Genomic DNA, 56827 nt, shown 5'->3' on the forward strand with positions numbered 1-56827 from the left:
GTCGGAACCGGCATCGCCTACCACCTGGCCAAGGCAGGCTGGGACGACGTCGTCCTGCTGGAACGCGACGAGCTCACCTCCGGGTCCACCTGGCACGCGGCGGGGCTGCTGCCGCTGTTCAACATGGGCTATGCGACCAGCCACATTCACGACTATTCCGTGAAGTTCTACAAGACCTTGGAGGAAGAGACCGGCCTCAATCCGGGGTTCTCCGTGGTCGGCAACCTGCGCATGGCGCAGACCCAGGCGCGGATGGATGAATACGAGCTCTATGCCGCCACCGCCGAGACGGTCGGCATCCCCTACGAATGGATGACCCCCGCCCAGATCAGGGACCGCTGGCCGCTGGTGCGGACCGAGGATCTGCAGGGCGCGCTGTTCCATCCGACCGACGGCTACATCAACCCGGCGGATGTCACGATGGCCATGGCCAAGGGCGCGCGCCTGCGCGGCGTGACCATCGAACGCCGCTGGCAAGTCGATGGGTTCGCATGGACAGGCGACCATTGGGACGTCACCGTCACCAAGATGATCGAAAAGGGCGGCAACCTCGTCGCGTCCGATGAAACCATGGTGATCCACGCCGAACATGTGGTCACGGCCACCGGCAACCACGCACCGCGCACCGCCCGCCTTCTGGGCATCAAGACGCCCGCGATTGTCGTGGAACATCAGTATATTGTCACAGAACCGGACCCCGCCCTGATCGCCTATCGCGAAGCCCACGATCAGCATCCCGTTCTGCGCGACGCGGATGCCAAGTGGTACGTGCGCGAAGAGCGTGGCGGCTGGATTCTGGGCCCCTATGAGCAGAACGCGCCCGCGCGTTTTCCCTATGGCGTGCCCGACAGTTTCCGCGCCGATCTCTTCCCTCTCGACCTGGACCGGATCGAGGCGGAATACATGTCCTTCATCCACCGTATCCCGTCCTCGGAAACCGCTGGCTTGAAGGACGATTACAACGGTCCGATCTGCTACACCCCCGATGGCAACCCGCTGGTCGGCCCGGCACCGGGCCTGCGCAACATGTGGCTGGCCGAAGGTTTCAGCTTCGGGATCACGGCCGCCGGCGGCACCGGCCATTACCTGGCCCAGATGATGGTCGAGGGCGAAGCGGAGATCGACATGGCCTCGCTCGACCCCAAGCGGTTCGGCGACTGGATGACGACCGAATACGCCTGCCGCAAGAACGAGGAGGCCTATGATCATGTCTTTGTCCTGCACCACCCGGATGAAGAACGCCCCGCCGCGCGGCCATTGAAAACCGCGCCTGTCTATGACCGGCAAAAGGCGCTGGGCGCGCAGTTCGGGCAGGTCAATGGCTGGGAACGGCCGAATTACTACGGGCCGCTGGATGCGCCCGACGCCTTCGACCACGACAGCCGGTCCTTCCGGCGTGGCGATTGGTGGCAATATGCCGAGGCAGAGGCCAGGGCGGTGCGCGAAACGGCGGGCCTGATCGACGCGACGGCCTTTGCCAAGCACCGCATTTCGGGGCCGGGCGCGGCCGGATTCCTGGATTGGTTCACCACGAACAAATTGCCCAAGGTCGGGCGCATCAACCTGACCTATGCCCTGACCGAGGCGGGGACCACGCGGACGGAATACACCATCGTGCGCACGGCCGAGGATGACTTCTATCTGGTCTCTGCCGGAGCTTGGGAAGCCTATGACGAAGACTTCCTCTACAAGGCTATCGCCGATCAGGAGGCGCGTTTCGGGCGGATAAATGCGGAAAACGTGACGGCCAGATACGGTGTCTTTGCCCTGGCCGGTCCCAACAGCCGCGCCATTCTGGCCGAGCTGCTCCGCGACGCGGAGCCAGAGACGGCGCTGTCGAACAAGCGCTTCCCCTGGCTGTCGCAGCGTGACATCGAACTGATGATGTGCCCGGTGCGCGCCATCCGAGTGGCCTATACCGGAGAGCTGGGCTGGGAGTTGCATCATCCGATCGAAATGCAGACCTACCTGTTCGACCGCCTGATGGACGCGGGTGCCGGACACGGCATGAAGCTGGTGGGCGCGCGGGCGCAGAACTGGCTGCGGCAGGAGAAGTCCTATCGTGCGTTCGGGACCGAACTGGGCCGCGATGCCACGCCGCTAGAGGCCGGGCTGGACCGGTTCGTGGATTTGACCAAGGAATTCCACGGAAAAGCGGCGATGCAGGCGCTGGGCATCCGGTCGAAATGTGTGACCCTGCTGATCGACGGGCCGCGGGATGCCGACCCCTGGGGGCGCGAGGCGCTTTACGACGGGGACACCAAGGTTGGGCGACTGACCTCTGGTGGGTATTCGGTGGCTTTCGGCCGCAGCATCGGCATGGGCTATCTGCGCCCCGATCTGGCCGTGCCGGGGACCAGGCTGAAGGTACGGATGCAGCGCAAGCTCTGGGACGTGGAGGTGACCGAGGACAGCCCCTTTGACCCGACGAACGCGCGGATCCGCGTCAACGACTAGGCGGCTGGTTTTTGGGGCACGTCGCGTCTTTCTGCCGGGGAGAAGACCCGTGGCGCGCGTTAACCTTCACCAGGCGTCATCGCAGCCGGGGCAGGGGGGCGAGCGCCAGCGTCCCGAAAAACAGCGTCCCATCACGGAGCGTCAGCGGGATCTGGACCTGTCCGTCCCGTTCCACCCCCGTGAGGCCCGCCGTGATCAGTGTCGCCTGTCCCGCAGGCAAGCCCATGTCCTGCGCCAAGGCGATCAGGGCGCGCCAACCTGTCGCCGTCAGGGTCACCGTCCCCTCGGGCAGGCCGGACGCCGCCACCTCCAGCTTGCCGGTCAGGGTCAGGCGGGTGGCATCCCAGTCGACGACGACCGAGCGCAGGTCCAGCGATTGCAGCCGCCCGCCGTTGGCCAGCGGCGCGGTCAGGCCTGCGGTGGCATCCGCGGCCAGGCGCGTGATCTGGTCGGGAAGGCGGGGATCGAGGCCGGTTGTGCGCACCTGCGAGAGCGTGAGCGCCAGATCATAGTGGTCGGCGGAACCATCGGTCTGACGCAGGGCGGCCTGACCCTGCTCGATCCCGGCGCGCCAGTCGGGGCCCGCGATTTCGGCGGCAGTCGCTTCGACCACGGCGCGATCCAGGTCGGGCCGCGTCGAGAGGGAGAGCGTCGCAGAGGCGCGCAGTTGGTCCGCAAGGATCTCCGCAGGGCCCAGGGGGCCCATCACGGCAATCGGTGACGCGGGAACTGCAATGATCTGATTGGGGCGATAGACCAGCGCAAAGACCTGAAGCATCGGCAGGGACAGAGACCACAGACCGTCCGGTGTCGTGACCGAAAGGTCCGTCAGGGTCGTGTCCAGGCGATTGGGAAAGCCCGCGACGGCCCGGTCGGCAAACGCGATCTGCCACCCATCGGTGCGGGCGTCGTCCAGCAACTGCTCGGACGCCTGGTCCACCGTGCGCGCGCCCAAGACCCAGAACCCGGACCAAAGGGCCGCGGCCAGCACCACGGCGATCGTCAGAACGCGCATCATCATAGGCCCTTTCCGTTGCCCCGCGCCCCGTCTATCCCCAAGCGGAACGCGGGGAAAGGAAGCGACATGGCGGAAGATAAGGCGCTTTGGGTGTTCGGCTACGGCTCTTTGGTGTGGAACCCCGGCATCGAGGTGGCCGAGATGCGCCGCGCGTCCCTGACCGATTTCCGACGCAGTTTCTGCATGTGGTCGATCCATCATCGCGGCTCGCAGGAGGATCCCGGACTGGTTCTGGCGTTGGAACCCCATGCGGGCACGTCCTGTTCCGGTCTGGCGATCCGGGCCGCCGACCCTGACGCGGCGCTGCAGGAATTGCGGGAACGCGAGCTGATCTCTTCGGCCTATTTCGAGCAGGAGGTGACGCTGACTTGCGAACAGGGGACCGCGATTTCGGCCCTGGCCTACGTCATCGACACCGCGCATGTGCAATACGTCCCGGACCTGAGCCTGGAAAGGCAGGCGCAGATCATCGCCAGTGCGGTCGGCGGGCGGGGACCGAACCACGAGTATCTGACGCGGACCGCTGAAGGATTGCGCAAGCTGGACATCGGTGATGCCGATATCGACTGGCTGGTCACGCGGGTGCAACAGATCATGGACGAAAACCGGGGGCCGCTTGTGGGTAAGTGACCCGCCCGATAACGTTTCAGAGGTTTAACGGGGCCCCGCAGAGGGTCGGGGACAGATGGCAACACCAAAGCTCGACCACGGCACGCAATTCTCGCAGCCGATCCGGCAGATCGTCTACATGCTGGCGGTTCTCGTCGCCGTGGGCGCGGGCGTCTGGGTGGCCTATCCCAAGGTGTCGCCGATCTTTGCGGCGAACCCCTGGCTGAACGGCACCATCGTCGGTGTCTTCTTTCTGGGGATCCTGGCCTGCTTCGCTCAGGTTTTTCAGTTGTTTTCCTCGGTCAGCTGGATCGAAGGCTTTGCCGAACAACGTGCGGGCCATGACATCACCCGACCGCCGGGCCTGTTGGCCCCGCTGGCGTCCCTGCTGCGATCCCGGTCCAAGCGCAGCCAGATTTCCGCGTCGTCATCCCGGTCGATCCTGGATTCCGTCGGGGCCCGGATGGAAGAGGCGCGGGACATCACGCGCTATATCGTCAATACGCTGATCTTCCTGGGCCTGTTGGGCACGTTCTGGGGGCTGGCCACGACTGTCCCGGCCGTGGTCGACACGATCCGCAGCCTCAATCCCGAAAACGGCGAGGGCGGCGTCGCCGTGTTTTCACGTCTGATCGGCGGGCTTGAAAGCCAGCTTGCGGGCATGGGCACGGCCTTTGCCTCGTCTCTGCTGGGTCTGGCGGGGTCGCTGGTCGTGGGCCTGTTGGAGCTGTTCGCCGGGCATGGGCAGAACCGGTTTTACCGCGAGATGGAGGATTGGCTGTCGTCGATCACCCGCGTCGGTCTTGTGGGCGATGGCGGCGAGGAAACCATCGACCAGTATTCGCTGGCCGCTGTTCTGGACCACATGAACTACCAGATGGAGAGCCTTCAGGACATGTTCCAGAAGGCCGAGGCTGGACGGCTGGCGACCGACAGCAAGCTGGGCACCCTGTCCGAGGCGGTGACCGCCATGGCGCATCGCATGGATGCAGGCGGCGGTGACGCCGCCACCCTGGAGGCGCTGGGCCGGGTGGCCGAGGGGCAGGAAAACATCGTCGAGGTGCTGCGCGGATCGTCCGGCGGGGGCGACGGGCTGGACGCCGAGAGCCGGATGCGCATCCGTTCGATCGACGTGCAGCTGCTCAAGGTCTTCGAGGAGCTGCAACAGGGCCGGCAGTCGACGACCGACGACCTGCGCGGCGACATTGGCGCGCTGACCCGGTCGATCCGACAGCTGAACCGGCTGGTGTCGCAGGCACAACCTCAGTCCCAGCAAGACGGGGACGGCTAGATGGCGCTGGCCCGCAGGTCCGGCCAGCGGTTCACGGCGAATGTCTGGCCCGGTTTCGTCGATGCGATGACGGCGCTGTTGCTGGTGCTGATGTTCGTTCTGTCGATCTTCATGATCGTGCAATTCATCCTGTCCGAGCGGATCACCGTACAGGACGCAGAGCTACGGGACCTGGGATCACAACTGGACGGCCTGGCCGAGGCTCTGGGCCTGGAGCGGCAGCGCAGTGCCGGCTTGCAGGACGACATTGCCGCACTGGGCCAGGAACGCGACCGGCAGACCGCGCTGATTGCCACCCTGACCGCGCAGCGCGGCGAGTTGGAGGCGCGGGTGGCCAGTTTCGAGGAACAGGTCGCGTCCCTGATCGCCACCCGTGACCGGCTGGAGGGATCGCTGACCGACAGCGAAGGGGCGCGGTCTGCGCTGGCCGCGCAGCTGGAGACGACCGAAGGCGAGTTGACCCGCATCATCGATGAACGTGAGGCGCTGCAATTGGCGCTGGCTGCCGCGCGCGACGAAATCGACGCACAGACGGAGCAGGCCCGGCTGGCCGCCGCCCAGGCCGACGCGGTCGAGGCCTTGCTCGCCGATTTGCGCGCCGAGGCCGAAACCCGAGAGGCGACGCTGGCGCAAACGCTGGCCGCGCTGACGCAGTCGCAAGGCGCCGTCGATGCACTGTCCTCGGAGGTGACCGATCTGACCGCCGATCTGGATCAGACCGAGGCCGCGCGCCTGGCCGAACTGGCCGCCGCCGAAGCGCTGCGCGCCCGCCTGGCCGAGACCGAGACGGCGCTGACCGACGAGGAGGCCGCCCGTCTGGCCCAGGCCGCCGCCGCCGAGGCCCTGCGCGCCCGGCTTGCGAATTCCGACGCCGAGTTGACGGCGATGACCCTGGCCCTGGAAGAAAAGCGCCGCGAAGCAGAAGAAACGCTGACCCTGCTGGCCGCGACCCAGGCCGCGGAGGCCGATTTGACCGGCCGGCTGGCGCAGGCCCTGGCCGATCTGTCGACCACGCAGGGGCAGGCCGAGGATCTGGATGCCCAGTTGTCCCAGACCCTTGCCGCGCTGGCCAACACCCGTGACGACGCGGCCTCGACCGAGCGGGAGTTGCGCGCGCGCATCGTGCAGCTGGAGGCCGCGGTCGCCGCCGCGGGCGCAGAGGTCGCCACCGCCGAGGCCGTCCGCGCCGAACTGCAGTCGCGGCTGAATGCGACCCTGTCGGATCTTGTCGGCACCGAAGGCCAGGTTCGCGATCTGGACGCGCAGTTGGCTGAAACCCTGGCCGCGCTGGCCGCCACCCGCGACGGGGCCGCCACGACCGAAGACGATCTGCGCGCCCGCCTGGCCGAGCTGGAGGCGGCGCTGGATGCACGCGGGGCCGATGTCGCCGCCGGTGAAGACCTGCGCGCCCAGTTGCAATCGCGTCTGAACGCGGCGCTGGGCGACCTCGCGGGGGCCGCCAGCCGGGCCGACGACCTGAACGCACAGTTGGCCACGACGCTTTCAGCTTTGGAAACCCTGCGCGATGACGCCGCCGATACGGAGGCCGCCTTGCGCGCCCGCGTGGCCGAGCTGGAGGCGACGCTGGACGCGCGCGGCACCGAAATCGCGGACGCAGAGGCGATCCGCGCCGAATTGCAGAGCCGTCTCAACGATGCGCTGGCTGCGCGCAGTGCCGAGGCCGCCAGCGCAGAGGAACTGCGCGACAGCCTTGCCGCGGCGCTGGCGCAGCGTCTGGCCGCCGAGCAGGACGCGGGCTCCGCCCTGTCGGAGGCGGAGCGGATTGACGTTCTGCTGCGTCAGGCGCGCAGTGAACTGGCCCAGGTCGATGACGCGCGCATCGCCTCGCAACGCGAAGCGGCGGCCCTGAACCAGCAGATCCTGGAACTGCGCAGCCAGCTGGGCAGTCTTCAGGCGCTTCTGGATGCTGCGGGCGACCGCAATGCCGAAAGCCAGGTTCAGATCGACGTTCTTGGCAATCGTCTGAACGCCGCCCTGGCCACCGTCGCCGCCGAGCAAAAGGCCCGCGCCGATCTGGAAGCCGCCGAGCGGCAGCGGCTGGAACGCTTTCAATCGCAGTTCTTCGGCCAGCTGCGCGACGTGCTGGACGGGCGCGAAGGGGTGGAGATCGTGGGCGACCGTTTCGTGTTTTCGTCCGAGGTGCTGTTCGATGTGGGCGATGTCACCTTGCAACCCGAAGGCCGCCGTCAGATCGCGCAGGTTGCAGGCGTCATTCTGGACGTCGCCGATCAGATCCCGGAGGACATCGACTGGATCCTGCGCGTCGACGGGCATACCGACGACATTCCGCTGTCGGGGTTCGGCAAATACGTGAACAACTGGGAATTGTCGCAGGGCCGCGCCCTGTCGGTCGTGCAATACCTGATCAACGATCTGGGCGTGCCGCCATTTCGTCTGGCGGCCACCGGCTTTGGCGAATATCGACCCGTCGATCCGTCAGGCACCCCGGCGGCGCGTCAGCGCAACCGGCGGATCGAGCTGAAGCTGACGGAGCGCTAGCGGCAATAGCTGCCGGAGCGGTAGCTGGCCGTGTCGAAGTGAAAGTGATCGCGGTGAAACCGGTCGCTTTCGGGCCCCAGAACCGTGCCGAAGGGGCCGCAGGCGCGCGCATGAAGTTCGCGCAGAAGCCGTCCTTCGGCCCCCCGGTCCCAGTCGCGCAGAACCTGCAATTCGCTGCCGTCTGCCAGGATGATGGCGCTGATGTCGATGGCGCGGCCACGGCCATGTTCGCTGATCCGGGCACCGCGCTGACTGTTGCGCGTCCGGCAGGCATAGCCCGCCGCGACCCGCAGCCCGACGGCCCCGCCGCCGCGATTGCCGACGACCGGCAACAGCCCGCTGCGCACCCAGGTGTCCAGCGCCTGCGCCGTGCCGCAATCCATCCGCGCCGGGCGCAACAACTGCACCCCCGAGACGGACGTGATGCGCACCGCGCGCGGGATGCCACAAGCCCCCGGCCCGCTGACCGCAGAAATCGCTTCGCCCTGGATCGAGGCGCTGCCGCACAGGCCCCCCCCGGCGCTGCGCAGCCGGGGGCGCGAGGCACCGACGCGCACCAATTCGCCGTCGCGGATCAAGGGCCTGTCGGATCGCTGCACCAGACCTTCGATATCGATGATCGGGCGGGCGGCCTGCATGGCCGCAAAGACGGTCCGCAACTCTGCCAGTTCGGGGTCGCGGCGGGGGACAGGGCGGATCGACCGGGGTAATGCGGTGACGGCTGGGGGCTGGGTCGTACCGGTCTCGGACAGGACCTCGACGGTGGGGGCCGGGCGGGGCAGGGGCCGCATTTCGGCCTGGGCCACGCCTGCGGTCAGCAACAGCGCCAGCAGCACTCTCATCGTTTTGCCCCCCGGCCAAAGTCGGGCGCGTCGGTGTCCTGACCGGCCTCGACGATGCCACGTCGGATCGCGCGGGTGCGGGTGAAATAATCGTGCAGCATGTCCCCGTCCTCCGTCCGGATGGCGCGTTGCAGGGCAAACAGCTCTTCGGTGAAGCGGCCCAGTATCTCCAACGTAGCCTTTTTGTTGTTCAGGAAAACATCCCGCCACATCACGGGGTCGCTGGCTGCAATGCGGGTGAAATCGCGAAAGCCGGCGGCGGAGTACTGGATCACCTCGCTGTCGGTCACGCGCTGCAGGTCGTCGGCCACGCCCACCATCGTATAGGCGATCAGGTGCGGCGCATGGCTGGTGACCGCCAGAACCAGATCGTGGTGGTCGGGGTCCATCGCTTCGACCTTGGATCCCAGCGCCTGCCAAAGGGTGGTCAGACGGTCGATGGCGGCTTGATCGGTGCTGACCGGGGTCAGAAGAAACCAGCGTTTCTCGAACAATTCAGGAAAGCCCGCCTCGGGCCCGCTGTGTTCCGTCCCCGCCAGGGGATGGGACGGGATGAAATGCACGCCCGACGGCAGGTGCGGCGCGACGGCGTCGATGACCGCGCGCTTGACCGAGCCGACATCGGTGACGGTCGCGCCCGGCTTCAGGTGCGGCCCGATCTCTTCGGCGACGGTGGCCATGGCCCCGACGGGCACGCAAAGGATCACCAGATCCGCGTCCTGCACCGCCTCGGCTGCGGTGCCCGTGATCCGGTCGCAGAGGCCGCGTTGCAGCGCGATGTCGCAGGTCGCGGCGGATCGCGCGGTGCCCACGACCTCGTTTGCCAATCCGTCCTGTCGGATGCGCAGGCCCATGGATCCGGCGATCAGGCCCAGCCCGATCAGCGCGATACGGTAATAGATCATGTCTGAGCCCGCCACGCCGCCAGCGCATCCAGCAGACGTGTGGTGCCCGCCACGTCACCCACGGTCATGCGCAGACAGTCAGGCAGGCCATAGCTGCGCGGGTGGCGCACGATCACGCCCTGCGACTTGAGGAATGCGTCGCAGGCCAGCGCCTCGGCCTCGCTTGCAAAGCGGGCCAGCACGAAGTTGGCCGACGACGGATCACAGGCAATGCCCAGCGACAGCAGGCCCGCGCGCAGGCGATCCCGCTGTTCGGCATTTTCGGCAAAGCACCGGTCGGCGAAATCGCGGTCGCGCATCGCGGCCTCGGCGGCGGCCAGCGCCACGTTCGACAGGTTGAAGGGCCCGCGCAAGCGGTTCAGCACGTCGATGATGGCGCGCGCCCCATAGCCCCAACCGACGCGCAGCCCGCCCAGGCCGTACATCTTGGAAAAGGTGCGCGTGACAAAGACGTTTTCACGCGCCTCCGCCAGGCCCAGCCCGCCGTCGAAATCCTCGACGAATTCCGCATAGGCCCCGTCCAGCACCAGCAGGCAGCCGTCCGGCAGCCCATCGGCCAGCCGCACCACGTCCTGACCGCCCAGCATCGTGGCGGTCGGGTTGGCGGGATTGGCCAGAAAAACCAGGCGCGTGCGGTCTGTCACCGCAGCCAGCATGGCGTCCACGTCGACGATGCGGTCGCGTTCCGGGGCGGTGACCGGGGTGCCGCCGGCTGCGCGGGCGCTGATTGCATACATAAGAAAGCCGTACTGGGGATACAGCACCTCGTCCCCTGGCCCGACATAGGCCTGGCAGAGCAGGTGGATGATCTCGTCGGAGCCGACGCCGCAGATGATCCGGTCTGCGTCCAGCTCGTGGACCTCTGCGATGGCGGCGCGCAGGCCTGCGTGGTCGGTGTTCGGATAGAGATGCATCGCTTCGGCGGCGGCGCGGGCGGCGGCGCGGGCGCTTTCGGGGGCGCCGACCGGGTTTTCGTTCGACGACAGCTTGAGCACGTCATCGTGGCCCGCGACCTTGGACGCCCCGCCCTGATAGAGCTCGATGTCTAGGATGCCCGGTTGGGGCTGTGGTGCGGCCTGCATGTCGAAATCTCCGGTCCTGTCGCGCCGTTCTACGCGCGGGCGGGGCAGGGGGGCAAGGCGGCCTGAAGCCCGCCCTACGCGCATGATCGTCAGTCGTAGGGCGGGCTTCAGGCCGCCTGACCTTACAGAAAGCTCTGCGGGTCGATGTCGATGCTCAGCCGGGCACTGCGCGGGATCTCGACGCTGGCGACCCAGCGCGACAAGGCCGATTGCAGGGGGGACTGACGCGGAGCCTTGACCAGCAGGCGGACGCGGTGACGGCCTCGGATCCGGCTGATGGGGGCGGGGGCGGGGCCATAGACCTCTGCGCCCGCCTCCTCCAGCATGGCCGACCGGCGTGCCAGGGCGTTGCCAAGATCAAAGGCCACCTGCGCGTCCGGATCGGAAATCACGATCCCGGCCATCCGGCCGTAGGGGGGCACGCCCGCAGCGCGGCGCTGGGCCGCTTCCTCTTTCAGGAACCCTTCCTCGTCGCCCGCAAGGATCGCGCGGATCACCGGGTGGTCCGGTTGATAGGTCTGCAACAAGGCCGTGCCCGGCGCCTCGGCCCGGCCCGCCCGGCCAGACACCTGCCGCATCAGCTGGAACGTCCGCTCCGCCGCGCGCAGGTCCGATCCCTGCAGCCCCAGGTCCGCGTCGATCACACCCACCAGCGTCAGTTTCGGGAAATTGTGCCCCTTGGCCACCAATTGCGTGCCGACAATGATGTCTGCGCCGCCCTGGGCGATTTCCTCGACCTTGGCCTTGAGCGCGCGGGCAGAATTGAAAAGGTCCGACGACAGAATCGCCATCCGCGCCTCTGGGAACAGGCTCGCGACTTCCTCGGCCATGCGTTCCACGCCGGGCCCGACGGGGGCCAGCTTGCCTTCGACCCCGCAGGACGGGCAGGCGTCGGGCATCGGGGCGGTTTCGCCGCATTGGTGGCACATCAGCCGTTTCAGAAAGCGGTGCTCGACCATGCGCGCGTCGCATTGGTGGCAGGCGACCTGCTGGCCGCAGGCCCGGCAGAGCGTCACCGGCGCATAGCCCCGGCGGTTCAGAAAGATCAGAGATTGCTCCCCGTCGATGATCCGCTGCTCGATCGCCTTGCGTAGGGTGGGTGAAACCCACCGCCCGGCCCCCACTTCCTCTGAGCGCATGTCGATGGTGGCCAGCTTCGGCATGACCGAGACGCCAAAGCGCGAGGTCAGATCGACGCGGCTGTATTTTCCGGCCTCGACATTGGCCCAGCTTTCCAGGGACGGCGTGGCGGAGGCCAGAACCACCTGCGCCCCTTCGCAGGCAGCGCGCAGAACCGCCATGTCGCGCGCCGAATAGAGGACGCCGTCCTCTTGCTTGTACGACGTGTCGTGTTCCTCATCCACGACGATCAGGCCCAGATCCCGGAACGGCAGGAACAGCGACGACCGCGCGCCGACGATCAGCTTGGCCTGCCCGGTGGCGGATTTGCCCCAGGCGCGGCGGCGTTCGGCCTGGGTCACGCCGGAGTGCCATTCGGCGGGCCGGGCGCCGAACCGCGCCTCGACCCTTGTCAGGAACTCTGCCGTCAGTGCGATTTCCGGCAACAGGACCAATGCCTGCCGCCCGCGCGCCAGGCATTCGGCGACTGCCTCCAGGTAGACTTCGGTCTTGCCGGATCCGGTGACCCCCTTCAGCAAGGTCGTCCCGTAGCCGCCCGATGCCATCGACGCGCGCAGGGTTTCGGCGGCATCGGCCTGGTCGGGGGCCAGCGGCTTGCTGGGGCGCTGGGGGTCGAGCGGTGGGTAATCGGCGTCGCGCGGCACCGCCTGTTCCAGCACCGCGCCAGAGCCAACCAGCCCCTTGACCACGCCCGACGACACCCCCGCCAGGTCCGCCAGTTCCGACAAGGCGAAGATATCGGCAGGCCGGTCGCGCAGCACCGACAGGACCTTGTCGCGGGCCGCCGTGGCGCGGTCGGGCGTGCCCGTGCCCAGGCCATAGACGCGCCGCTTGCCCGGTGCCTCACCCAGGCCCGGCGTGCGCATTGCCAGCCGCAGCATCGCGGGCATCGGTGTCAGCGTGTAAGCCGCTGCCCGTTCCAGAAAATCGCGAAACGCCCCGGCCATGGGGGGCACGTCCAGCACGCGAGCCACGCCGCGCAGCTTTTCCACAGGCCAGTCCCCCGCAGCCGGTCCCCAGACCACGCCCAACACCAGACGGGGACCCAGCGGGACCTGCACGTAATCGCCCGCCGTCACGCCGCCGTCGGGCGCGCGGTAATCCAGCGCCCGGTCCAGCGGCTGCGTGGTCAGCACGGCGATGGGCGTGCCTTGGGGGAAGTGGGTCGTCATAGGGTCCATATCGCCCCTTGGCCCCGCACTTGCCAGTGCTTGCCGCATGCGATGTCGGGCGGCTAGTGTCGGGACATTCAGGACAGGGGATTTCGATGCTCAGGATTCTTGCGACCTTGCTCTTCACCAGCCTCGCCGGGGCCGCCGCCGCCCAGGGCTGCTCCGAGATCCGCTTTGCCCCCGGTGCTTTCGCGGGCGAAGTCTCGGGCCGCGTGTCGCAGCGTCAGCCGCTCTGCTTCACCTTCGGATCAGGCGCGGGGCAGCAGGCGCGGGTGCAGGTGTTCGGGTCGAACAACGTATGTTTCAACCTGCGCGGCGTGGCCGATTGTCGGGACGATTTCGTCTTTCGCACCCGCAAGCAGACCTACGTGATCGACGTCAACCAGCTGTTCGCCGGACCGGGCCACGAGACATTTACCCTGCGTCTGACGATCCGCTAGGCCGTGCGGCGGGTCAGGGCCGTGGCGGCCCCCATCGCAATCAACGCGGCGCCCCCAACCCGCCCCATGGCGCGCAACACCGCGGGCCGCTGCAATCCGTCGCGCAGGCGCGCCGCTAGCAAGGCGTAGGCCAGGGCGTTCAGCGTGGCCAAGCCCACGAAGGTCGCCGTCAGCACGACGAACTGCGGCAACAGCGCCGCGGTGGGATCGATGAATTGCGGCACGAAGGCGATGAAGAACACGATGCTTTTGGGGTTGAGCGCGGTGACCAGCGCTGCATGGCCAAACACGGCACGGGGGGCGATGTCGCCCTGCCCACCGACGGTGCCCAGTGTCATCGCCCCGGCAGAACGCCAGAGCTTCCAGCCCATCCAGATCAGATAGGCCGCCCCGATCCATTTCAGCACCGTGAACAGCGTGGCCGAGGCCAGGACCAGCGCGCCCAGCCCCGCCAGCGAGGCTGTCATCGCCACCGCATCACCCACCGCAACCCCGCCCGCAGAGGCCAGTGCGACGCGACGGCCCTGCGACAAGGCATAGGACATCACCAGAAGGATCGTCGGTCCGGGAATCATCAAGAGCGCGGTCGAAGCGGCGGCGAAAGTCAGCCAGAGCGTAAGGTCCAAGGTGGATTTTCCAGTATGTTAGCGCTAACGTCCGCGCAGATGGTCCATTCAGGTCTCTGCTGACCTAGGTTAGGGATCAGCCAACCGCAAACTTGCCGAGGACACCATGAAATTCTTCGTAGACACCGCCGACATCGACGCCATTCGCGAACTCAACGATCTGGGGATGGTTGACGGCGTGACCACCAACCCGTCGCTGATCCTGAAATCGGGTCGCGACATCATCGAGGCCACGAAGGAGATCTGCGATCTGGTCGACGGTCCCGTTTCCGCCGAGGTGGTGGCCACCGATTTCGATCAGATGCTCAAGGAAGGCGAGCATCTCGCCACCATCGCGCCGAACGTCTGCGTCAAGGTGCCCCTGACCTGGGCCGGCCTGAAGGTCTGCAAGATCCTGTCGGGCAAGGGCACCAAGGTGAACGTGACGCTTTGCTTCTCGGCCAATCAGGCCCTGTTGGCGGCAAAGGCGGGGGCGACGTTCATCTCGCCGTTCATCGGGCGGCTTGATGATCTGAACATCGACGGCATGGACCTGATCGGCGACATCCGCACCATCTACGACAACTACGACATCTCGACCGAGATCCTGGCCGCCTCGATCCGGTCGCCCAACCACATGAAGGACGCGGCGCTGATCGGGGCCGATGTGGCGACTGCCCCTCCGGGCGTGATCAAGAACATGATCAACCACCCGCTGACCGCCAGCGGCCTGGCGCAATTCGTCAAGGACGCCGACGAAGCGGGCATCAAGATCGTCTGACCTCGCTATTTTCGGGGGGCCGACAGGCCACACCTTGTTTTGAAATCGCCGGGGGCGGCGCGATTTTCGGATCGCGCCGCCCTTCGTCATGTTACCCGGATGAAAATCGGCACAAGACCGGAGCAGAGCAGATGTCAGATTCCACCGCACAGGCGGTCACCCAGGATTGGCGCGACCGGATCCTCAGCGACCCAGAAATGATCCTGGAGGATCGCGACCTGATGCGCGCCCTGATCGCGGCGAACGAACGCGCGATGGGGCAGAACATCGTCGACATGCGCGGCATCGCGATGGAACGGCTGGAGGCCCGGCTGGACCGGCTGGAAGACACCCATCGCAGCGTCATCGCGGCCGCCTATGAAAACCTGGCCGGCACCAACCAGATCAACCGCTGCGTGCTGCGCCTGCTGGATTGCGCCGGATTTGGCGAGCTGTTGCAGACCCTGGTCAAGGACCTGCCGGAAATCCTGCGCGTCGACCGCATCCGCCTCGCCCTCGAAAGCGCGGAGCCGTCGGAGGCCCCGCATGCCGCCGTGGCCGTCGTGCCCGCAGGTTTCGTCAAGGGCTACATCACCCAGGACCGCGACGTGCCCATGCGTCTTGTCACCTTGCGCCAATGCGCGCCCGCCTCCGCCGAGTTGTTCGGCGACGAAGCGGAATGGATCAGGTCCGAGGCGCTGCTGAAACTGGACCTTGGGGCGGGCCGTATGCCGGCGCTGCTGGCCTTCGGGTCCGAGGATCCGCACCAGTTCCGCGTCAACCAGGGGACGGAGCTTTTGACGTTCTTCACGGGCGTCTTCGAAAGGCTGGCGAAACGGCACCTGGGCTAGGCGCGTGACGCTCGACATCAGTCCGGGGGCCCGCGACGCGCTAGAGGCCTGGCTGTCCCATCTGCGCGGTTTGGACGGCGCTGCGGAAAACACGCTGACCGCCTATGGGCGCGACGTGACGGCATTTCTTGCATTCCACGCAGGCCACAGGGGCGGGCCGATGGGCCTGGCAGAGATCGGGCGCATCGGGACCCCCGACATGCGCGCCTGGATGGCGGCAGAGCGGATGCGCGGCACGGCGGCCCGGTCCGTCGCGCGGCGCCTGTCCGCCGTCAAGAGCTTTACCCGTTGGCTGTCAGAGCGGGAGGGCTTCGATCCCACCGCAATCCTGTCGGCCCGCGCCCCCAAGTTCCGCAAGCCGTTGCCGCGTCCGCTGGCGCAGGACGCCGCAAAGGAGCTGATCGAGACCGTCGCCCATCAGCACACAACCCCCTGGATCGCTGCCCGTGACGTGGCCGTGGTCACCGTTCTCTATGGATGCGGGCTGCGCATTTCCGAGGGGCTGGGCCTGACCGGGGCGGACGCGCCCCTGCCTGACGTGCTGCGTATTCGCGGCAAGGGCGGGAAGGAGCGGATCGTGCCGGTCCTGCCCGCCGCACGGATTGCGGTCGATCGCTATGTCGCGGCCTGTCCGTTCGACTTGACGCCCACCGGCCCGCTGTTCCGGGGCGCGCGGGGGGGCGCGCTCAACCCGACGCTGATTTCGGGCGTCGTGGCCCGGGCGCGGATGCAGCTGGGCCTGCCGTCTTCGGCCACGCCCCATGCTCTGCGCCACAGCTTCGCGACCCACCTCCTGGAGGCGGGTGGCGATCTGCGCGCCATTCAGGAGCTGTTGGGCCACGCCTCGCTCTCGACGACGCAGGCCTATACCGCGGTGGACACGGTCCACCTGATGGAGGCCTACGCCCGCGCGCATCCCCACGGGCGGTGACGAAGGTTCCGCGAAAGCCCCGGTCAGGCTGCGGCTGTGATGATCACTTCGACCCGGAGCGCGGGCGTGGCCAGCTTGGCCTCGCCGCAGGCGCGCGCGGGCGCATGTCCCTCGGGCACCCAGGCGTCCCAGACCGCGTTCATTTCTGCAAAGTCGGCCATGTCGGCCAGCCAGATGACGGCTTGCAGGATGTTTTCCCGCCCGATGCCGCATTCCGTCAGCAGGGCATCGACACGGCCCAACATGTCGCGCGTCTGTTCTGTCGTGGTCTCGCCCGAGCCGACCTGACCGGCCAGGTAGATCGTGTCCCCGTGGCGGACGATCTGGCTCATCCGTTGGGTCGTGTGTTTGCGTTCGATCATTTTTACACCGTGTAGTTGAGGCCGAGGCGTCCGCCGTCGACATAGATGGTTTCGCCCGTGATGTAGCTGGCCTTGGACGAGGCAAGAAAGGCTACGACGTCGCCGATTTCCCGTGCGGTGCCCGGTCGCTTGAGCGGGGTGCGCGACATGGCCCGGTCAAAGGCGGCGGGATCGGCGTTCACGGCGGCCATCATGGCCGTGTCGATGCTGCCGGGGCCTACCGCATTGACGCGGATATTGTGTGGGGCCAGTGCCAGCGATGCCACCTTGGTCAACTGCATGACGCCGCCCTTGGACGCGCAGTAGCCTGCAATCGCCGGTATCGCGACCTGCGCGTTGATCGAGGACATGTTGACGACCGCGCCTGCGATGCCCTTGGCCACCATGGTCTTGGCGGCGCGCTGCGTGGCCAGGAAAACCCCCACGAGGTTGACGTCGAGAACCTTGCGGAAGTCCGCCTCCGTCATTTCGAGGAAGTCGGCCCCGATGGCGATACCCGCGTTGTTGACCAGCACGCTGGGCGCCCCGACCTCCGCCTCCATCCGGTCGAACAATTCGGTGATCTGCGACGGGTCGCCCATGTCGCAGACATAGCCGATGCCGCCCAACGCCTTGGCAGTGTCGTGCACCGACGGGTCGATGTCGGCCAGAACGACGCGGCAGCCGTCCTCGGCCAGGGCCTCGGCGCAGGCGCGGCCGATGCCTTGGGCGGCCCCGGTGATAAGTGCGATACGGTCGGTCATGGCGTGCCTCCTGGTTTTTGCCCTGCATGACCGGGCAAAAGGCACGCGTCAACGGATTGAAATACGCGTCTCGATCCGGTCCAGCATCTGTCCGTCCCGAAACAGGGTCGCCGTGCCGGTGTAAACACCCCCCCGCCATCGCGCGCCCGTCAGGCGGCGGCCTGCGGCCCGGAAAAGCTCCGCCTGTGTCCGATCCAGTGTTGCGTCGTGTTGCAGCACGTCGCGCCCGTTCGGGCCCGTGATCCGCAGCGCGATGACATCGCCCACGCGCCCGCCAAACATCGCGGCCCAGACCACCAGGGCCGGGGCGTCAGCCGCAAGCGACGGGGCATCGGCGGTGCCAGCCTTGACCTCGGTGAACTGGGGAACGTCGTCCGAGACACCGATCGACAGGAACCCACCGGGTTCATAGGCAGGCGGTTCGGCCCAGAGACGATCCACAAAGGGATCCACGACGACACCGTGCCTGCGCACCGACAGGTGGACATGGGGGAATTGGGTCAGGCCCGACAGGCCAATCCGTCCGACGATCTGCCCGGCTTCGATGATCTCGCCCACGCGCGGCAGAACGGACCCTTCGGCCAGGTGGCAAAGCTGCGTCTGCCAGCCGTCGCCATGGTCGAGCACGACACCGTTCCCGCATTCGCGTCCCGAAACCGTTGCTGCGTCAGTGACCAACTGATCCGGCATGTCATTGCGAAGGCCCAGAACGCGGCCGGTCGCCGGGGCCCGCACCGGAACGCCGGCGTCCATGGCCTCCTGGTCGGGAAGGCGAAAATCGGTGCCCTTGTGGCCGTCATAGCTGAGCGGGCCACCGGTGTAGTCGCGCGCACCGGGGCCAGGATCCGCATCGACGTATTGCTGGATAAAGCAGCTCACTCCGAAGGTGCAGTCAATCGGCACGCGCAGGACAGGCGGGGCCGCCCAGCCGGGGCCGACGGACAGGAACAGACAGAACAGGGATAGCAGACGCATGGGGTGAACCGCTTGGATACATCGGGCGGGATCGCGCCCCGCGCCTGACCATCGTGAGAGTGAAAAATGCGAACGGGCGCACCTTGCGGCGCGCCCGTCTGCTTGAAGCGTGGCGAGATTACTCTGCCGTCAGAAGAGGCGGCTTCTTGTTGGACAGCTTGGGCGCGCCCGGTTCTTCGATCCGAAGGTCCAGCTTGCCGGCCTTGACGCCCACCTTGACCAGGCCACCCTTGGCGAGCTTGCCGAAGAGCAGCTCCTCCGCGAGCGGCTTTTTGACGTGTTCCTGGATCACGCGGGCCAGAGGCCGCGCGCCCATCTTGTCGTCATAGCCCTTGTCCGCGATCCATTCTGCCGCAGCGCGGGTCAGCTCGATAGACACGCCCCGATCCAAAAGCTGTGCCTCCAGTTGCAGGACGAACTTTTCGACCACCTGCAGGATCGTCTCCTTCGGCAGGGCCCCGAAGCTGATGACCGCGTCCAGACGGTTGCGGAATTCCGGCGTGAAGGTCCGCTCGATGGCGGCGGTGTCTTCGCCCTCGCGCTTGTCACGGCCAAAGCCGATGGCGGCCTTGGACATCTCGGAGGCCCCGGCGTTCGACGTCATGATCAACACGACATTGCGGAAATCCACCGCGCGGCCGTTGTGATCAGTCAGCTTTCCATGGTCCATCACCTGCAAGAGGATGTTGAACACATCCGGGTGCGCCTTCTCGATTTCGTCGAGCAGCAGCACACAGTGCGGATGCTGGTCGATCCCATCGGTCAGCAGGCCGCCCTGATCAAAGCCGACATAGCCCGGCGGCGCGCCGATCAGACGCGAAACCGCGTGCTTTTCCATGTATTCCGACATGTCGAAGCGCAGCATCTCGACGCCCAGCGTATCGGCCAATTGCTTGGCCACCTCGGTCTTGCCGACGCCGGTGGGACCCGCGAACAGGTAATTGCCGATCGGCTTTTCAGGTTCGCGCAGGCCCGCACGGGCGAGTTTGATCGCCGACGACAGCGCCTCGATGGCGGCATCCTGACCGAAAACCACCCGCTTGAGCGACCCTTCCAGATCGCGCAACACCTCGGCATCGTCCTTGGACACGTTCTTGGGCGGAATGCGCGCGATCTTGGCGACGACGGCTTCGATTTCCTTGACGCCAATCGTCTTGCGCCGCTTCGATTCCGCCACCAGGGCCTGTGCGGCACCCGCCTCGTCGATCACGTCGATGGCCTTGTCGGGCAGCTTGCGGTCGTTGACGTAGCGGGCCGACAGCTCCACCGCGGTGCGGATCGCATCCGCCGTGTACTTGATCGAGTGGTGATCCTCGAACCGCGACTTCAGCCCCTTGAGGATCTTGACGGTATCCTCGACCGAAGGCTCGTTCACGTCGATCTTCTGGAACCGGCGCGACAGGGCCCGGTCCTTTTCGAAGTGCTGACGAAACTCCTTGTAGGTGGTCGATCCCATGGTGCGCAGCTTGCCACCCGCCAGCGCGGGTTTCAGCAGGTTGGACGCGTCCATCGCGCCGCCAGAGGTGGCCCCGGCACCGATGACGGTGTGGATTTCGTCAATGAACAGAACCGCGTCGGGATGCTCCTCCAGCTCCGTCACGACAGCTTTCAGCCGTTCCTCGAAATCGCCGCGGTAGCGGGTGCCTGCCAACAACGCGCCCATATCGAGCGAGTAGATCGTCGCCCCGGACAGAACCTCCGGCACGTCGCCCTGGACGATCTTGAAGGCGAGCCCCTCGGCGATGGCGGTCTTGCCCACGCCCGGATCACCCACCAACAGCGGGTTGTTCTTGCGCCGCCGGCACAGGACCTGGATCGAGCGTTCGACTTCCTGGTCGCGACCGATCAGGGGGTCCACATCGCCTTCCGACGACTTCTTGTTGAGGTCGACGCAATACTTGGCCAGCGCGCTTTCGCGGTTTTCGGACGGATTGGGTCCATCGCCACTGCTCTGGATCGGTTCATTTTCCTCATCGGAGCCTTGAACCGGCCGCGCCTCCCCGAACTCGGGGTCCTTGGCGACGCCATGGGCGATGAAATTGACCGCGTCGTAGCGGGTCATGTCCTGCTCCTGCAGGAAATAGGCTGCGTTCGACTCGCGTTCCGCGAAGATGGCCACCAGCACATTGGCACCGGTCACCTCGGTCCGGCCCGAAGACTGGACGTGAATCGCGGCGCGTTGAATCACCCGCTGAAAGGCGGCCGTGGGCACGGCTTCGGAGCCCTCGACCTCGGTCACGAGGGTCGAAAGATCGTCTTCGATGAATTCCTCGACCGTCTGGCGAAGCTCGTCGAGGTTGACGCCGCAGGCCTGCATGACGCGGGCGGCATCCGGTTCCTCGATGAGGACCAGTAACAAGTGTTCGAGAGTGGCGAGTTCATGGCGGCGGGCATTGGCCTGGGCCAGGGCCGCATGAATGGCTTGTTCCAGAGTGTTCGAGAACGAGGGCATGGTGTTCTCCTTAGCCGTCGGCGCGTCATGGGAGTATGACACGCGTCTTATTAAGTTTTGGTTGTCACCCGCCGGGCTTCAACCCCTTTTCTCTGTCCGTGACGTTTCTGTGACGGGGAAGTGATGCGCAATTGACCCGCAGTGGCGCATTAAAATGCGTCCTTTGCATGGCGCGCAGCTGCAAAGGTTTCGGGGTCGGTCTGTCCGATGGTTCCGGTCGCGGCCTTCAGGGTGTCGGTATGGCTGCGCAGGAACGGGTTGGTGTGACGTTCGGATGCCAAGGTGGACGGGACAGAAGGCACACCCTCCGCCCGAAGTCGCTCAACCTCGGCTATACGTGATTTAATCTCCGCGCTCTCTGGTTCAAGGGAGGCTGCGAAAGCCAGGTTGCTGGCAGTGTATTCATGCCCCGAGGCGATCAGCATGTCCCCCGGCAGGCTGGCGAACTGCGCGAGGCTGGCGTGCATCTGATCGGGCGTGCCCTCGAACAGGCGACCACAGCCAGCCGCCATCAGGCTGTCGCCGGTAAAGGCCACGTCGTCGAACACATAGGCGATGTGACCAAGGGTGTGACCAGAGACGTCCCAGACCTGCGCCGGGGCTCCGCCAATCTCGATCGTCTGGCCTGCCGCGACCGAGTGGTCCAGGGGGGGCAGGCGGTGGGCATCGGCCTGCGCGCCCCAGACCTGCGCGCCCGTAGCGGCAACCAGGTCGGCGACCCCGTCGACGTGATCCCAGTGGTGATGCGTCAGCAGGATATCGGTCAGCGTCAGGCCCGCGTCCCTCAGCGCCGCCAGGATCGGGGCCGCGTCCGGGACATCGACAACCGCGACCCGGTCACCGGTGCGAAAGATATAGGCATAATTGTCCGACAGGCATGGGACGGTGATAAGCGTTTCCGCGATGGTCATGGCATTCTCCGGCTGGCGTTGTAAGCATGGCAGCTAGTCAACGGGGGGCAATGCCCAAATGCATCTCGACGTGGTGGATCTGCGCCGGTTCTACTACCGCACCCGTCTGGGGCGCGCGGCGCAAAAGGCCGTGCGCGACAAACTGGTGGAGCTGTGGCCAGAGGCCCATGGCCAGACGGTCGCGGGTTTCGGTTTTGCGGTGCCGCTGCTGCGGCCCTTCCTGTCCGACGCGCGCCGGGTCGTCGGCCTGATGCCCGCGCCGCAGGGGGTCATGCACTGGCCTGCGGGCATGGCCAATGTCTCGGTTCTGGTCGAGGACGCGCTTTGGCCGCTGGACACGGGATCGGTCGACAAGCTGGTGCTGATGCACGGGTTGGAGACGTCAGAGACGCCGACCGCCGTTCTGGACGAATGCGCCCGCGTCCTGGGACCGGGCGGGCGCGCGGTGTTCGTGGTGCCCAACCGCTCGGGCCTGTGGGCGCGGCGGGACGGGACGCCATTCGGCTTTGGTCGGCCCTATTCCATCGGCCAGCTCGAGGCGCAGGTGGAAGCGGCCGGCCTTGTAGCGGAACGCCATGCTGCCGCGTTGTTTGCCCCGCCAAGCGAAAGCAAGTTCTGGCTTCGGTTCGGCGGGTTGCTGGAGCGATTCGGTCAAAGGCTTTCGCGGTCCGGCGGCGGGGGCGTCATCTTGCTGGAGGTGCGCAAGCAGGTGCCCGCGCGGCCCCGGACCGGCCTGGCCGAACGCGTCCGCCGCCCGCTGCGCGTCCTCGAAGGCGTGCCCGAGCCGCGCCCGGCCAGCCGCATCCGTTGACAGATCAGCCGACCGCAGACCGGGCAGGCGGCGGTTCGGCCTTCGGTCCCCGTGCGTCCCGCACCCACGGGCCTCGACCCGATCAAAAGACCTGACCCCCTGCATGCCATCCGCACCGCAGCCCCGTCCGACCGGGCCGCGGTCCTGTCCAATGCCGTCGAAAGCCCCTGATTCCCCCAAGAGGCTGCCTTTCCGGGCGCGACCTTTGACGATTGGTGCCGCGAACAAAATGATCCGCGCGTGTGGCTCCGCTCGCGGCAGGGCGGGGCCGTCTAGCTGGCCCCTGCCTTTCCTTGCCGTCCGCAGGGCCGACGAACGCGGCCCGGGCACGCGTCTTCTGTTTAGCGCGCGGCAACCGCCAGGTCGGGGGCGTCACCGGCGACTGTGGCCCGGGTGTCGCGCGGGTGACCTTTCGCGCGCCGCTCTGACGTTCGAAATGCGGTGGGGGCGGGCACCTCATGCCCGCGACGGCGCCGCCGAAGACGGCTGCAGATCCCCCACAGGCTGACGGCGATGAAAAACATCTGGATGATAAGGGACGCGAGGTTGAAGGCATGGCCCAGTGACAGCAGGACCAGCGAAGCCGCCGTCAGGTTGAAAAGGAAATATCCCACGCCCTCCGGGTTCAGAAGACGCAGGGTCAGGCTGATGTAGTTGGCCACATAAGTCAGTGCGCCGATGATTCCCGCGATCTGTAGCAAGGGCAGGCCGACGACGGTGATCTCGCTCATGTCCGGCCCTCCCTGTGCCCTGATTGTTGCAGTCCCGGCCTTCTTCCTCGGCTCCTGTTCTGACCTAGCGGAAGGCCGGTGCCCGGGCGAGTGGGGGATTCCTTACTCCGGTGAGGGTGATCCGCCTGGAAAACAGGCCTTCTGCCGACCTGTCTTGCGCATGCCCGCACCAACCGGAGGTGCCCCCCTGTGGACGGCGCGGCAGCCTGTCGCAGCCTGCGGCAAAACCGCCCTGGCGGGGCAGTTGCAGGGTGCGAAACCCTCTGCTAGAGGGAGCGCGATTTCGTGATCAGGCCCGTCGGGTCTGGTTTGCATGGGTGAGCGCCGGGGAGACCTTGCCGCCCGAGAGACTGTCGAAAGGGTGGACGTGTCCGAACCAGCTTCGATTTCGACGGGGATCGCCGCGCGCTATGCGCAGGCCGTCTTCGAATTGAGCCGCGAGAGCGGAGACCTGAAAAGCCTGGAGGCTGACGTGGCCGCTCTGGATGAGACCCTGAAGGGCTCTGCCGAGTTGCGTGGCGTCCTGACGTCGCCGGTGATCAGCCGTGATGACCAGGGGCGGGCGATTGCCGCCGTGGCCGCCAAGATGGGCCTGTCGCAGACGGTCCAGAACGTGCTGTCGCTGATGGCGTCCAAGCGCCGGCTGTTCGTCGTGCCGCAGATGATTGCGACCCTGCGCGACATGCTGGCCGAGGAGCGCGGTGAAATCACCGCCGAGGTCCGGTCCGCCAAGGCGCTTACCAAAACCCAGTCCGACAAGCTGGCCGCGACGCTCAAGGCGTCCACCGGCAAGGACGTGAACCTAGATGTCACCGTCGATGACGCCTTGATTGGCGGCCTCGTGGTCAAGATCGGCTCGCAGATGATCGACACGTCGATCCGCGCGAAGCTCAACGCACTCCAGAATACGATGAAAGAGGTCCGGTAATGGCGATCCAGGCAGCGGAAATCTCCGCGATCCTCAAAGATCAGATCAAGAATTTCGGTCAGGATGCCGAAGTCGCCGAGGTGGGCCGCGTGCTCTCCGTTGGTGACGGCATCGCCCGTGTCTATGGTCTGGACAACGTCAAGGCCGGCGAGATGGTCGAATTCCCGGGCGGGATCCAGGGCATGGCCCTGAACCTCGAAGCCGACAACGTGGGTGTCGTTATTTTCGGCACCGACGGCGGCATCAAGGAAGGTGACACCGTCAAGCGCACCGATTCCATCGTGGACGTCCCCGCCGGTGAGGCCCTGCTGGGTCGCGTCGTCGACGGTCTGGGCAACCCGCTGGATGGCAAGGGCCCGATCGCGGCCTCCGAGCGTCGCGTCGCCGACGTCAAGGCACCGGGCATCATCCCGCGCAAATCCGTGCACGAGCCGATGGCCACCGGCCTGAAAGCCGTCGACGCCATGATCCCGATCGGCCGTGGCCAGCGCGAGCTGATCATCGGCGACCGTCAGACCGGCAAGACCGCCGTGGCGCTCGACACGATCCTCAACCAGAAGTCGTATAACGACGCCGCCACCGACGAGAGCCAGAAGCTGTACTGCATCTACGTCGCCGTCGGCCAGAAGCGGTCGACCGTGGCTCAGCTGGTGAAGCGCCTCGAAGAGAGCGGCGCCATCGACTATTCCATCGTCGTCGCCGCCACCGCGTCCGACCCGGCCCCCATGCAGTTCCTGGCCCCCTACGCCGCGACCGCCATGGCCGAGTATTTCCGCGACAACGGCAAGCACGCCCTGATCGTGTATGATGACCTGTCCAAGCAGGCCGTCGCCTACCGTCAGATGTCCCTGCTGCTGCGCCGTCCGCCCGGCCGCGAAGCCTACCCGGGCGACGTTTTCTACCTCCACTCGCGCCTGCTGGAGCGTTCGGCCAAGCTGAACGAAGACAACGGTGCCGGGTCGCTGACCGCGCTGCCGATCATCGAAACCCAGGGCGGCGACGTGTCGGCGTTCATTCCGACCAACGTGATCTCGATCACCGACGGCCAGATCTTCCTGGAAACCGAACTGTTCTTCCAGGGCATCCGTCCTGCCGTGAACACCGGTCTGTCGGTGTCGCGCGTGGGCTCTTCGGCCCAGACCAACGCGATGAAGTCGGTCGCCGGTCCGGTCAAGCTGTCGCTGGCGCAGTATCGTGAGATGGCCGCCTTTGCGCAGTTCGGGTCCGACCTGGATGCGTCGACGCAGCGCCTGCTGTCGCGCGGTGCCCGCCTGACCGAGCTGATGAAGCAGCCGCAGTATTCGCCGCTGACCAACGCCGAGATCGTCTGCGTCATCTACGCCGGCGTGAACGGCTACCTCGACAAGGTTGACGTCAAGGAAGTCGGTCGCTGGGAAGAGGGTCTGCTGGCCCACCTGCGCGGACCGTCCAAGGACGTGCTGGAGTTCATCACCAAGGAAGATCCGAAGGTGAAGGGCGAAGCCGAGGACAAGATCAAGGCTGCGATCGACTCCTACGCCAAGACCTTCGCTTGAGGGGCAGCTAGATGCCTAACCTCAAGGACCTCAAAAATCGGATCGCGAGCGTGAAATCCACGCGCAAGATCACGAAGGCCATGCAGATGGTGGCCGCCGCAAAACTGCGGCGGGCACAGGACGCCGCCGAGGCCAGCCGCCCCTACACGGAGCGGTTTCTCTCGGTGTTGGGCGGGCTTGCCGCCTCCGTCGGTGACAGCGATACCGCGCCCAAGCTCCTCTCGGGGACGGGCTCGGACAAGGTGCATCTGCTGGTGGTCATGACCGCCGAGCGGGGCCTTTGTGGTGGCTTCAACGCCAACATCGCCAAGCTTGCCAAGCAGCACGCCCAAAAGCTTCTGGGCGAGGGCAAGACCGTCAAGATCCTGACCGTCGGCAAAAAAGGGCGCGAGTCGCTCAAGCGCGAGTTCGGTGAGTATTCTGTCGGTCACGTCGACCTCTCGGGCGTTAAGCGCCTGGGCTACGGCGACGCGGCAGGCATCGCGGCGGACGTGCTCAAGCGGTTCGACGCAGGCGATTTCGACGTGGCGACCATCTTCTACGCCAAGTTCAACTCGGTCATCTCGCAGGACCCGACGGCCCAGCAGATCATTCCCGCCAACTTCGAGGCGGGCGATGACGCCTCCACGCTCTATGACTACGAGCCCAGCGAAGAGGCGATCCTCGCCGACCTGCTGCCCCGTGGCGTGGCGACGCAGATCTTTGCGGCGCTGTTGGAAAATGCGGCCTCCGAGCAGGGCGCGCGGATGTCCGCCATGGACAACGCCACGCGCAACGCCGGTGACATGATCGATCAGTTGACGATCGAATATAACCGTTCCCGCCAGGCCGTCATCACCAACGAGCTGATCGAAATCATTTCGGGCGCCGAGGCGCTCTGACCGAACCCGGAGACTTTAACATGGCCAACACTGGCAAGATTACGCAGGTCATCGGCGCCGTCGTGGACGTGCAGTTCGACGGCGACCTGCCCGCCATTCTCAACGCGCTGACCACCGACAACCAGGGCAACCGCCTGGTTCTCGAAGTCGCGCAGCACCTGGGCGAGAACACCGTTCGCGCCATCGCCATGGACGCGACCGAAGGTCTGGTCCGTGGCCAGGCCGTGACCGACACCGACGGCCCGATCTCGGTGCCCGTGGGCGACGCCACCCTGGGCCGGATCATGAATGTCGTCGGCGATCCCGTCGATGAAAAAGGTCCGATCAACGCGACCGAGCACCGCTCGATCCACAACGAAGCCCCGCCCTTTGCGGATCAGGCGACGACTTCGGACATCCTGGTCACCGGCATCAAGGTCATCGACCTGCTGGCCCCCTACGCCAAGGGCGGCAAGATCGGTCTGTTCGGCGGTGCCGGCGTGGGCAAGACGGTTCTGATCCAGGAACTGATCAACAACATCGCCAAGGTGCACTCCGGCTACTCCGTCTTCGCGGGCGTGGGTGAGCGGACGCGTGAGGGCAACGACCTTTACTACGAATTCATCGAATCGGGCGTCATCAACGCCGATGACCTGACCAAGTCCAAAGTGGCCCTGGTCTACGGTCAGATGAACGAGCCTCCGGGTGCGCGGATGCGCGTCGCCCTGTCCGGCCTGACCATGGCCGAGCAGTTCCGCGACCAGTCCGGAACCGACGTTCTGTTCTTCGTCGACAACATCTTCCGCTTCACGCAGGCGGGCTCCGAGGTGTCGGCGCTTCTGGGTCGTATCCCTTCGGCTGTGGGCTACCAGCCGACGCTGGCCACGGACATGGGCGCGATGCAGGAACGCATCACCTCGACCACCCGCGGCTCGATCACCTCGGTGCAGGCCATCTACGTGCCTGCGGACGACCTGACCGACCCCGCGCCGGCCACGTCCTTTGCCCACCTCGACGCAACGACGGTTCTGTCGCGCGCCATCTCGGAACTGGGCATCTACCCGGCCGTTGACCCGCTCGACTCCACCTCGCGTCTGCTGGACCCCAAGGTCATCGGTGATGAGCACTACGCCGTCGCCCGTGACGTCCAGGGCATCCTTCAGCGCTACAAGTCGCTGCAGGACATCATCGCGATCCTGGGCATGGACGAACTGTCCGAGGAAGATAAGCTGACCGTGGCCCGCGCCCGGAAGATCCAGCGCTTCCTGTCGCAGCCCTTCGACGTGGCCGAAGTGTTCACCGGTTCGCCCGGCGTGCAGGTCCCGCTTGAGGATACCATCGCCTCGTTCAAGGCCGTCGTCGCCGGTGAATACGATCACCTGCCCGAAGGTGCCTTCTACATGGTCGGCGGCATCGACGAGGTGAAGGCCAAGGCCGAGAAGATGGCGGCTGAGGCAGCCTGATGCAGTTCGAACTCGTCTCACCCGAGCGGCGGCTGGCGTCCCTGGACGACGCCAAAGCCGTTCGCATCCCCGGCGCGGACGGGGACATGACCGCGATGGCCGACCACGCGCCGACCATCACCAGCCTGCGCCCCGGCGTGTTGACCGTTGAAACCGCCTCTGGCGAGCAAAGCTTTGCCGTCACCGGTGGCTTTGCCGAAATCGGCGCGGGCGTCACGGTTCTGGCCGAACGGGCCTTGCCCGTCGCCGATGTGACCCAGGACGTCTATGACGATTGGGTCGCCGAAGCGCACAAGGCCCGCCAGGAGGCCCCGTCCGACGTGGCCGACGCCGCAGCCAAGCTGCTGGCCGATATGGTGGCGATGGGCGGGCATATCGGGCTGGACCCGAAACAGCCCAACCTCTGACTGCGGTCATCTTTGATACCTCAGGCCCCGGACAGCGTCCGGGGCCTTTGCGTTTCCAGCCCCGTCACGGCACAAAGGTCCAAGCCACGGGGGAGCCACCATGATGCGCAAGTTGCGCAGCCATCAGATCGGCCTGGACCAAGGGTCGGAGCCGATGTTTTCCGACTTCGACACCGACGGCCCCATGTGGGCGGGCGATGGTCCACGCGAGGTGCGCCGCCGCGTCACTTTTGACACGCCCTTCAAGGATCCCCCGGCGGTTCTGACCGCATTGGCCATGGTCGATCTGGCGGCGGGCGCGAACCACCGGGTCGATCTGAGCCATGACGCCGTCGACGCCCAGGGTTTCGATCTTGTCTTCCGCACCTGGGGCGATACCCGTGTGGCGCGCGTCCGTGCCGACTGGAGCGCCATCGGTGCCATGCCGGATGACGACGACTGGGATTTGTAAGGATACGTTTCCGCCTTTGACATCGCCGCCTGTCGCCTTCCAATGCTGCAACCGGAGGTGCCTGCCATGCGCGACGACAATTTCCTGACCGAGATGAATGCCCGTCACCTGTGGCATCCCATGGCGCACCCCGGCGAGATGCAGGCAGCCCCACCCAAGGTCATCACCGAGGCGGCGGGCGTGCGGATCACCGACCTGGACGGGCACCAGACCATCGATGCGGTGGGCGGGTTGTGGAACGTGAACCTGGGCTATTCCTGCGCGCCGATCAAACAGGCCATTGCCGATCAGCTGACCCGGCTGCCCTATTATTCCGCCTTCAAGGGCACGACCAACGACGCCGCGATCGAGCTGTCAGTCAAGCTGGCCCAGATGTTCGCCCCGGACGGGATGACGCGCGCGTTCTTCACCTCTGGCGGGTCGGACAGCGTGGACACCGCGTTGAAACTGGCGCGGCAGTATCACCGTATCCGGGGGCAGGGGACGCGGACCAAGTTCATCGCGCTCCGCAAGGGGTATCACGGAACCCATTGGGGCGGGGCCAGCGTCAACGGCAACCCGCAGTTCCGCGAACCCTATGAGCCGATGCTCCCCGGCTGTTTCCACGTCCCCGCGCCCTATCCCTACCGCAATCCCTTTGGCGAAGACGATCCGGAACGCCTGGCGCAGCTTTGTCTCGCTGCGCTGGAAGCCGAGATCGAGATGCAGGTGCCCAGCACCGTCGCCGCCTTCATCCTGGAGCCGGTGCTGGGCGCGGGCGGCGTGATCGTTCCGCATCCCAGCTTCATGCCCGGCGTGCGCGACATCTGCGACCGCCACGGCGTCCTGCTGATCGCGGACGAGGTGATCACCGGCTTCGGGCGGACCGGCTCCGTCTCCGGGTCGCGGCACTGGGGGGTGCAACCGGACCTGATGACCTTGGCCAAGGCAATGACCTCGGGCTATTTCCCGATGGGGGCCGTGCTGGCGAACGATCGGCTGGCCGAAGTGTTCGAAGGCGACCACAGCGGCATGATCGGCACCGGCTACACCTATTCGGGCCACCCCGTCGGCTGTGCCGCCGCGCTTGCCTGTCTGGCCGAAACGGAACGTCTGGCCGTCTGGGACCGCGCGCGGGCGCAGGGCGGGCGGCTCATGTCGGGGTTGCAGGGCCTGCGCAAACACGCGGCATTGGGCGACGTCCGGGGCGAGGGATTGATGTGCGCGCTGGAAATCGTATCCGACCGCGACGCGCGCACGCCTGATGCGGCCCGCGCGGGCCGTATCTTCGAGGCGACCTACAAGGCCGGTGTCATGGTGCGCTGGTCCGGGGCCAACCTGATCATGTCGCCACCGCTGATCCTGTCGGACGCGGAATGCGATGCCATCGTCGCGGCGCTGGATACGGGTCTGTCCTCGGCATGAGAGTTTTCATCAACGGGTTCGGACGCATCGGGCGGTCGATCCTGCGTGCGCATTTGCAGGGGGCCGGACATTTCGACGTCGTGGGCATCAACGACATCGCTCCGCTGGAAACCTGCGCCTACCTGTTCAAGTACGACAGCGTCTTTGGCCCCTGGCCCGACGATGTGCGGACCAAGGATGAAACGCTTCTGATCGGCGGTCGTGCGATTCCCTTTCGCCGCACGCCTGACCTGCGGACCCTGTCTCTGGGTGGCGTGGATCTCGTGATGGAATGCACTGGCCGCACCGACAACCGGCCAGAGGCGGAACGCGGCCTGCTGGCCGGTGCCGCCCGCGTGCTGATGTCCGGGCCTTCCGCGGTGGCGGATGCGACCATCGTGCTGGGCGCCAACGACGCGACGCTGACCCCGGCACACCGCATCGTGTCCAACGCGTCCTGCACGACCAACGCGGTGGCCCCCTTGCTGGCCGTTCTCGATCAGGCCTTCGGCGTCGCGGGCGGGTCGATGACGACGATCCATTGCTACACCGGCAGCCAGCCAACGGTGGACATGCCGATGGGCACGGCACTTGCCCGCAGCCGCGCGGCGGCCTTGTCGATGGTGCCGACCACGACCTCTGCCGGGCGCTTGGTGGATCAGGTTTTGCCCCACCTCGCGGGCCGGGTGCCGTGCCAGTCGGTGCGCGTGCCCGTGGCCAGCGTCTCGGCGGTGGACCTGACGTTCCTGCCGGAACGCCCCGCCACGCCAGAGACGGTGAACGCGGCAATCGCAGGGGCGGGTGGCGTCGTCGGCGTCGAAACCGCACCCGTCGTCAGCAGCGATCTGCGCGGACGCACCGAAAGCCTGATCCAGATGCCGGCTGAAACCCGCGCCGCCGGGGCCGGGCTCATTCGGGTTTTCGGCTGGTACGACAACGAATGGGGGTTTGCGAACCGGATGATCGAGCTGGGCAGCCGGATGGGGGCCTTGCCCGCACGTTAAAGCGGCAGGCGCAGCACCCCCGCCGCGGGCACCTCCTGCCCGTCGAACATCCGCGCTTCGGCGGCATAGTTGAACACGAACCGCTCCGCCCCGGTATCTCGGATGCGCAGACCCTCGGGCAGGGTGTGGACCTGCAATCCGGCCTCGACCGCCAGCGCGCCCAGAATCCGGTCGGCGGCCACGCGGTTGGGCCAACCGGCCAGATGCAGCCGCTTGCCGTCGCGGATCAGGACGGGCGTGCCGTCCAGCGTCGCCTCGATGACCTGCGCCTCGGTCTCCAGCGTTTCCAGCCATTTCACCACGGTGCCGGTATTCGCAAGCGGGCGCGGCGTGTCGGCGGGAAAGGTTTCCTCCATGACCGAACGCGCGGCCAGGCCCGGCAGGTCCGGCCCCAGCGGCACGCGGAACGACAACTCGGGCGTCTTCAGGTCGCAGCGCGGGCCGGTCAGGACCAGTCCCTCTGCCGCCGCCATGGCCCCGCGCAACACGTCCGGAATGGTCAGCAGTCCCGGCACCAGAACCAGGCCATAGCCAGACAGATCCCCGGTATCTGGCGGCAGGATGTCCACCGACAGGCCCAGACGTCGCAACGACCGATAAAGGTCGAGGCACAGTCCGAAGTAATCGAAATCCGCCCCCTGAGGCTGCGCCTCCCAGGCCCATTGCGAGGCATAGTCGAAGATCAGGGCGACCGGTGCCTGCGCGGGGGTCACGTCGGGCGCATCCGCCAGTTCACGCGCCACCTGCGCCGCCTCGTGATAACCTGGGGCTTCGACTGAATCGGATCGCAACAGGCCTGCGTGCTGCTGTTCCTGCGCGAACGGGGCCTGTCGCCAACGGAACCAGGCAACGGTTTCGGCCCCATGGGCAAAGGCCTCCCACGACCACAGCCGGACCATGCCGGGCAGCGGGGCGGGGTTCCAGGGGGCCCAGTTCACCGGGCCCGGCTGCTGTTCCATCACCCACCAGCGCCCGCGCCCCACGGCGCGATAGAGGTCATGGTGAAAGGCCTGAAAATCCGGGTCGCCCTGGCGCATGTAGGCGTCGCGGTCGCCGTCCGGCACACGGTCCAGCAGGAACCCCATCGGGTAGCTGTCCCAGGTCGCGATCTCCATGTCCGCGCCCACGGCGAAATGATCGAATTCCAGCACGCGCCCCATGTAGTTGTGCGAAATCGGCGCGTCGGAATGGGCCCGGATGGCCGCCACCTGCGCCTGGTTGAACCGCACCACCTCGTCGCTGGCAAAGCGGCGAAAGGCCATGACATGGGCCGGGTTCGGCTCCGTCACGGTCAAGTTGGGCAGATCGACCTGATCGAAGCGGTCGTAATCCATCGACCAGAAGATGTTGCCCCAGGCCTCGTTCAATTGCGCAGGGCTCTGATAGCGGCGGCGCAGCCAGTCCTGAAAAGCGCGGCGCGCGTTGTCCGAATAGCTGATCGTGGTGTCGTGGCAGCCGTATTCATTGTCGGTCTGCCAGGCCCCGACACGGTCGCCATAGCGTTCGGCCATCAGCCCCGCGATCCGCGCGGCATCTTCGCGGTAGCCATCGTGGCTGAAGCAATAGTGCCGCCGCGACCCGAACTTGCGCGGGTGCCCCTGGGCGTCGACCGCCAGCATGTCGGGATGCCGGTCCAGCATCCAGCGCGGCGGCGTCGCGGTGGGCGTGCCCATCACGACCTGCAAGCCGGCAGCGGTCAGCACGTCCACCGCCCGGTCCAGCCAGTCCCAGCGCAGGTCACCCGGCGCGGGTTCGATCCGCGACCAGGCGAACTCGCCGATCCGCACCCAGGTCAGGCCCAGATCGACCATGCGGCGGGCGTCTTCGGCCCACCAGGCTTCGGGCCAGTGTTCCGGGTAATAGCAGGTGCCGAGCGTGCGTTTCACAGCACGACCCGATGTTCCGCCTGACCCTTTTGGCCCAGGTCCGCGACCCAGGTGCCGCCACTGCCGGGGGCATGGTCCAGCGATCCGTCCGGCAGGTCGACCGTGGCCGAGGTGACGAACATCTGCGTCAGGTCCGGCCCGCCAAAGGCCGGGCAGGTGGTATGGGCCGAGGACACGCCCAGCGCGTGTTTGAACGCGCCGTCCGGTCCGTGACAGGCGACCCGCCAGGCACCCCACTGCGCAATCCAGACATTGCCATCCGCGTCACAGACCGCCCCGTCCGGGTTCAACCCGACGCCGGAATAATCGACAAAGACCTCGGGCTTGCCCGAAGGCCAGCCGGCGCGGTCGATATGCTGTTTCCAGATCACGCCGGTGGCCGTGTCCGTGAAATAGGCCCACAGCCCGTCAGGCGAAAAGCAGATCGCGTTCGGGATCGAGACGTCCTGATACAGCTTGCGGATCTCGCCCCGGAAATAGCGATAGATTGCGCCTGCGGCAGGTTCCGCCTTGTATCCCATGGTCCCGATCCAGAAGCCGCCCAGCGGATCGGCGCGGCCGTCGTTGGACCGCGTGCCGGGATTGTCGTCTTCCAGCGTGGCAATCCGCTCGCGTGCACCGCTTTCGATGTCGAAGGTCCAGAAGCCGGTGGCGCTGGCGACCAGCAGGCTGTCGCGGTCGACCCAGCCCGCCGCGGTGACCGGCTCGTCCCAGTCCCAGGACAGGGCTTCGTCACCGACCCGGCTCAGCATCTTGTTGTTCATGATGTCGAACCAGAACAATTGCTGTCGTTCCGGGTGCCATAGCGGACCTTCGCCCAGGGCGCAGGGGCGGGCGTCGAACAGGCGTGCGGCGACGGTCACAGGTTCAACCCCGGCTGGCGATGGCGGCGTCGTAGGCGGCGACAATGCCGCGCGCACGCTCACCGATCTGCTCGACCGTCAAGCCCGGCACATAAGAGGCGGTGCCAAGACCGAACCCATTGGCCCCCGCGTCCAGCCAGTCGCCAAAATTGTCCGGCCCGGCCCCGCCGACCGCGTAGACCTGCGTGCCCTTCGGCAGGATCGCGCGGATCGCCTTGAGCCCGCCAACCCCGGCCATGTTGCCGGGAAACAGCTTCAGCCCCGTGGCCCCGGCCTTGAGGGCAACAAAGGCCTCGGTCGGGGTGAAGATCCCGGGCCAGCTTTCGAGGCCCAGCTTGCGGGTGTGGGCGATGACCTCGGGGTCGGCATTGGGCGACACGATGATGCGTCCCCCCGCAGCGGCCACGGCCTCCACGTCGGCGGTGGTCAGAACGGTCCCGGCCCCGATCACGGCGCGGTCGCCGTGGGCGTCGACCATCGCCTTGATCGAGGTCAGCGGCTCGGGCGAATTGAGGGGGATTTCGATCGTGGTGATGCCCGCGTCGATGATGGCGGCACAGGCGTCAACGGCGATATCGGGGGTAATCCCCCGCAGGATGGCGATCAGGGGGCGGGCGGTCATGGCAATTCCCTTGCGGTTGTCAGGCCGGCGTATGTCATCGCGTCGGCAGGAAGGATGCGGGGGGTAACCCCCTGAGAAGATAGCGCCGCCGCATAGGCGGGCGTGGTTTTGCCGGATCCGGTGATGACGACGTCGCGGCCCAGCCACCAGGGCCGCGTTGCGGCCAGTTCGGACCCGATCAGAAGGCCCGACAGAACCGCGCGGGCCACGCCCGCCTCCTGCCCGGTCAACAGGTCGGCGGCGCGCAGCTCGAACAGGCGCGCGGTCAGCATCTCCGGCTTCGACAGCGCGTCGGACACGGCTTCGAGGAAGGCGTCCTCGGACCAGCCGTCACCCGCCAGCGAATGCCGCAGCACCGTCTGTTTCGTGATCGTGGCGAACAGCTCTCCGGTCATCACGGTGCGGAAACTGACGACCTCGTCGGCGCTCAGGTGGCACCATTTGGTGTGGGTTCCCGGCAGGCAGGCGACCCCGTCGAAGCCCGGTATGGCCCGCAGGATGCCCGCGATCTGGGTTTCCTCGCCGCGCATGACGTCCGCGTGCGGCGTGACCTGTTTCAATCCGGGCACGATCCGCACCGACAGGCGCGGGTCCTTTGTCGGAACCGTGGTCAGGCCGGTGCCCAGCGCCGGGCAGGGCACCGCCGAATAGCGGGCCTCGACCCAGCCCTGGCGCGCGCCGACCATGCCGCAGCACAGAACTTCGGTCGGCCCCGCGACCCAGTCGTCGGCCAGCGCCAGCAGCGTCGGCTCGAACTCCTCGGGTGTCAGGGAGTTCATGCCCTTGTCGCTGGCGCGCGTCTCAAGCGGGGTGTCGCCTTCCATAAGAGAGGCGCGCAGGGCGGTCGTGCCCCAGTCTACAGCGATCCAGCGGGTCATATCAGCCTGTTACCACAACTCCGCCGTCCACGACCATCGCCTGTCCCGTCATCATGCGGGACGCGTCGGAGGCCAGGAACAGCGTCGGATTTACAATATCTTCGGGCGCAATCGTATCTTTCAGGCACTGCCGTTCCAGATGGGCGGCCAGGCTTTCGGGGTCGGCCCAAAGGTCCAGCTGCTTTTGCGTCAGAACCCAGCCGGGGGCCAGCGCGTTGACGCGAATCCGGTCGGGCCCGAATTCACGCGCCAGCGACCGGGTCATGCCGTTGATGCCGGAATTGCAGGTCGTATAGATCGGATAGCCCGCGTTCCCCATCATGTAGCTGATCGAGGTGAAGTTCACGATGTGGCCATAGCCCACTGCTTTCATGCCGCGGATGGCATGCTGGCAGGCAAAGAAATACGCCTTCAGATTGATCGCCTGGGACCAGTCGTAGAAATCTTCGTCGACGTCCAGCGTCGCGTGCCGTTTGTCGTTGGCGGCGTTGTTGATCAGACGGGTGATCGGGCCATTGGCCTCGGCCGCCTGATCCATCGCGCCGCGCAGCGCATCCATGTCGGTGATGTCACCTTGGATGAACAACGGCCGGTTGCCGGTCGCATCCGCGACTTCGTCGACGAATGCGCTGGCGTCCGAGCGCCCGATAAAGGCCACCTTGGCCCCCTGGCGCAGGAATCCCTCGGTCAGGTTCGCCCCAATGCCAGAGCCGCCCCCGGTGATGAAGACAGAGGCGTCTTTGAGGTCGGAATAGGTCGCGTTTGTCATGGCTTGCGGCTCCGGGGTCTGCGCTGCGTATAGCGGTCTGTTGCGGGGGTCACACCGTGGATTCCCGCAGGATTCTGGTTAAATGGGGTGCGGGGGCCGGTCACAACCGGCGCCCCTCCAGGACCCACATCGTATCTGGATAATTCCAGGGCAGGGTGACGCCATGGTGCATCAGCCAGGTGCCCGAAACTTCGATCGCCTGCTCTTTCAACAGGGGATACCCGCGGCTCAGCGCCGGGGCGTTGTGGCGGTTGATCAGCTCCACGCGGTAGCGGGCGTCAGGCTCCAGCGAGGTCAGGCGCAGGGGCCGGGGCGCGATCTGCGCCGAGGTGCCCGCCTTGCCGGCAAAGACGACGAATTGCTCACCCTCGCGGTGCTGCTGCTGTTCGGCCAGGACGCTGGGGTCGGGGCTGTCGAGCAGGTGGATGTCTGCCGACAGCATCCATTCCCGGTTGGCCTTCCACCATGCGGTGACCTCCGACAGGACGGCGACCTCGTGATCGTCCAGCTCTCTGGGGTCCATCTCGAACCCCATGTGCCGCTGCGCCGCGACCCAGGCGCGGAAGCTGATGTCCAGCATCCGTCCAGAGGTATGGCACCGACGCGGTCCGACATGGCTGCCGGTGACGGCGACCGGAAGGAACAGCGCGGCGTCGTGCTGAATGCGCAGCCGTTCCAGGGCATCGTTCGAATCCGACAGCCAGACGCGCTGCGTGCGTTGCAGGATGCCGAAATCGATCCGTCCCCCGCCCGAGGCGCAGCTTTCGATTTCCACCATGGGGAAATCCGCGCGCAACCGGTCGATCAACGCGTAGGACCCGCGCGTCTGATCGGCGTCGGGCATCGGCAGGACGCGGTTGTGGTCCCATTTGATGTAGTCGATGTCATGCTTGGACAGGATCGCGGCCATGCGGTCGTAGATGAAATCCCGCACTTCCGGCAGGGCCATGTTCAGCGCCTTCTGCGCCCGGCCCAGCGTCTGATCCTCGCCGCCCAGTGCCCAGTCGGGGTGCGCCCGGTGGATGTCGCTGTCGGGGTTGATCATCTCCGGCTCGAACCAGATGCCAAAGGTCATGCCTTCGGCGTGGCAATGCTGAATCAGCGGGCCCAGGCCATCGGGATACTTGCGCGGGTCAACCTCCCAATCCGACAGGGACCGGGTGTCGTCGTCGCGCTGGCCGAACCAGCCGTCGTCCAGCACGAAGCGTTCGGCCCCCAGCGTGGCCGCGCGCGACGCGATGTCCTTCAACACGTCCAGCTTGTGATCGAAATAGACCGCTTCCCAGCAGTTGTAGTGCACGGGCCGGGGATGGGCCTGCCCCTTGGGCCAGGTCACGATCCGGTCGCGGACGTGGCGCTGGAAGGCAACGGCGCAGCCGTTCAACCCGTAGGGCGAATACGTGACATAAAGCGTCGCGCTCTCGAACCGGGTGCCCGCCTGGGTTTCCATCCGCGAGGCATGGCCCCACTGGATCTGGCGGCGCCCGTCCGGCAGCTCTTCGGCGATCATCTTGTGCCCGCCGGACCACCCGTAGTGGAAACCATAGACCTCGCCCTGGGTGTTCGTCGCGCCAAGGCACGGGATCAGCAGGCCGGGGAAATGTTCGTGCCCGGTGCGTCCCGTGCGGTTTTCACGGAACCGCATGCCGGGCGACCAGCTGGTGCGGTTCAACTGGAACTCTCCGCACCAGCGCCCGGACACGTCGATCATCTCGTCGGACTGCTGCGGTGCAGGCAGAACCGGGGCCGCCAGCCAATGCAGATGCACCTGGCGATCCGTTTCCAGAATCGTCTTGGCGGTGATGATCCGGGTCCGGTTGTCGGTGGTGAACCGGAAGGTGATGGTCAGGCCGTTGATCTTGTCATCGTAGACCAGATCGAGACTGTCTTCGTCCTGCACCGCGTCCTTGAAGCAGAACTTCGGCAGCATCGGGGTGCCATCGTGGTCGCGCAGGATCAGACCCGGCTGACCGGGAAAGGTCCGCACGGCCTCGGGCGAAAGGCTGACATCCGGGTTTTCGTCCAGCATGCCGCCGGTGACGTCGATGGCATGGGCCCGGGCCAGCGTGTCGACCGGGGCATCGGCGGGCAAGGGCGGCCCCCAATAGACGACCTGCGGCAACCGGTCCCCGGTCGCGGCCAGCAACATGGTTTGCCGCCCGCCCGTTTCGGGGTGGGTGTCATCCAGCCGCCAGGTCCGGATCGAATGGTCGACCTTTTCGGCCACGGCGCCAATGGGAAGTGCCGACGCGGAGATCGCGTCGGCAGAAGGTTTAGAGGACATGGAATGGTCCCGAACTGGAGGGTTCTTACTTAACGGCACCTAGGGTCAGGCCCGCGATGAAATGCTTCTGCATCAGGAAGAACATGGCAACCGGAGGCAGTGCCGCGACGATACTACCAGCGCTCATCAGATGGTAGGCCGCACGGAACTGCGAGTTGAAAGAAGTGATGCCCGCGGTCACCGGCTGGCTGTCCGGTCCCTGCGTCAGCACGATCGCCCAGAAGTAATCGTTCCAGATGAAGGTAAAGATCAGCACCGCCAGCGCCGCCAGGGCGGGCTTCATCAGCGGCATGACGACATACCAGAAGATCTTCCATTCCGCGATTCCCTCGACCCGCGCCGCCTCGATCAGCGGGAAGGGCAGGGCGCGGATGAAGTTGCGCATGAACAGCGTGCAGAACCCGGTCTGGAAGGCGATGTGAAACAGGATCAGACCGGTCTTCGTGTCATAGAGGTTCAGGTTGATCGTGAAATCGCGCACCGGAACCATCAGGATCTGGAAAGGCACGAAGTTACCCGCGATGAACATGAAGAAGATCAGCAGGTTGCCCTTGAACTTGTACACGCCCAGCGCAAACCCGGTCATGCACGACAGGGCCACGGTCCCGATCACCGTGGGAATGGTGATCCAGAGCGAATTCCACAGATACCGCGGCATATCGCTCTCGAAGAAGACCTTGCCGTAGTTGTTGAACATCTCGAACGAGCCGGGAACGCCCCAGTAGTTGCCGTTGGTAAAGTCGCTGTCCGGCTTGATGGAAAACAGCGCCACGGCGATCAGCGGCAGCAACCACATGATCAACGCGATGGGCAGGATCACCTGATAGCCGATCTGCCACTGGCGGGAGGATTTCTCGATGGGGGTGGGGAACATCTGTCAGGCCTCCGGCAGGGCATTGCGGGTCGCGGCGGGCAGTTTTGACCGGATCAGGTCATAGCTCACGCGGATGCGGTGGGTGGCTTCCTCGACGTCGGTGGTGTCGAAGGGCAGCCGAACCCAGGATTTATGGAAATACGGGGCGCGGACGGCGGGGCCCGCGTCGATCAGCATTTGTGACGTCTCGACCGAGTCGGTTTTGACCGAGACGCCGGTCATGTCGCCGTCGCCCCCGAAACAGGCGAACATCTTGTCGCCCACCTTCCAGCTCACCAGCTCGGGCGGGTGGGCCAGAACGGCGCCCGGCAGGGCCCCGCAGATGGTGTCGGCATCAGCGCGGGTCATCAGCGCGCGCCTTTCTCGTCCTGGTACATCGACCACAGGAAGTAGGCGATGAAGAACAGCATGATGACGAAAAGCACGACCGCGATGGCGGCCCCATAGCCCATCCGGAACCCGAATTCGGCCAGCGCCTTTTCGAACATGTAGAACGACAGCACGCGGGTGGACCCGAACGGTCCGCCGTTGGTCATGATGGAAATCAGGTCAAAGGACCGCAGCGCGCCGATGATCGTCACCACAAAGGCGATGAAGGTGGCGGGCTTCAGCTGCGGGATGATGACATACCACAACATCTTGGGGCCCTTGGCACCATCCAGACGCGCGGCTTCGATCTGCTCGGGGTCCACGGCGTTCAGGCCGGTAAGATACAGGATCATGCAATAGGCGGTCTGCGGCCAGAGACCGGCGGCGATGATGCCATAGGTGGCCGTGTTCGGGCTGCCCAGGACGTTGACGCCGTCGATGCCGATCCAGCTCAGCATGATGGACAAAAGGCCGACGTCCGGCAGGTAGAACCAGGAAAACACCAGGCCGACGACGACCTGCGAAATCACGAAGGGGAAAAAGAACAGCGACTTGTACAGGCGAATGCCCGTGACCGTCTGGTTCAGGAACAACGCGATCCCAAGGCCCATGGGAATGGCCAGCAGATACAGCAGCAGCCACTTCAGGTTGTTCCAGAGCGAAATGTTGAAGTTCCGGTCCGACACCAGCTCCTGATAGTTGCCCATGCCGATGAATGTGCCGCTTTCCTGAAGGTCACCCAGCCCGTCCCAGGCGTAAAAGCTGACCTGAAAGGACTGGAAAATCGGGATGATGACGTAGGCCGCAAAAAACAACAGACCGGGGGCCAGGAACAGCCAGGGCGTGATCGCGATCTCGTTTCGCCTGTACCAGCTGCGGGTCTCTACCGGCGGTTGGGTGTCGGGAACTGCGGGTGCATTGACCATGCGGGCCTCCTGTCAACGGCAGTGCGGGATGTGAGTCCGGCACATGCGGAAACGTCCGGGAACGTTTGCGGATGGGTCGGGGGGTGCAGGGCGGCGTGAACCCCGCCCTACGGGGTGTCGGTGTGGGTCGGGGCGGCGATGCCGCCGCCCCGACCGGCCGATCACTTGTAGACGCGGGCGCGTGTCTGCTCCAGGCGGCCCAGGATGTCGTCCAGGTTGTCCGGGAACACCATGAACTCCTGCAGGCCTTCCATGCCGGCGGCGGCCATCTCGGCCGGGAAGTCCCGGTCGAAGAACTGGGCGATGCCGCCCGTGGCGTTCGTGGTCAGCATCTCGAAGCCCTGGTTCAGGAACTCGTCATCATCCACCGAAGAGGCGGCGTTGACGGGCAGCTGGCCCAGCTTGTCGCCCGCGTTGATCGCGGTCTGCACGTCGGCCGTGGTGACGAACTTCAGGAACTCGCGCGCGGCTTCCTTGTTGTCGGCACCCGACGGGATGTGGAACGTGTCGATCGGCGCATCCTCACCCTGCGGCACGTCCGCGATGGTGGGGAACTGGTAGAAGTCGATCTGCTCGTCCGTCAGGCCGGCATCGCGCAGCGAGGCCACGGCGAAGTTACCGATCAGATAGGCGGTTGCGTCGCCGCCGGTCATGAAGGGCAGCGCCTCCTGCCAGGAGTAGTTCTGATGGTCGTCGATGAAGGCGCCCATGTCGATCAGCTTGCGCCAGTTGGCAAACGTCTCACGCACACGATCGTCGGTCCACTCGACCTCGCCACGGGCGAGCTGCATGTGGAAGTCGAAGCCGTTGGTCCGCATGTTCAGATAGTCGAACCAACCGCCGGCGGTCCAAAGGAACTTGGTCCCGATGGCATAGCACTTGCGACCCGAATCGAGGATCACCTGGCAGTTGGCCATCTCTTCTTCGAAGGTGGCGGGCTCTTCGATGCCCAGCTCGGCAAAGATGTCCTCGCGGTAGTAGATGCCCCACTGGTAGTAGGTATAGGGCACACCCCACTGCTTGTCGTCGATGGTCAGCGCGCCCTTGACGGCGTCCAGACCTTCGATGTCGCCCCAGATGTCCGAGACGTCTTCGAACAGGCCCGCGTTCACATAGGGGCCCATGCGGTTGGCGGCGTACCAGTTGATGACATCGGGCGGGTTCGAGGTCAGCGCGTTGCGGATCTGACCCTTCCAGCCGTCACGGTCGACGATTTCCAGCTCGATGTTCAGACCGGGGTGCATTTCCCCGAACTGAGCAACCAGACCTTCCATCACCGCGCGCGGTGCAGGGTTGGACATGTCCGAAATGATTCGCATGTCACCGGACAGCGCGTGGCCGTCGGCGAAAGCAGCTCCAGACATGATGGTAGAGGCGGCAAGAGCCGTCAAAATGGATCGCATATTATCCTCCCGATGCGTCCTGAACGGGCCCCGAGGGACCCTATGACAGGTTCCATTAAATGAAACCTAGTTTCTTATATTGAAAACTGTCGGACTTTCTGGCTAGGCTGTCAACAGGATTTGAGACTGGGAGGCTCGAATGAACGTCCAAAGGGAGGGAAGCGACGGCACAGTGGGCAAAGCGCTCGATGTGCTCGACCGCGTGGCGGCCTATGGCCGGCCCGTCCGTTTTTCGGAGGTTCTCGAAGAGTCGCCCTTTCCCAAGGCCACGCTCTACCGGTTGCTCCAGACGCTCACGAATCAGGGCATGCTGACCTTCGATCGGACCCACAACACGTACTCGCCCGGCATGCGGCTCGTGCGTATGGCGCATGCCGCCTGGGCCCAGTCATCCTTGGCTCCGGTGGCGCGTCAGCACCTCGATGACCTGTCCGGGCTTGTCGGTGAAACGGTGCACCTGGCGCAGCTTGACGGGGCGCATGTCCTTTATGTGGACAAACGGACGCCGGCTGCCGCGTTGCCGATGTATTCCGACGCGGGCAAGGTCGGTCCGGCCTATTGCACCGGCGTCGGCAAGGCGATGCTGGCCTGGCTGCCCAAGCCGGAGCTGGATCGCGTCCTGGCGCAACAAAGCTGGCACCCCTTTACCGACACGACGCTGACCACCCCCGAGGCGCTGATCGCGGAGCTGGCGGTGATTCGGGCAGAGGGGCACGCCTTTGACCGCGAAGAACACGAGCGGGGCATTCAATGCATCGCCATGCCTGTCCTGTCACCGGGCGGGCACGTGCGGGGGGCCGTTTCGGTCACCTCATCCGTCGCGCGGGGTCCCCTCGCGCAGATGGAACGACACCTTCCGCATCTCACCGATGCGGTCACGAAGATAGCCGGAGACCTGCGCGATTGGCGTTTCCCGGACAAAAGAGAAGGATAGACAATGGCAGGCGTAGAACTTTCTGACGTCATCAAGCGCTACGGTGACGTGCAGGTGATCCATGGGGTCGACCTGGAAATCAAGGAAGGCGAGTTCTGCGTCTTCGTCGGCCCGTCGGGCTGCGGCAAGTCCACGCTCTTGCGGATGATTGCGGGCCTCGAGGAAACCACCGACGGCAAGATCATGATCGGTCCCCGCGACGTGACCCGCGAAGACCCGTCGCAGCGCGGCGTGGCCATGGTGTTCCAGACCTACGCGCTCTACCCGCATATGACCGTGGGCGAAAACATGGGGTTCGGCCTCAAGATGAACGGCCACCCCAAGTCCGAGATCGACAGCAAGGTTGGCGAGGCCTCGCGCATCCTCAAGCTGGACGACTACCTCAAGCGCAAGCCCGCCGCCCTGTCCGGTGGTCAGCGTCAGCGGGTCGCCATTGGCCGCGCCATTGTGCGTGGTCCCGAAGTGTTCCTCTTCGATGAGCCGCTGTCCAACCTGGACGCCGAGCTGCGCGTCGAGATGCGGGTGGAAATCGCGCGCCTGCACAAGGAAATCGGCGCGACGATGATCTATGTGACCCACGACCAGGTCGAGGCCATGACCATGGCCGACAAGATCGTGGTGCTGCGCGCCGGACGTATCGAACAGGTCGGTGCCCCGCTGGAGCTGTATCGCAACCCCGACAACCGATTCGTCGCGGGCTTCATCGGGTCGCCGTCGATGAACTTCCTGGCCGGGACCGTCAAAGGCGGCGCGGTCGAGGTTCCCGCGCTCGCCGCCACGGTCTCGCCGCAGGTCACCCTGCCCGCAGAGGGCAGCAAGGTCATCGTCGGCATGCGCCCCGAACACCTGGAATTGTCGCAGGGCGGAACGCTCTCGGTCGATCTGACCGAGGCGCTGGGCGGCGTCAGCTACGCCTATCTGACCGCCCCCACGGGCGAGAAGATGATCGTGGAAGAACGGGGCGATGTCCGGTCCAACGATGGTGACAAAGTCGGGCTGTCGATCGATCCGTCGCGGATCATGGTCTTCGACGCCCAGACCGAAGCGCGCATCCGCTGACCCGGAACCGAGCGGGGCAAGGCCCCGGCCCGGTTCCCCCAAAACGTAAAAAAGCCCTGCGGGGAATACCCCAAAATGGGGCAGACTGGCGGTCCGAAGGTGATTCGGGCCGCCTCTTTGTTTGCGTACGTCAGGGGGGGGCGACGGTGGAAATGAAAGCCGGCCGGAGTATTCGCTTTCGTTTCTTTCGTTTTGCTGCCAGGGTGTGACATCGGCATCCCGGGGGGAACGATGCTCACGCACCGCCAGCAGAAAATTCTCACATTGATCGAGGACACGTCCCGCGTGCGGGTCGAGGATCTGGCCGACCGGTTCGCGACGTCGCCACAGACCATCCGCAAGGATCTCCAGGCGCTGGCGGAATTGCACCACGTGGTCCGGTTTCATGGGGGCGCGACCCTGGTCGGCGGTGCGGAATATTCCCCCCCGGCAGAGCGGGAGGGCGAGGCCCATGCCGCCAAGGCGTCCATCGGATCGGCGGTCGCGGCCCGCTTGCCGCCGTCTGGCGCGCTGTTCTTGAACGCGGGCACGACGACGGTGCAAGCCATCCGCAAATTGACCGGGGCCCGGCAGTTGCGCATCATTGTGGACAACGTCGATCTGGCAGCAGAAATCAGGTCATACCAAGGGGTTGAGGTCATAGTCCCCGGCGGTGCAGTACGCCGGAGCGACGGCGCAATCCTCGGGGCGGAGGCGGTGGACTACATCCGCCAGTTCCGCCCCGACTACGCCGTGATCGGCGCGGCGGCGGTGGCCGAAGACGGGGGTCTTCTGGACTACGACCTGGCCGAGGTTCAGGTCTGCCGTGCGATGATGGAATACGCCCGCCACGTGATCCTGGCGGTGGACGGAACCAAGTTCCGCCGCACGGCACCGGTACGGTTCGGTCACCTGTCGGACATTCATACGCTTGTCACGGACAGCAGTCCAAAATGGCTCACACCGCTTTGCATGGATTGCGAGGTGGAACTGGTCCTGGCCGCGGGGTGAACCGACAGGATGCTTGACAGGTGCTTTCGAATTCGCGCAAATCGAAAGTAACGCGCTGATGCCGGGGCCACAGCCCCTCCCTTCAGCGCCAGGGGAGGACATATGGCCTGGTATCTAAGGGCGGCGCACGTCTTGGCGAAGGTCAATGCGCCCATTCTAACTGTCGGAAGAGCCTTGGGAATTTTCTGCATGGCCATGATGGTCGTGTTCATCCTGATCCAGGTTTTCTGGCGCTACGTCCTGTCCAATCCGCTGCCGTGGCCCGAAGAGGCGGCGCGATTTCTGATGCTCTGGCTGATGATCGTCGCCCCCACCGCGCTCCGCCGCGGTGGCTTCGTTGCGATCGACATGATCCAATTGGTCCTGCCACGCCGCGCCGGTATCCTGCTGACCCTGTTTCTTACGGCGATCTCGCTGCTTGTCCTGGTCGTGGCCGCTCAGATCGGATGGTCGGAAGTCACTGGTTTCTCGGGAAGATTCAAGACATCCTCGCTCTATTACCCAACCTTAGGTGGCTGGGAAAAGATGCCTCGCAGCTGGATGATGGCCTCGCTTCTGGTTGGTATCCTCATGATGGTTCTCGTCACCATAGAGCTGATCTTCCGCCAGATCGCGATGCTTGGCGGGCGCGAGGATGAGCTGCCCGTCATCCCCCATACCGACACCGTAGGAGCCGAATGATGCTTGTCTGGTTCCTGCCGCTCTTTCTCGTTGTCCTCATGGTCGGGCTGCCGGTGTTCTTTGCGCTGCTGGCCGCACCCGGAATTGTGCTTGTCCTGAACGGGGACGCAAAGGACCTCGTGCTGTTGTATCGTAATACTTACAATGGGATGGACAGTTTTCCCCTGATGGCGATCCCGTTCTTCATGCTCGCCGGCGAGATGATGAACAGAGGCGGCATCACGCTGCGCCTGGTGGAGTTCGCCCAGGCCTGCGTCGGCCATTTCCGCGCGGGGTTGGCGCAGGTCAACATCTTGTCGTCAATGTTGTTCGCGGGCCTGTCGGGGTCCGCCGTGGCCGATACCTCGGCGCTTGGCTCCATGCTGATCCCTGCGATGGAAAAGGAAGGCTATACCCGCAAATTCGCCGCGGCCGTCACCGCGGCCTCCTCCGTGATCGGCCCGATCATCCCGCCCTCGGGCATCATGATCATCTATGCCTACGTGATGGAGCAGTCGGTCGCGGCGCTGTTCCTGGCGGGCATCCTGCCCGGTGCGCTGGTCGGTATCGGTCTGATGATCGTCACCAACATCATCGCCCGCCGCAACCCGGATGCCATGCCTGCGTTGAAACGACGCGCGACCTGGCCGGAAAAGGGTAAGGCCTCGCTCAAGGCGTTCTTCCCTTTGCTCACGCCGGTGATCATCCTGGGCGGCATCCTGCTGGGCTGGTTCACCCCGACCGAAGCCTCGGCCGTGGCGGTGGCCTATGCCGCGATCGTGTCGATCTTCATCCTGCGAGAGATGAAGATCTCGGACCTGCCGGACGTGCTGGGCAAGGCTGCGATCATTTCGTCGGTGGTCCTGTTGCTGGTCGGCGCGGCCATGGCGTTCAAGACGGTTGTCGCGCTCAGCCACGCGCCGGAAACCCTGGCCGCGATCATCCTGTCGCTGTCGGACAACCCGCTGATCCTGTTGCTGTTGATCAACCTGCTGCTTTTCATTGTCGGCATGTTTCTCGACGCGGGGCCCGCGATTATCATCCTGGGGCCGGTGTTGGGTCCGATCTTTACGTCACTTGGCGTTGATCCGGTTCATTTCGCGATCATCATGTCGGTCAACCTGACGGTCGGACTGGCGACGCCACCTATGGGCCTTGTGCTTTTCGTGGCCTCATCGGTCAGTGGCGAACGGGTCGAAACCATCGCCAAGGCGATCCTGCCATTTCTCGCGGTCGAGATCTTCGTGATCTTCCTCATCACCTATGTGCCCGCGATTTCGCTGGCCGTGCCGCGCTTCTTCGGCTTCCTTTAATTTCAATAATCACCGGTCCAACAGGGAGAGAGACCTCATGAAACTCAAGACACTGCTGACGTCCGCCGCACTGGCCGCAGCCGTCGCGCTGCCCAGCATCGCCGCGGCCGACGGGCATGCGATCAACATTCGCGCCACGGCGAACTCCAACGAGAACGACGAAGATTATGACGGGCTCGTCGTCTTCAAGAACTACGTCGAGAACGCCTCCAACGGTGCCATCACGGTCGAGCTGTTCATCGGCACCCAGCTTTGCGGCAACGGGGCGGAGTGTCTGCAGGGCGTGGCGGACGGCTCGATCGATGTGTTCGTGACCACTTCGGGCGGGGCCGCCGGCATCTTCCCCTATGTGCAGATCTTCGACCTGCCGTATCTGATGGCCGATGATCGCATCGCCGAAGAGGTTCTGACCGGCACCGATCTGACCGCACAGCTGCGCGCCAAGGCGCTGGAAGATTCGGGCGACACCATCCGCATCATGTCGATCGGCAACACCGGCGGCTGGCGCAACTTTGCCAACACCGTGCGTCCGATCGAAGAGCCGTCGGACATGGAGGGGCTGAAGATCCGCACCGTGGTCGCCGACCTGCCGCAGGAGTTGGTGCGCGCCCTGGGTGCCTCGCCGACCCCGATCCCGTGGCCGGAGCTGTTCACCTCGTTCCAGACGGGCGTGGTCGAAGGATCCAAGAACGGCATCACCGACATCATGGGCATGAAATTCCCGGACGCGGGTCTGCAGTATGTCACGCTGGACGGGCACGCCTACATGGCGGCGGTCTGGGTGATGAACAACCAGAAGTTCCAGGAAATGGACGACGGCATGAAGCGCGTCATCGTTGACGGCTTCTCTGCCCTGCAGCAGGCGACCTTCGCCTCGCCCAAGCGCAAGTCGATTTCTGCCTACGAAGAGTTCGTGGCCGGTGGCGGCAACCTTTATGTGCCGACGCCCGAGCAGAAGCAGGCGTTCCAGGATGCGGCCGCACCGGTCTATGACTGGTTCGCCGAAAACGTGGACGGTGGCGAAGAGATGCTCGCCAATTTCCGTGCCGCCATCGCCGAGGCCGAAGCAGAGATCAACGGTCGTCGTGACGCCGAACTGAACTGAGCGGGCGGCGCGTCCCCCTCTCGACCGGATCAGGCGGCCTGCGGGTCGGCTGATCCATCCCACTCTTTCTTTTCGTCCCGTCGCGCGTCTTCGTCCAACTCGAAGCCAGCGACAAGTTCGGTCAATCCGAGAGTCGCGCCGCTGAGCTGGCGCGAGAGGGTCACCCCTTGCTCGGACGCCTCCACGTTCCGCTCCATGGATTGCGACATGGCCACCATCGTCTGTTCCATCATCCCAAACCGATCCGCCTGGTCCTCGTTCGTGCGGATGATGCCGTCGAACACCTCGCGCACTTCGCTCAGACTGATCTGGAGTTGGGTCAGGACCGCCTTTGTCTGGTCGGTACTGCGGCGCCCTGCCATGACCTGTTGCGCGTTCTCGGCGACCAGGGCGCGGATCTCTTCTGCGCCGTCGGTGACCCGGGTTGCGAGGGATCGCACCTCGGTCGCGACGACGGCAAATCCGCGCCCCGCTTCGCCCGCGCGCGCGGCCTCCACCGCGGCATTGAGCGACAGCAGATGGGTCTGGTGGGCAATCATGTCGATCAGTTCGGCCAGCCGTTGCACGGCGATGCTGCCTTCTTCGATCCGGCTCATGTTTTCCGTGATCCGCGAAATTCCGGTGCCGGCATCCCCTGCTTCTGCGCCGATCTGTGCCAGCGTGGCCCCCGCGTCCCGGGCCGCCTTTCGGTTTGTGTCTAGGACATCGCGCAAGGCCATCGCGCCGTCGGTCAGCACATCCAGGTTGCCGCGTTCACGTTCGTTGCGGTCACGCAGGCTGGCGGCCGCACGGTCCAGGCCCTGCGCTGCGTTATTCACCTCGTCGGAGGCGGCGCGGATGCGCGACAGAACGCGGGCCATCGCCTCGATCGAGGTGGTGATGTTGTCCTGCAAATCCTTGAAGTCGCCTCCGAAATTTCCTTGCATGCGGGTGTTCAGCCGACCCTTCGCCAGGTCGCTGAGCGCCGCCATGACGGATCGGAGGCCAACGGCCAACGTCTCCATCAGGGCATTCAGGTCGGCCCCGATCGCGGCCAGCGCAGGGTCGTCCACATCCTCATCCACCCGGTGCGACAGATCGCCCGCACGCGCGCCCCGAAGGACCGCGCCCAGCCCGTCGCGCAGCGTCGCGGCCAATTCGGCCCGGTCGCGCGCCTGCCGTTCCTCGTCGAGGGTGGCGAAGGCACGCAGCATACACATCAGTTCCGAGTTCATGGCGCGCAGGAAACTGCCCGCCCCGTCCGCGCCCAGCCCCATGAACCAAGACGTCCGTTTCAGCAGATCTCCCAGCATCAATGTCTGGAGCGCCTGATGAGATTGCGAGAAATATTCCATGCCCTGACCCCGTTCCGCCAGCCTTCGGGCAAGGCACAGGTGATGATCCTCCTCCGGTGCCTCGTCGGACGGCATGAAGGCCAGCGCGATGCGCCAATGCTCCTCTGCAAGGATCTCGGCGGGCACCTCTTCGGGCGGCACGCCAAGACGTTCGGCGTTCACCGTGCGCAGGTTACGGTCCAGGTCCAGCATGCAGATGCGAAAGACCTCTGCCGCGGTCTCGGGCGGGCGAGAACGGGCGAATTTCACGGCACTGGGCATCGTCGCGACTCGCGTTCGGGACAGGTGCGGTCAACCTATGCCAGCCCCGCAAACAATCCGTTAACGCGGGCGTCAGCGGAACGGATACATCCAGACCTTGTAGTCCCCAACCAGTTCATGGGCCTTGTTGATTTCCTCCGGCGTCATCTTCTTGATGACCTCTTCCTGGCTGATCGCCGCGTCCGGGTCGCCGCCGATGGCCGACAGGGCATACCACATGTAGGCGCGGATCAGGTCGGGCGCGGGCATCCCCAGGCCGACTTCGTAGTACCAGCCGACGCCGGACTGCGCGCCCGGGTGCCCCTTCATGGCGGACCGCAGGTACCAATCAAAGGCGCGGATCTCGTCGCGTTCGACCCCCAGGCCCAAGGCGTACATGACGCCGATCAGTTCCTCTGCGTCGGCGTTGCCGGACCGCGCCGCAGGCCAGAGCGCTTCGCGCGCCGCCGTGAACTCTCCGGTCTCCATCAGGTCGCGGGCGTCTTCGATATCGGCCGTCGCGGGCGTCGCCAGAAGCAGGGCGGCAAGGGCAAGGTGTTTCATCGGATCCTCCTGGCCGCGACTTTGGCCACGGGTCCGGCAGTCGCGCAAGAGGTGCCGTTTCATCCCTTCGACGAAGACCTGGCGCGCGTTGGCCAGCTTCTGTTCTATGATCCGATCCTGTCGGGCAATCGCAACATTTCCTGTGCAACCTGCCACCATCACGACACCTTCAGCGGCGACGCGCTGAGCCTGGGTATCGGCGAGGGGGGGCGCGGTATCGGGCGCAAACGCACGGCGGGCGAAGGGCCGGACGCGATCCGCAAGCGGGTGCCGCGCAATGCGCCCGCCCTGTGGAACGTGGGCGCGAAGGAGTTCACGACATTCTTCCACGATGGCCGGGTTTCCCACTCAGACGCCTATGAAACCGGCTACGACAGCCCGGCCGAGGAATGGCTGCCGCAGGACATGCCGACCCTGTTGTCGGTGCAGGCGTTGTTCCCGCTGACCGCGCAGTTTGAGATGGCCGGCAACACCGGCGAAAACGAGGTGATCGGGGCCGTGCAGGACCGCATCGACCTGGGTTGGCCGATCCTGGCCAAGCGGGTCCGCACCATCCCCGCATATGGTGCGCCCCTTGCTGCGGCGTTCGATCTGGCCTCTCCCGAAGACGTCACGATCCGGCACGTCGCCATCGCGTTGGCGGATTTCATGAATTCGGAGTGGCGCAGTTTTGACAGCGCCTATGACCTTTGGCTGGCCGGGCAGGGCGATCTGACGCCTGCGCAGGATCGGGGCCGGTCCCTGTTCTTTGGGCGGGCCAATTGCGCGTCCTGCCATTCCGGGCCCCTTTTCACGGACCACGATTTCCACGCGCTGGCCTTGCCGCCCTTTGGCCCCGGACGCACGCGCCGCTTTGACCCGGTGCCCCGCGACGTGGGCCGGATGGCCGAAACGGATGATCTGGAAGATGCCTATCGTTTTCGCACGCCGAGCTTGCGGAACGTGACCCTGACCGGACCCTGGGGCCACAACGGCGCCTATCCGACGCTCGTGGGGATCGTGCGCCATCATGCCGATCCCCTGGCCGCGCTGGATGCCTGGACGCCCGCCTTGTCGGGTCTGCCCAAGGCGGACTGGCTGGCGGCGATCGACTTCGTCATCCAATCCGACACGCGCGAAATGGCGCGGGTGCGCGCGGCGGTGGACATTGCGCCCGTCGCCCTGTCGGACGCGGAGGTGGCCGACCTCGTGGCCTTCCTGCACGCGCTGGAAGGGGGCGACAGCCGCTATGGGCGATTGGGCATTCCCGACGCGGTTCCCTCGGGCCTGGAGGTGGAACGATGACGCGTCTTCTGGTCTGCGGCATTGCCGTCATGGACTATGTGCACCGGGTCGAGGCGATCCCCCAGGGCGAGGGCAAGCACCGATCCACCGCGTTCGAGCGGATCGGCGGCGGTTGTGCCGCGAACGCGGCCGTCGGCGCGGCGCGGCTGGGCGGGGACGTCACGCTGATGACACGCCTGGGCCTGGATGCCACGGGCGGCGAACTGGTGGCGATGTTTGCGGACCATGGCGTGACACAGGCCTTTGCGCGGGGCGGGCGGACACCCCTGTCGTCGGTCATGGTGGATCGCACGGGGGAACGGATGATCGTGAACTTTCCGGGTGCCGACCTGCCGATTGCGCCGCCGCCTGTGCCCGCCTTTGACGCCGTCCTGGCCGATTGCCGCTGGCCCGAGGCGACCGAGGCCGTCTTGACCGCCGCCCGAGCCGCCGGCTTGCCCGGTGTGATGGACGGCGAGAAATATACGCCGGAACCCTTGGCCGCCCTTGCCAGCCACGTGGTGTTCAGCGCCCCGGGGCTGCGCGATTTCGCGGGGATCGATGATCTGCCGCGCGCCCTGTCAGATGCCGCCGCGCGCCTGCCTGGGTTGGTCGCCTTTACCGACGGTGCCGACGGCGTCCGCTGGGCGCACGGCCCGCACGTCCCGGCCCCGCGCGTCGCACCGGTCGATACCCTGGGCGCGGGCGACGTCTGGCACGGGGCCTTTGCGCTGGCCCTGGGGCAAGGCCGCAGCCTGACCGAAGCATCCGATTTCGCCAACCGTGTCGCCGCGTTGAAATGCGCGCGGGCGGGCGGTTGGACCACCTATCCCACCCTTTCTGAACTGGAGACCTCATGACCCTGACGCTTACCCCCGGCAAGCAACTCGGCTTTCGTCGCATGTCCGACGAGGCCGGTCGCTTCAAGATGACCGCCGTGGACCAGCGCCCGCCCATCAAGAACCCCATCGCGGCAGCCCACGGAGGAGAGGCCCCCTGGGACAAGGTGGCCGAGGTCAAGACAGCCCTGATGGAGGCGCTGCAGCCGTCGTCCACCGCGATGCTGCTGGACCCGCATTATGCCATCCCTCACGGTTGGCGCGCCTTTGATGCGCGCAAGGGGTTGATCGTCACGCTGGAGGATTCGCTTTTCCGCGAAACGGGGCAGGGCCGCTATTCGGCAGAGATCGACGATTGGTCGGTGGGCAAGATCAAGCGGATGGGCGGCGATGCGGTCAAGGTTCTGGCCTGGTATCGGCCAGACATCTCTGACGAGGTGCGCATCGCGCAGGAGGATTTCGTCAAGCGCACGGGCGAGGCCTGCGCCGCACTCGACATCCCCTTCCTGTTCGAACTGCTGGTGCATCCGGTCGACAGCGACGCCGAACAGACCTCCGAATATACTGAAATGGCGACCAAACATTCCGACCACGTGCTCAAGTCGGTCGAGCATTTCGCCGGGGCCGATTATGGCGTGGACGTCTTCAAGCTGGAAAGCCCGGTCCCCGGCAAGGGCATCGAAGGCGGCGATGCGGCGGTGCAGGCGCTGTTCGACGAGATGGGGGCGCTTGCGGCGCGGCCCTGGGTCATGCTGTCGGCGGGCGCGGGCAAGGACGACTTCAAGACGGTGCTGGAATACGCCTATGCGGCCGGGGCCTCGGGCTATCTGGCGGGGCGGGCGATCTGGCTGGATGCGTTCAATGCCTGGCCTGACATGGATGCGATGCGCGCGGGCCTGACGCGCGACTCCGTGCCCTATATGGACAGTCTGAACGCCCTGACCGATGCCCGTGCGACGCCCTGGCATCAACATCAGGTCTATGGGGGCGACGGGCTTGCCTTTGTCGATGCCTCTGCCGGGTTTCGTCATGGCTATGGTGACATGCGATGAAGGTTGGGATCCTGCCGCTGGGGCGGCCCACCTTCGATGTCCCCTACGCCGAGCAGAAACTGGCGGCGATGCTGACGCAGCTGGATGCCTCTGGTCATGACATCGTCGGGCCGCGCAGCCTGCTGATGGGTCCGGATGAGGGGGCCCTGGCCGCCGTGGCGGGCGCGGATGTCCTGCTGATCCTGCAGGTCACCTTTACCGACGCGGCCTTTGCCACGCGCGCGGCGACCGGGTTCGACGGGGCGGTCGCGATCTGGGCCGTGCCAGAGCCGCGGGTGGGCGGGCGTCTGCGCCTCAACGCCTTTTGCGGGCTGAACCTCTTGTCCCATGCGCTGGGCCTGAACGACCGCCGGTTCACCTGGGCCTATGGCGACGAAGTGGACCTGGACGCGTTGCTGACCGGTCCCGTCGTGGCACCGCGCCACGGCGCGCCCGCCACCGCACCGGCCCGCCCGATCCGCCGTGACCTGCACATCGCGCGGATCGGGGCCCGGCCCGACGGCTTTGACACCTGCGCCTATGACAAGGACGAGCTGAGCGCCCTGACCGGCGCACGGGTGACCGAGCTGGAGCTGCCGCAGCTGTTCGACGCGGCCCGGGCCTTGCCCGACGCGGCGGTCGCGCCCTATGCGGAAAAGGCCGCCTCTTTGGGCGGCATGGACACGCTGGACAAGGGGGAACTGGACCGGTCCTTGCGGCTGGCCGGTGCGTTGAAGGGGCTGAAGGACCAGCACAATTTCGACGCCATGGCGATCCGCTGCTGGCCCGAAACCTTTACCGAATACGGTGGTGCGGTCTGTGGTCCCGTGTCGATACTGGGCGAGGCGCGGACGCCCTGCGCCTGCGAGGCGGACGTCTATGGCGCCGTCACCCAGGCGATCCTGCAAGACGTGGCCGAGGCCCCCGTCTTCCTGGCGGATCTGGTGGATATGGATGGCGAAACCGGGGTGGTCTGGCATTGCGGGCAGGCGCCTGTGTCGATGGCGGCCAAGGCCCCCGACGCGACGGTGCACACCAACCGCAAACAAGCGCTGTTGCTGGAATTTCCGTTGAAACCCGGGCGTGTAACCCTGTTCCGGCTCAGCCAGGCCTATGGGCGCAAACAGGTCATCATCGCGACCGGCGACGTGCTGGACGCGCCCATGGCCTATACCGGGACCAGCGGCACCGTCCGTTTCGACCGCGGGGCCGACCGGGTCTGTGCCGACATCATGGCCAGCGGGTTGGAACATCACATGGCGCTGGCTTACGGCGACCATGCACAGGCGCTGCGCGAGGTCGCGGCAGGGTTGAACATCGACGTGCTGGAGTTGGGCGCATGATACGCTACGGATTGATTGGCGCTGGCATGATGGGCCAGGAACATATCCGCAATATCAACCTGTTGGATGGCGCGACCGTGGCCGCCGTGGCGGACCCTGATCCGGGGATGCGGGCGCTGTCGCTGGCCACGGCCCAAGGCGGGACCGGCTATGCCGACGCCGCCGAGATGATCCGTGACGCCGACTGCGACGTCTATCTGATCGCCGCGCCCAACGACCTGCATGCGGGCATGGTGCAAAGCCTGATGGCGACGGACAAGCCGATCCTGGTGGAAAAGCCGCTGGCGACCACCAGTGCCGACTGCCGTGACCTGCTGAACATGGCCAAGGGCCGGATGGCCCCGATCTGGGTGGCCATGGAATACCGATATATGCCGCCTATTCAACGGCTTCTGCAGGCGATCGACCAGGGGGCGACGGGGGCGCCACGGATGGTCTCCATCCGGGAACACCGGTTCCCGTTTCTGCCCAAGGTCGACGACTGGAACCGGTTCAACGCCCGGACCGGCGGCACGCTTGTCGAGAAGTGCTGTCATTTCTGGGACCTGATGCGGCTGATCCTGAAATCCGACCCGGTGCGGGTCTATGCCAGCGCGGGCGTGGACGTGAACCACCGCGACGAACGCTATGCGGGTGGCATCCCCGACATCGTGGACAACGCCTATGTCGTGGTTGATTTTGCGAACGGAACCAGAGGGATGCTGGATCTGTGCATGTTTGCCGAAGGGTCCCATTGGCAGGAATTCGTGGCCGTAACCGGACCGCGCGCGCGCTGTGATGCGCTGATCCCGGGGCCCGCGCGGTTTGCCCCCGACGGGGCCCCGCGCGAGGCGGAATTCGTGACCTCGATCCGGGCATTGAAGCAAGAGGTGCGCGAAGTCGTGCACACCCCGGCAGAACTGTTGATCGCGGGCGATCACCACGGGTCGACCTTTTATCAGCATGAGCGGTTTCTGAATCTTGTGCGGGCCGGGACGGGCGTCCCGGAGGTGTCTCTGGAGGATGGATACTGGTCGGTTCTGGTGGGCGAGGCGGCCGAGGAATCGGCGCGGTCGGGGCAGGCGATCGACCTGCGGGGGCGCGGCGCGTGACGGGTGATGGACGGGTGATCCACGTCGGATCCGGGTCCGACGCGATTGGCGCAGGTTACGGCGCGAAAATGGAAAGATATGTGCGATGATCCTGATCACGGAATTCATGGACGAGGCTTGGGTCGACTGGCTGCGTGCCCGTGCCGAGGTCACCTATGAACCGGACCTGCCGGACAGGCCCGACGATCTGGCGGCACTGGCCCCGCAGGCCAGCGCGCTGATCGTCCGCAACCGGACGCAGGTGAAGGGCGCGCTGCTGCAGGCCGGGTTCACCTGTGTCGGACGGCTGGGTGTCGGGCTCGACAACATCGACATGGACGGCTGTGCCGCGCGCGGGATCGAGGTCTATCCGGCCATCGGCGCGAACACCCTGTCGGTGGCGGAATACGTTGTCACGACGGGCGCGGTCCTGCTGCGCGGGGCCTACATGATGCGACCCGAGATGGAGGCAGGTGACTGGCCGCGCGGACCTGCGGGGCAGGGGCGGGAAATCGCGGGCAAGGTTCTGGGCCTGTTGGGCTATGGCGAGATTGCACGCAAGACGGGCG

Annotated in this window: 53 protein-coding genes (2 of these 53 cut by a window edge); 29 read left to right on the forward strand and 24 right to left on the reverse strand. The window is 65.8% G+C overall.

From position 1 onward, the window contains the following. Positions 1-2457, forward strand: the 3' portion of a protein-coding gene (locus K3551_RS05570; RefSeq protein WP_259918381.1) for an FAD-dependent oxidoreductase. 42 nt of this gene lie to the left of the window's left edge; only the last 2457 of its 2499 coding nucleotides appear in the window; its start codon lies beyond the left edge, outside the window; its stop codon occupies positions 2455-2457. A 76-nt stretch (positions 2458-2533) separates the two neighbouring features. Here K3551_RS05570 and K3551_RS05575 read toward each other — a convergent pair whose 3' ends face one another. Continuing rightward, positions 2534-3478, reverse strand: a complete 945-nt coding sequence (locus K3551_RS05575; RefSeq protein WP_259918383.1) for a DUF2125 domain-containing protein — start codon at positions 3476-3478, stop codon at positions 2534-2536. 63 nt (positions 3479-3541) lie between these two features. Between K3551_RS05575 and K3551_RS05580 the strand changes: the two genes are divergently transcribed. From K3551_RS05580 to K3551_RS05590, 3 genes are read left to right on the forward strand one after another with little or no spacing between them, the layout of a single operon-like run. Beyond that, positions 3542-4105: a gamma-glutamylcyclotransferase gene (locus tag K3551_RS05580; protein ID WP_259918384.1), complete on the forward strand. Its 564-nt coding sequence runs from the start codon at positions 3542-3544 to the stop codon at positions 4103-4105. 55 nt (positions 4106-4160) lie between these two features. Continuing rightward, positions 4161-5375 (forward strand): biopolymer transporter ExbB, encoded by a 1215-nt coding sequence (locus K3551_RS05585; RefSeq protein ID WP_259918385.1) that lies wholly within the window; start codon positions 4161-4163, stop codon positions 5373-5375. Then, on the forward strand, positions 5376-7895 hold the full coding sequence (locus K3551_RS05590) for a peptidoglycan -binding protein (protein ID WP_259918386.1): 2520 nt from the start codon (positions 5376-5378) through the stop codon (positions 7893-7895). Here K3551_RS05590 and K3551_RS05595 read toward each other — a convergent pair. The 4 genes from K3551_RS05595 to K3551_RS05610 form a co-directional block, all read right to left on the reverse strand. Then, positions 7892-8737 carry an extensin family protein gene (locus K3551_RS05595; protein WP_259918387.1) on the reverse strand — a complete coding sequence of 282 codons (846 nt, stop codon included), beginning with the start codon at positions 8735-8737 and terminating at the stop codon, positions 7892-7894. The two genes, K3551_RS05590 and K3551_RS05595, sit on opposite strands and share 4 nt — an antisense overlap. Further along, positions 8734-9642, reverse strand: coding sequence for a prephenate/arogenate dehydrogenase family protein (locus tag K3551_RS05600; RefSeq protein WP_259918389.1), 909 nt, complete (start codon positions 9640-9642; stop codon positions 8734-8736). The genes K3551_RS05595 and K3551_RS05600 overlap by 4 nt, the downstream gene beginning before the upstream one ends. Further along, on the reverse strand, positions 9639-10724 hold the full coding sequence (gene hisC, locus K3551_RS05605; RefSeq protein ID WP_259918391.1) for a histidinol-phosphate transaminase: 1086 nt from the start codon (positions 10722-10724) through the stop codon (positions 9639-9641). Before hisC ends, K3551_RS05600 begins: the two co-directional genes overlap by 4 nt. A gap of 122 nt (positions 10725-10846) precedes the next feature. Further along, complete coding sequence (locus tag K3551_RS05610; protein ID WP_409197406.1) at positions 10847-13045, reverse strand: primosomal protein N'; 2199 nt, start codon at positions 13043-13045, stop codon at positions 10847-10849. Positions 13046-13131: 86 nt separating this feature from the next. Here K3551_RS05610 and K3551_RS05615 point away from each other — a divergent pair, with 86 nt between their 5' ends. Continuing rightward, the gene (locus K3551_RS05615; RefSeq protein WP_259918393.1) at positions 13132-13476 is read left to right on the forward strand and encodes a hypothetical protein; all 345 of its coding nucleotides are present in this window, start codon (positions 13132-13134) and stop codon (positions 13474-13476) included. Here K3551_RS05615 and K3551_RS05620 read toward each other — a convergent pair. Continuing rightward, positions 13473-14102, reverse strand: coding sequence for a LysE family translocator (locus K3551_RS05620; protein ID WP_259918395.1), 630 nt, complete (start codon positions 14100-14102; stop codon positions 13473-13475). The genes K3551_RS05615 and K3551_RS05620 overlap by 4 nt on opposite strands. Positions 14103-14208: 106 nt before the next feature. On the opposite strand from K3551_RS05620, the gene fsa reads away from it, so the two are divergent. The 3 genes from fsa (at position 14209) to K3551_RS05635 (ending at position 16623) form a co-directional block, all read left to right on the forward strand. Further along, complete coding sequence (gene fsa, locus K3551_RS05625; protein WP_259918397.1) at positions 14209-14862, forward strand: fructose-6-phosphate aldolase; 654 nt, start codon at positions 14209-14211, stop codon at positions 14860-14862. A 131-nt stretch (positions 14863-14993) separates the two neighbouring features. Then, positions 14994-15692, forward strand: coding sequence for a DUF484 family protein (locus K3551_RS05630; protein WP_259918398.1), 699 nt, complete (start codon positions 14994-14996; stop codon positions 15690-15692). A gap of 4 nt (positions 15693-15696) precedes the next feature. After that, positions 15697-16623, forward strand: a complete 927-nt coding sequence (locus tag K3551_RS05635) for a tyrosine recombinase XerC (protein ID WP_259918400.1) — start codon at positions 15697-15699, stop codon at positions 16621-16623. Between the two features lie 23 nt (positions 16624-16646). Here K3551_RS05635 and K3551_RS05640 read toward each other — a convergent pair whose 3' ends face one another. The 5 genes from K3551_RS05640 to gloB all read right to left on the reverse strand — a co-directional run bounded on the left by K3551_RS05640 (position 16647) and on the right by gloB (position 22066). Beyond that, complete coding sequence (locus K3551_RS05640; RefSeq protein ID WP_259918402.1) at positions 16647-16985, reverse strand: RidA family protein; 339 nt, start codon at positions 16983-16985, stop codon at positions 16647-16649. A 2-nt stretch (positions 16986-16987) separates the two neighbouring features. After that, a complete protein-coding gene (locus tag K3551_RS05645) occupies positions 16988-17728 on the reverse strand; it encodes an SDR family NAD(P)-dependent oxidoreductase (RefSeq protein ID WP_259918403.1) in 741 nt (246 codons plus the stop codon). A 48-nt stretch (positions 17729-17776) separates the two neighbouring features. Further along, positions 17777-18703, reverse strand: coding sequence for a M23 family metallopeptidase (locus K3551_RS05650; protein WP_259918404.1), 927 nt, complete (start codon positions 18701-18703; stop codon positions 17777-17779). Positions 18704-18821: 118 nt separating this feature from the next. Then, complete coding sequence (gene clpA / locus K3551_RS05655) at positions 18822-21155, reverse strand: ATP-dependent Clp protease ATP-binding subunit ClpA (RefSeq protein ID WP_259918405.1); 2334 nt, start codon at positions 21153-21155, stop codon at positions 18822-18824. Between the two features lie 149 nt (positions 21156-21304). Further along, complete coding sequence (gloB, locus tag K3551_RS05660) at positions 21305-22066, reverse strand: hydroxyacylglutathione hydrolase (RefSeq protein ID WP_259918406.1); 762 nt, start codon at positions 22064-22066, stop codon at positions 21305-21307. 58 nt (positions 22067-22124) lie between these two features. Between gloB and K3551_RS05665 the strand changes: the two genes are divergently transcribed. Further along, on the forward strand, positions 22125-22877 hold the full coding sequence (locus tag K3551_RS05665; RefSeq protein WP_259918407.1) for a class I SAM-dependent methyltransferase: 753 nt from the start codon (positions 22125-22127) through the stop codon (positions 22875-22877). 341 nt (positions 22878-23218) lie between these two features. On the opposite strand, the gene K3551_RS05670 is transcribed toward K3551_RS05665, so the two are convergent. Beyond that, positions 23219-23608 (reverse strand): CBU_0592 family membrane protein, encoded by a 390-nt coding sequence (locus tag K3551_RS05670; RefSeq protein ID WP_259918408.1) that lies wholly within the window; start codon positions 23606-23608, stop codon positions 23219-23221. 367 nt (positions 23609-23975) lie between these two features. On the opposite strand from K3551_RS05670, the gene K3551_RS05675 reads away from it, so the two are divergent. From K3551_RS05675 to K3551_RS05710, 8 genes are all read left to right on the forward strand, one after another. Next, positions 23976-24536 (forward strand): F0F1 ATP synthase subunit delta, encoded by a 561-nt coding sequence (locus tag K3551_RS05675; RefSeq protein WP_259918410.1) that lies wholly within the window; start codon positions 23976-23978, stop codon positions 24534-24536. Next, positions 24536-26071, forward strand: a complete 1536-nt coding sequence (atpA, locus tag K3551_RS05680) for a F0F1 ATP synthase subunit alpha (protein WP_259918412.1) — start codon at positions 24536-24538, stop codon at positions 26069-26071. The genes K3551_RS05675 and atpA overlap by 1 nt, the downstream gene beginning before the upstream one ends. Positions 26072-26082: 11 nt before the next feature. Continuing rightward, positions 26083-26952, forward strand: coding sequence for a F0F1 ATP synthase subunit gamma (locus K3551_RS05685; protein ID WP_259918414.1), 870 nt, complete (start codon positions 26083-26085; stop codon positions 26950-26952). Between the two features lie 20 nt (positions 26953-26972). Further along, positions 26973-28394, forward strand: a complete 1422-nt coding sequence (gene atpD, locus K3551_RS05690) for a F0F1 ATP synthase subunit beta (RefSeq protein WP_259918415.1) — start codon at positions 26973-26975, stop codon at positions 28392-28394. Next, a complete protein-coding gene (locus K3551_RS05695; RefSeq protein ID WP_259918417.1) occupies positions 28394-28801 on the forward strand; it encodes a F0F1 ATP synthase subunit epsilon in 408 nt (135 codons plus the stop codon). Before atpD ends, K3551_RS05695 begins: the two co-directional genes overlap by 1 nt. A gap of 100 nt (positions 28802-28901) precedes the next feature. Next, positions 28902-29252 (forward strand): H-type lectin domain-containing protein, encoded by a 351-nt coding sequence (locus K3551_RS05700; protein ID WP_311199769.1) that lies wholly within the window; start codon positions 28902-28904, stop codon positions 29250-29252. Between the two features lie 66 nt (positions 29253-29318). Next, a complete protein-coding gene (locus K3551_RS05705; protein WP_259918419.1) occupies positions 29319-30656 on the forward strand; it encodes an aminotransferase class III-fold pyridoxal phosphate-dependent enzyme in 1338 nt (445 codons plus the stop codon). Next, on the forward strand, positions 30653-31639 hold the full coding sequence (locus K3551_RS05710) for a type I glyceraldehyde-3-phosphate dehydrogenase (protein WP_259918421.1): 987 nt from the start codon (positions 30653-30655) through the stop codon (positions 31637-31639). The genes K3551_RS05705 and K3551_RS05710 overlap by 4 nt, the downstream gene beginning before the upstream one ends. Here the strand turns inward: K3551_RS05710 and K3551_RS05715 are convergent. From K3551_RS05715 to K3551_RS05760, 10 genes are all read right to left on the reverse strand, one after another. Then, the gene (locus K3551_RS05715; protein ID WP_259918423.1) at positions 31636-33525 is read right to left on the reverse strand and encodes a beta-galactosidase; all 1890 of its coding nucleotides are present in this window, start codon (positions 33523-33525) and stop codon (positions 31636-31638) included. The two genes, K3551_RS05710 and K3551_RS05715, sit on opposite strands and share 4 nt — an antisense overlap. Further along, a complete protein-coding gene (locus tag K3551_RS05720) occupies positions 33522-34388 on the reverse strand; it encodes an SMP-30/gluconolactonase/LRE family protein (protein WP_259918425.1) in 867 nt (288 codons plus the stop codon). The genes K3551_RS05715 and K3551_RS05720 overlap by 4 nt, the downstream gene beginning before the upstream one ends. Before the next feature lie 4 nt (positions 34389-34392). Beyond that, positions 34393-35010, reverse strand: coding sequence for a 2-dehydro-3-deoxy-6-phosphogalactonate aldolase (locus K3551_RS05725; protein ID WP_259918426.1), 618 nt, complete (start codon positions 35008-35010; stop codon positions 34393-34395). Further along, positions 35007-35888 (reverse strand): 2-dehydro-3-deoxygalactonokinase, encoded by an 882-nt coding sequence (locus tag K3551_RS05730; protein ID WP_259918428.1) that lies wholly within the window; start codon positions 35886-35888, stop codon positions 35007-35009. The genes K3551_RS05725 and K3551_RS05730 overlap by 4 nt, the downstream gene beginning before the upstream one ends. Before the next feature lies 1 nt (position 35889). Further along, positions 35890-36657, reverse strand: coding sequence for an SDR family NAD(P)-dependent oxidoreductase (locus K3551_RS05735; RefSeq protein ID WP_259918430.1), 768 nt, complete (start codon positions 36655-36657; stop codon positions 35890-35892). A gap of 100 nt (positions 36658-36757) precedes the next feature. Then, a complete protein-coding gene (locus K3551_RS05740; protein ID WP_259919492.1) occupies positions 36758-38806 on the reverse strand; it encodes an alpha-galactosidase in 2049 nt (682 codons plus the stop codon). Between the two features lie 160 nt (positions 38807-38966). Next, entirely contained in the window at positions 38967-39815 is an 849-nt protein-coding gene (locus K3551_RS05745) for a carbohydrate ABC transporter permease (protein ID WP_259918432.1), read from the reverse strand. Between the two features lie 3 nt (positions 39816-39818). Beyond that, positions 39819-40163 (reverse strand): MmcQ/YjbR family DNA-binding protein, encoded by a 345-nt coding sequence (locus tag K3551_RS05750; protein ID WP_259918435.1) that lies wholly within the window; start codon positions 40161-40163, stop codon positions 39819-39821. Next, complete coding sequence (locus K3551_RS05755) at positions 40163-41110, reverse strand: carbohydrate ABC transporter permease (protein ID WP_259918436.1); 948 nt, start codon at positions 41108-41110, stop codon at positions 40163-40165. Before K3551_RS05755 ends, K3551_RS05750 begins: the two co-directional genes overlap by 1 nt. A 161-nt stretch (positions 41111-41271) precedes the next feature. After that, the gene (locus K3551_RS05760) at positions 41272-42513 is read right to left on the reverse strand and encodes an ABC transporter substrate-binding protein (RefSeq protein ID WP_259918437.1); all 1242 of its coding nucleotides are present in this window, start codon (positions 42511-42513) and stop codon (positions 41272-41274) included. A 139-nt stretch (positions 42514-42652) separates the two neighbouring features. On the opposite strand from K3551_RS05760, the gene K3551_RS05765 reads away from it, so the two are divergent. The 6 genes from K3551_RS05765 to dctP all read left to right on the forward strand — a co-directional run bounded on the left by K3551_RS05765 (position 42653) and on the right by dctP (position 48574). Then, positions 42653-43447 (forward strand): IclR family transcriptional regulator, encoded by a 795-nt coding sequence (locus K3551_RS05765; RefSeq protein WP_259918438.1) that lies wholly within the window; start codon positions 42653-42655, stop codon positions 43445-43447. Positions 43448-43450: 3 nt separating this feature from the next. Continuing rightward, on the forward strand, positions 43451-44506 hold the full coding sequence (locus tag K3551_RS05770; protein ID WP_259918441.1) for an ABC transporter ATP-binding protein: 1056 nt from the start codon (positions 43451-43453) through the stop codon (positions 44504-44506). A 231-nt stretch (positions 44507-44737) separates the two neighbouring features. Next, positions 44738-45496: a DeoR/GlpR family DNA-binding transcription regulator gene (locus tag K3551_RS05775; protein WP_259918443.1), complete on the forward strand. Its 759-nt coding sequence runs from the start codon at positions 44738-44740 to the stop codon at positions 45494-45496. A 189-nt stretch (positions 45497-45685) separates the two neighbouring features. Continuing rightward, on the forward strand, positions 45686-46177 hold the full coding sequence (locus tag K3551_RS05780) for a TRAP transporter small permease (RefSeq protein WP_259918445.1): 492 nt from the start codon (positions 45686-45688) through the stop codon (positions 46175-46177). Then, on the forward strand, positions 46177-47469 hold the full coding sequence (locus K3551_RS05785; protein ID WP_259918447.1) for a TRAP transporter large permease: 1293 nt from the start codon (positions 46177-46179) through the stop codon (positions 47467-47469). Before K3551_RS05780 ends, K3551_RS05785 begins: the two co-directional genes overlap by 1 nt. A gap of 37 nt (positions 47470-47506) precedes the next feature. Then, positions 47507-48574 carry a TRAP transporter substrate-binding protein DctP gene (gene dctP / locus K3551_RS05790; protein WP_259918448.1) on the forward strand — a complete coding sequence of 356 codons (1068 nt, stop codon included), beginning with the start codon at positions 47507-47509 and terminating at the stop codon, positions 48572-48574. 29 nt (positions 48575-48603) lie between these two features. Here the strand turns inward: dctP and K3551_RS05795 are convergent, their stop codons facing one another. Next, entirely contained in the window at positions 48604-50169 is a 1566-nt protein-coding gene (locus K3551_RS05795; RefSeq protein WP_259918450.1) for a methyl-accepting chemotaxis protein, read from the reverse strand. A gap of 72 nt (positions 50170-50241) precedes the next feature. After that, positions 50242-50712 carry a tetratricopeptide repeat protein gene (locus K3551_RS05800; protein ID WP_259918452.1) on the reverse strand — a complete coding sequence of 157 codons (471 nt, stop codon included), beginning with the start codon at positions 50710-50712 and terminating at the stop codon, positions 50242-50244. Here K3551_RS05800 and K3551_RS05805 point away from each other — a divergent pair. The 6 genes from K3551_RS05805 to K3551_RS05830 form a co-directional block, all read left to right on the forward strand. Beyond that, positions 50704-51996: a cytochrome c peroxidase gene (locus tag K3551_RS05805; RefSeq protein WP_311199770.1), complete on the forward strand. Its 1293-nt coding sequence runs from the start codon at positions 50704-50706 to the stop codon at positions 51994-51996. The genes K3551_RS05800 and K3551_RS05805 overlap by 9 nt on opposite strands. Continuing rightward, complete coding sequence (locus tag K3551_RS05810) at positions 51993-52835, forward strand: PfkB family carbohydrate kinase (RefSeq protein ID WP_259918454.1); 843 nt, start codon at positions 51993-51995, stop codon at positions 52833-52835. The genes K3551_RS05805 and K3551_RS05810 overlap by 4 nt, the downstream gene beginning before the upstream one ends. After that, a complete protein-coding gene (locus K3551_RS05815; RefSeq protein WP_259918456.1) occupies positions 52832-53866 on the forward strand; it encodes a tagatose 1,6-diphosphate aldolase in 1035 nt (344 codons plus the stop codon). Before K3551_RS05810 ends, K3551_RS05815 begins: the two co-directional genes overlap by 4 nt. Then, positions 53863-55188, forward strand: a complete 1326-nt coding sequence (locus K3551_RS05820) for an L-fucose/L-arabinose isomerase family protein (protein WP_259918457.1) — start codon at positions 53863-53865, stop codon at positions 55186-55188. Before K3551_RS05815 ends, K3551_RS05820 begins: the two co-directional genes overlap by 4 nt. Next, the gene (locus K3551_RS05825; protein ID WP_259918459.1) at positions 55185-56279 is read left to right on the forward strand and encodes a Gfo/Idh/MocA family protein; all 1095 of its coding nucleotides are present in this window, start codon (positions 55185-55187) and stop codon (positions 56277-56279) included. The genes K3551_RS05820 and K3551_RS05825 overlap by 4 nt, the downstream gene beginning before the upstream one ends. An 85-nt stretch (positions 56280-56364) precedes the next feature. Continuing rightward, positions 56365-56827: the 5' portion of a hydroxyacid dehydrogenase gene (locus K3551_RS05830; RefSeq protein WP_259918461.1), read on the forward strand. The gene runs 440 nt beyond the window's last position; only the first 463 of its 903 coding nucleotides appear in the window; it begins with the start codon at positions 56365-56367; the stop codon falls past the right edge of the window.

Source organism: Jannaschia sp. M317 (assembly GCF_025141175.1).
Taxonomy (GTDB): domain Bacteria; phylum Pseudomonadota; class Alphaproteobacteria; order Rhodobacterales; family Rhodobacteraceae; genus Jannaschia.

Bases quoted from the DNA above. Each gene is read 5' to 3' on its own strand.
- K3551_RS05575 (WP_259918383.1), bottom strand. From the start codon at position 3,478: ATGATGATGCGCGTTCTGACGATCGCCGTGGTGCTGGCCGCGGCCCTT.
- K3551_RS05580 (WP_259918384.1), top strand. From the start codon at position 3,542: ATGGCGGAAGATAAGGCGCTTTGGGTGTTCGGCTACGGCTCTTTGGTG.
- K3551_RS05585 (WP_259918385.1), top strand. From the start codon at position 4,161: ATGGCAACACCAAAGCTCGACCACGGCACGCAATTCTCGCAGCCGATC.
- K3551_RS05590 (WP_259918386.1), top strand. From the start codon at position 5,376: ATGGCGCTGGCCCGCAGGTCCGGCCAGCGGTTCACGGCGAATGTCTGG.
- K3551_RS05595 (WP_259918387.1), bottom strand. From the start codon at position 8,737: ATGAGAGTGCTGCTGGCGCTGTTGCTGACCGCAGGCGTGGCCCAGGCC.
- K3551_RS05600 (WP_259918389.1), bottom strand. From the start codon at position 9,642: ATGATCTATTACCGTATCGCGCTGATCGGGCTGGGCCTGATCGCCGGA.
- hisC (WP_259918391.1), bottom strand. From the start codon at position 10,724: ATGCAGGCCGCACCACAGCCCCAACCGGGCATCCTAGACATCGAGCTC.
- K3551_RS05610 (WP_409197406.1), bottom strand. From the start codon at position 13,045: ATGGACCCTATGACGACCCACTTCCCCCAAGGCACGCCCATCGCCGTG.
- K3551_RS05615 (WP_259918393.1), top strand. From the start codon at position 13,132: ATGCTCAGGATTCTTGCGACCTTGCTCTTCACCAGCCTCGCCGGGGCC.
- fsa (WP_259918397.1), top strand. From the start codon at position 14,209: ATGAAATTCTTCGTAGACACCGCCGACATCGACGCCATTCGCGAACTC.
- K3551_RS05630 (WP_259918398.1), top strand. From the start codon at position 14,994: ATGTCAGATTCCACCGCACAGGCGGTCACCCAGGATTGGCGCGACCGG.
- K3551_RS05640 (WP_259918402.1), bottom strand. From the start codon at position 16,985: ATGATCGAACGCAAACACACGACCCAACGGATGAGCCAGATCGTCCGC.
- K3551_RS05645 (WP_259918403.1), bottom strand. From the start codon at position 17,728: ATGACCGACCGTATCGCACTTATCACCGGGGCCGCCCAAGGCATCGGC.
- K3551_RS05650 (WP_259918404.1), bottom strand. From the start codon at position 18,703: ATGCGTCTGCTATCCCTGTTCTGTCTGTTCCTGTCCGTCGGCCCCGGC.
- clpA (WP_259918405.1), bottom strand. From the start codon at position 21,155: ATGCCCTCGTTCTCGAACACTCTGGAACAAGCCATTCATGCGGCCCTG.
- gloB (WP_259918406.1), bottom strand. From the start codon at position 22,066: ATGACCATCGCGGAAACGCTTATCACCGTCCCATGCCTGTCGGACAAT.
- K3551_RS05665 (WP_259918407.1), top strand. From the start codon at position 22,125: ATGCATCTCGACGTGGTGGATCTGCGCCGGTTCTACTACCGCACCCGT.
- K3551_RS05670 (WP_259918408.1), bottom strand. From the start codon at position 23,608: ATGAGCGAGATCACCGTCGTCGGCCTGCCCTTGCTACAGATCGCGGGA.
- atpA (WP_259918412.1), top strand. From the start codon at position 24,536: ATGGCGATCCAGGCAGCGGAAATCTCCGCGATCCTCAAAGATCAGATC.
- K3551_RS05685 (WP_259918414.1), top strand. From the start codon at position 26,083: ATGCCTAACCTCAAGGACCTCAAAAATCGGATCGCGAGCGTGAAATCC.
- atpD (WP_259918415.1), top strand. From the start codon at position 26,973: ATGGCCAACACTGGCAAGATTACGCAGGTCATCGGCGCCGTCGTGGAC.
- K3551_RS05695 (WP_259918417.1), top strand. From the start codon at position 28,394: ATGCAGTTCGAACTCGTCTCACCCGAGCGGCGGCTGGCGTCCCTGGAC.
- K3551_RS05700 (WP_311199769.1), top strand. From the start codon at position 28,902: ATGATGCGCAAGTTGCGCAGCCATCAGATCGGCCTGGACCAAGGGTCG.
- K3551_RS05705 (WP_259918419.1), top strand. From the start codon at position 29,319: ATGCGCGACGACAATTTCCTGACCGAGATGAATGCCCGTCACCTGTGG.
- K3551_RS05710 (WP_259918421.1), top strand. From the start codon at position 30,653: ATGAGAGTTTTCATCAACGGGTTCGGACGCATCGGGCGGTCGATCCTG.
- K3551_RS05725 (WP_259918426.1), bottom strand. From the start codon at position 35,010: ATGACCGCCCGCCCCCTGATCGCCATCCTGCGGGGGATTACCCCCGAT.
- K3551_RS05730 (WP_259918428.1), bottom strand. From the start codon at position 35,888: ATGACCCGCTGGATCGCTGTAGACTGGGGCACGACCGCCCTGCGCGCC.
- K3551_RS05735 (WP_259918430.1), bottom strand. From the start codon at position 36,657: ATGACAAACGCGACCTATTCCGACCTCAAAGACGCCTCTGTCTTCATC.
- K3551_RS05740 (WP_259919492.1), bottom strand. From the start codon at position 38,806: ATGTTGCTGGCCGCGACCGGGGACCGGTTGCCGCAGGTCGTCTATTGG.
- K3551_RS05745 (WP_259918432.1), bottom strand. From the start codon at position 39,815: ATGTTCCCCACCCCCATCGAGAAATCCTCCCGCCAGTGGCAGATCGGC.
- K3551_RS05750 (WP_259918435.1), bottom strand. From the start codon at position 40,163: ATGACCCGCGCTGATGCCGACACCATCTGCGGGGCCCTGCCGGGCGCC.
- K3551_RS05755 (WP_259918436.1), bottom strand. From the start codon at position 41,110: ATGGTCAATGCACCCGCAGTTCCCGACACCCAACCGCCGGTAGAGACC.
- K3551_RS05760 (WP_259918437.1), bottom strand. From the start codon at position 42,513: ATGCGATCCATTTTGACGGCTCTTGCCGCCTCTACCATCATGTCTGGA.
- K3551_RS05765 (WP_259918438.1), top strand. From the start codon at position 42,653: ATGAACGTCCAAAGGGAGGGAAGCGACGGCACAGTGGGCAAAGCGCTC.
- K3551_RS05770 (WP_259918441.1), top strand. From the start codon at position 43,451: ATGGCAGGCGTAGAACTTTCTGACGTCATCAAGCGCTACGGTGACGTG.
- K3551_RS05775 (WP_259918443.1), top strand. From the start codon at position 44,738: ATGCTCACGCACCGCCAGCAGAAAATTCTCACATTGATCGAGGACACG.
- K3551_RS05780 (WP_259918445.1), top strand. From the start codon at position 45,686: ATGGCCATGATGGTCGTGTTCATCCTGATCCAGGTTTTCTGGCGCTAC.
- K3551_RS05785 (WP_259918447.1), top strand. From the start codon at position 46,177: ATGCTTGTCTGGTTCCTGCCGCTCTTTCTCGTTGTCCTCATGGTCGGG.
- dctP (WP_259918448.1), top strand. From the start codon at position 47,507: ATGAAACTCAAGACACTGCTGACGTCCGCCGCACTGGCCGCAGCCGTC.
- K3551_RS05795 (WP_259918450.1), bottom strand. From the start codon at position 50,169: ATGCCCAGTGCCGTGAAATTCGCCCGTTCTCGCCCGCCCGAGACCGCG.
- K3551_RS05800 (WP_259918452.1), bottom strand. From the start codon at position 50,712: ATGAAACACCTTGCCCTTGCCGCCCTGCTTCTGGCGACGCCCGCGACG.
- K3551_RS05810 (WP_259918454.1), top strand. From the start codon at position 51,993: ATGACGCGTCTTCTGGTCTGCGGCATTGCCGTCATGGACTATGTGCAC.
- K3551_RS05815 (WP_259918456.1), top strand. From the start codon at position 52,832: ATGACCCTGACGCTTACCCCCGGCAAGCAACTCGGCTTTCGTCGCATG.
- K3551_RS05820 (WP_259918457.1), top strand. From the start codon at position 53,863: ATGAAGGTTGGGATCCTGCCGCTGGGGCGGCCCACCTTCGATGTCCCC.
- K3551_RS05825 (WP_259918459.1), top strand. From the start codon at position 55,185: ATGATACGCTACGGATTGATTGGCGCTGGCATGATGGGCCAGGAACAT.